The sequence below is a fragment of the Saccharopolyspora soli genome (genome assembly GCF_022678645.1).
Classification (GTDB): Bacteria; Actinomycetota; Actinomycetes; order Mycobacteriales; family Pseudonocardiaceae; genus Saccharopolyspora; species Saccharopolyspora soli.
The window spans coordinates 1-57,671 of the sequence record NZ_JALBWV010000001.1; the positions used below are offsets into that span (position 1 = coordinate 1).

The window sequence follows — 57,671 nt, forward strand, 5'->3', positions numbered from 1 at the left end:
CTCCTCAACACTCAGACTAGTAACTAGGAGGTTACTAGTGGAGGCGGCACAAGTCAAAGAACAGTTATTTAGGTTGGGGTTCTTCGATGCTTGATCGCGGGCAACGTCTCGATCGTCAGGAAGCTGGCGATCAAGATCAACGCAACCGCGGGCACGAGTCGGTCGGCCAGCCAAGCCAGGACCAGGAACAGCACAAGGTTGGGCAGCAGCCAGGGAAACACGCGTCCAGGCGCGTAGCGCATGACCCGCAGGCCGATGAAACCGTTGTTCAGCATGTAGATCGCCAGCGCGGCCACGCAAAGCCTCAGTGCGCCACCCGCGTGCTGACCGCTCGTCGCCGCGGCGACCAAGCCGCCCAGTCCGGCCGCGAACGCGACGAGTGACACCACGGGCAGGAAGTGTCCGATCAGGAAGATCGAGCGGGTGAGCCGGAACGCGTCCTCGCGGCGCGCGCTCATCGTCCGCTCTGCCACTGCTGAGCCGAAGTCGAAGTACAGCCACCAGAGCATGGCGACGACCGCGAACGCCGCGAGGCCGGTGATCACCGCGGGCGGTGCGGCGTCCGCGTCTGCGATCGCGGCGACGATCTGCGCGATCGACTCGCCGAGCACGATGATCATGAACAATCCGAACCGCTCGACGAGGTGGCTGATCTCCACTCCGCCCGACACGAGACGCCGACGCAGCGGGGAACCGCTGCGGGTGCCCAGGAGCCAAGGGGCGATCTCCACCGCAAGCGCGGCGAGCCACAGCAGGTACGTCGCGGGCGGTGCCAAGGCGATCGAGCCCGCCCACAACGCGGCTGACAACAGCAGCGGCCAGTTGGCACCGCCCGCGGGCCATTTCCCGCGCACCGCCAACCTGAACGCCAGCACCGCGAGTCGTGAAGCCGCGTACGCGCCCGCGAACACGGCCGGGTGACCGTGCGCCGCCGGTGTCGCCGCCCCGGCCATCACCAGCAGGATCGCCATCTGGACCAGGACGTCGATCCGCCGCTCGGCGCCGATCTCGCCGGTCAGGTTGGTGTAGAGCGTCGAGCCGACCCAGACCCACCACGCGGGCAGGAAGAGCACGAGCAGTCCGAGTCCGGATTGCCATGTCGGATGGTCCACCAGCGGGTGCGCGAGTTGTGCCACGAGCACGACGAAGAGCAAGTCGTAGAACAGCTCCAGCCACCCCGCGTGCCGCTCGACACCCTCGGTCGGCTCCGGTTCACGTGGTTCGACGTTGCTCGTTGGCCCGGACATGGCGCAAGGCTACCAAACGAAGTAACTGATCTTTGACTTGATCTATCAGTGTCAGTAACGTAGTAGTTATCTGTTCGAGTGACGAGGAGCATCACGTCTGACGGCCATGACCTGGCGACCACGTCCCGACCACACGCGGGCGGGATAACCACTATTGGCGCCGGAGGTGCTGGTATGTCGACTGATTGGTTTGCGGAAAGGGTGCTTCATGACTGGGACGTTGGTGCTCGGAGGCGGAGGAATTGCCGGTATTGCCTGGACGACCGGGTTACTTGCGGGAATGGCCGATGCGGGCTTGGATGTAACGGGGTTCGATGAAATAATCGGGACCTCGGCAGGGGCAACGGTAGCTGCACAGTTGGGCAGTGGATTGGATCTGCACGCGCTCTTCGCCAGGCAGACCGAGCCGGACCTGCAGGCTGTGGAGATCGCTGCTCGGGTGAATCTGAAGACCTTTGCAACGGACATCGCCGCGGTGCTCGGAGAAGTTGATATGCATCCACTGGAGAGGCGCCGCTCGCTGGGCAGGTTCGCCCTGGATGCGGAAACCGTGGCCGAGAAAGAAAGGCGTGCGGTTGTCGAATCGCGTCTGCCATCGCACGCATGGCCATCACTTGGGCCAGAGTTGAAAATAGTTGCGGTGAATGCCAATAGCGGCGAGCCTCGGGTCTTCGAAAAGGGGACGGGTGTCGGGTTGGTCGAGGCTGTCGCCGCGAGCTGTGCTGTGCCTGGGATGTGGCCGCCTGTCACGATCAACGGAAGTCGGTACGTGGACGGCGCCGTCCGGTCGAATACGAGCGCAGACTGCGCTGTCGGCGCATCGAAAGTTCTCGTGGTTGCCCCTCTTGGGAACACGGAGCTTTTCCCGGTCGAGAAAACGCTGGACGAAGCGATCGAGGACCTGTGCGTCAGCGGTGCCCGAGTCGCACTCGTCACTCCAGACGCGGTGTCGACGGCCGCAATCGGGAACAACCCGGCGGATCCATCCACCCGCAAGCCCGCCGCAGAAGCTGGGCGCATGCAGGGCCGCAACCTGAAGATCGAGTGGAGCGGCACCTGAAACGGCACCTCATGACGGCGTCACGGAAACTCGGGTGATGCGCCGACGTAGCCACCGGGCCCTATGCGAGAGCGAAGCCGTGCCATCGCGTCGACCAAGTAACAATCAAGTTACTTCGTCTCGATTCAAGTAACCGTTTAGTATACTTGTGTTATTCTCGACGCCATGCCAGCGACGCCCGACTCGAAGGTGTATCGACCGCGAAACCCCGAGGCGACCAAGGAGTTACTGCTCGCGTCGGCAGGTGAGGAGTTCGCCGAGCACGGGTACGCCGGAGCTCGGATCGATCGGATCGCAGACGGCGCGCACACGAACAAGCGGATGATCTACGCCTACTTCGGCGACAAGGACGGGCTGTTCAGTGCTGTTCTTGAGCGGCAGATCGGCTCACTGGTCCAGGCTGTTCCTCTCATCGACGGCGACCTCGTGGGCTTCGCGGCTGCCAGGTTCGACTACATGCTCGCCAATCCCAAGGCGCGCAGGCTGGCGGCTTGGCGCACGTTCGAGCGTGCTGAGCCGACGGCCGCCGAACGCGAAAGTTACCGGGCGCGAGTCGACAGCGTTGCGGCGGCGCAGCGGGCAGGAAAGCTCACCAGCGACATCCCCGCCGTCGACCTCTTCGCTCTCGTCCTGCGGATGACCGAGAGCTGGCTCAGCGCGCCCCCCGGCATGCGCAGCGCCGCCGATGGCGATCCTCAGTCAAAGGAAAGACTGGAAGAGCACCGCGCTGCGCTAGTCCTGGCAGTGCGCCGACTGGTTGAACCGACGCCGCAGAACCCGTAACGCGCCGGGTGACCCCAGCGCGCCCCTCGGCACCGACCCGCGCTCCCGCTAGAAATTCTTGAACGTGTCGGTCTTGCCGTAGCTCTTCTCCCATTCGGCGCTCGTCTTGGTTGCCGGGTAGCAGTGGTAGCTCACATCGTTGGAACCGCCGCTGAAGTTCCCCGTCACCTGGTAACGGACACCGTCGATGCTGTTCTTGGGATCGGCACCGCCGTAGATCTTCCCATCGGAGGTCAGGAAACCGTCGTGCCGGATGTTGTCGAGCTGGTTCTGCGCGGCGACGTCGGCGTTCTTCGCAGCGTCCAACTTTTCGTTGGCCTTCCTGACGTCGTCGTAGCTGGCGTCCCCGCGCTGGTAGTCCTGCCAGACCTTCTCCTGGTTCTGCTTCGCTTCCAAGCGCGCCGCGTCCGTGCCCCCGCTCTTGTAGTTCTCCAACGCCTCCTGCCGTTTCAGATCCGCGATCTGCGCGGCGTTCTTGCCGAAGTAGTCCTGGTGCACCTGATCACCGAAATGCGACGGGAACTGCGTGCCTTGGCCGACGTTCTTGGTGTCCAGGCCGGGGAGGAACGTCTTCTGGTGCTTGTTCTGGTGGGCTTCGACCTCGACGTTGTACTTCTTCCCGTCGATGTCGTAGGTCCCCACGGGCTTCTGGTCGGCCTTGGATCCTTCCGGCTTGTTCGTGTTGCTGCCGCCCAGGTTCGCCGCGTTGTTCCCACCTTTTCCGGTCGCCGGGGCGTCGTTCGAAGCGTTGTGCTTGCGGCCGGGTTTGTTCTTCACCAGCCCAAGCGGGTCCGCGGCGCTGTGCGGGTTGCTCACGTAGGCGACGGGGTTCGGGGCCGGGGCGAGTCCCAGCGGATCCTGGCTGAGGTAGCGGCCGGTCGCCGGGTCGTAGTAGCGGTAGACGTTGTAGTTCAGCCCGGTTTCGAGGTCGGCGTACTGGCCGGGGAACCGCAGCGGCGTGCTGGCCGCGCTGGGCTGTGCGGGTAGCTCCTTGCCCCACAGGCTGGTGCGGCGATGCCAGGTGAGCATCCCGCTGGGATCGATCAGGTCGGTCGGCGTGCCCACCTGGTCGGTGATGACCGCGTGGAAGCGTTCCCGCCCATCCGCGCCGCGTTCGAGCTGGGCGACTGGCGCGTCGTCGTCCGGGTGGTGCGCCCAGGTCGTCACCGCTCGGCGGCCGGTCGAGTCGGTGTGCACCTGCTCGATCAGCGTCCCGCCGTCCCAGACGAAGTCGACCTGCTCCGCCACCGCGGACGAGTTGGGCACCAGCCGCTGCTTGGCGATCCGTCGGCCGACCGGGTCGTACCGGTACCGCCAGACGACGCCCTCCGGGGTGGTCACCGCGACCAGCCGATCGTAGGAATCCCACGCATAGCGCCAATTCCGGCCGGTGTGATCGGTGCGGAGCGCCAGCCTGCCCTGCGCGTCGTACTGGAAGTTGACGGCCCCCGCGGCGATCAGGCTGTTGCCCGCGTAGCGCCGCGGACCGGTCTCGGCATCGCCCAGCCCGTTCGAAGCGACGATGTTGCCCAACCCGTCGTACCGGTAGCTTTCCCGCCGGTCCGGCGTGATGACTTCGACCACCCGGCCGGACGGGTCGATCTGGTAGCGGATGCTCCCGGAGAACCCGTCATCGGTAGCGATCAGTTCGCCGTCGGGGCGGTAGTGGAACCGCCGCCGCAGCACGGGCTGTCCCGAACGCGCCGCAACCTCCTGCGAGTTGAGCCGCTGCTCGCCGTCGTACGTCTGGACCAGGGTCACCCCGTCGTCCACCGAGCGGTTGATCTGCCGACCGGCGGCGTCGTAGCCGAAGGTCGACGAATGCCCGGCGAAGGACAGCCCAGTCGCCCTGCCCGCCGCGTCGTAGTTCCAAGCACTGGCCACCCCGGACGGCGTTTGCCGCCGGATCGCGCCGTTCTCGTTGTCGTAGCGGAACGTGACGGTCCGGCCGTTGCTGGTCTCCGCGGTGATCCGCCCCTGGTCGTCCCGCTCGAATTCCAGGACGGCATCGTCGTTGGTGGCCCGGATCAGGTGTCCGACGGGGGAGTAGGTGTACTTGGTGACCCCCGAAGGAGCACGCCATTCGACCAGGTTGCCGAGCGAGTCGTAGACGTATTCGGTCTCCTCGCCCGCGCCGTTGACCGAGCGCACGAGCTGTCCCGCGGCGTCGTAGCCGTAGCGCAGCACCCGTCCGTCGAAGTCGTGTTCCTCGATCACCCGGCCCGCGAGGTCGTAGACGTAACGCCAGGTCTGGCCCTGCGGATTCGTGACGGAGGTCAGCCGCCGCTCGGTGTCGTAGGTGCGCGTGGTGCGTGCCCCGGTCTCGTCGACGCTGGCCAGCTCGATCTCGAACGGGCCGTACTCGGTGGCGGTCACGCCACCCGTCTCGTCGACCTGCGCGATCTGGTTGCCCTCCGGGTCGTAGCGCCACTGCACCCGGTTGCCCAGCGAGTCGACGTGCCAGGCACGATGACCGTCCACGGTCCAGCCGAGCTGGATCTGCCCGCCGTACGGTGTGCTCGCCTGCCGAGGGCGTCCGAACAGGTCGAGCAGTCGCCGGTCGGGCTCGGTGGTCTCCGGCTCGGCGGTCTGGGCGCGTCCGGAGCGGAGGCTGTCGAGGCGGAGTTCCGCTGCTACGCCGACCTTCCCGCTGAAGGCGTCCAACTCCTCGTCGTAGCTCCGCGTCCAAGTGCGTTCACCATCGTCCACCGTTATCGAGGCGACGGTGTTGTCTTCGTTGAGGCGGAGCCGAACCACGCTGTCGTCCGGTCGCGTGATCCACCTCGGCCTGCCCAAGCTGTCGTACTGGTAGTAGGTGGTCCGTCCCAGGGGATCGGTGCGGAAGAGCAACCTGTCGTAGCGGTCCCACGTCGACAGCGTCGTGTTGCCGAGCGCATCGGACTCCCGCACGACCTGTTTGGCGTCGTTGAACTCGAATTCCTTGACGCCGCCCAAGGAATCGGTGTACCTGGTGATCCGCCGCTCGCGGTCGTAGGTGAACGCGGAGTCGAAGAAGCCCTTGTCGCCCACCGTGCGCACGCAGCGGCCGTGCTCGTCGTAGATGTAGCGGAACCAGAACCCGTTGCGGTCCTGCCACTCCGCCAGCCTGCCCGCATCGTCGTACTGGAACAGCAGCGCCTTGCCCGAGGAGTTGGTCACCTCCGCCAAGCGGCCTCGGTCGTCGTAGCCGTACCGCATCACCAGCACGTCGAGGTTCTGCTCCGGGTCAACCACCCGGATCGCCGTGACCCGCTCCCGAGCGCTGTCGATTTCCACCCGGTACCCGTCGGAATGCCGGATCGCCTTGGGCGGGCCGAACCGGTGGTGCTCGATGTCGATCCGGCGACCACCGTCATCCTCGACCGCCAGCAACGGCAGCACCCGGTCGCGCTCGCCCAACCGGCCGAAGTGCAGAACCTCGTTCCGCTGCGGGTTCTCCAGGCTGTAGCCGCCGTCCCGCACGCGCAGCGGCCACCGCGGACCTTCGACCGGAAGCACCTGCGCGTCGTCCGACGGCAGCGGGTAGACCAGGATCATCCCGTCCGGGGAGAAGTAGCAGACGTGCTCGTCGTCGACCTCCAGGCGCTGGTCCAGGGTCGAGGTCCACGACGGCCCGAACCACCGGCCCGCCCGGTACGACGAGATGTGCATGCGTTCCAGCACCAGGCTCAGCGGTCCCAAGATCTGCAGATCCGTCTCGGTCATCACCACGTGCCCGGTGGCGAGGTCCACCGGTTCGGTGCCGCCGGTGCACAGGTCCTCGCTCGGGATCGCGCGGTCCCTGGGCGAGTCCGGCTTGTTGTTCGGGGCGTTGGTGGGGCCGTCGGGCGTGCCGCGGGTACCGGCGCTGGACGTTTGCGCGGGCGGTGCGTCGCCGATCGGGCCGTTGCCGTCGCCTTGCGGGCCTCGGCTCGGTGGCGGCGCGTCGGGTGCTCCGCTGCCGGGGCCAGCGCTCGACGGCGTGGTCGATGCCGGGTTGGTCGGCGCCGGGGTGCCGTCGGGGTCGTTCTTCCCTGGCGGGCGGATGTCCTTGGGCGGCGGGGCGGAGGAACCATCGGCCTTGATGTTCTTCAGGGCCTTGCTGGTGTCGCTGAAGGAGTCGCCGAGCTTCTTCACCAGCGGCATCAGGGCCTTCATCGCCTTGACCAGCTTCGTGGTGATGTCGGCGATCTTCGCGGCGACCTTGGCGATCTCGGCGATCACCTGCGGCAGCACCCAGGCCATCGCGATGCCCAACGTGGCCAGCACCTGCAACGCCCAGCTGACCAGGTGGCCGACCAGTTCGGCGATGATGTCCCGGACCAGGGTCCGCACCGCTGCCACGACCTCGCCCGCCGTGGCGATCCCGTTCGCGGCACCGTCAGCGGCGCTCTGCGCGGCGGCGATGAGCTTTCCGGTGTCCTCGCTGCGAGTGCGGTACGCGTCCGCGGCCTCGCCGACCCAAGCCGAGGTGTCGCTGTTGACCAGGTTGGCCATTTCCTCGTTGACCGCGCCCAGCTCGGCGCTGATGTTCTTCCAGGTCTCGGAGTGGGCCTTGATCTGATCGGCGTCCCCGGTCAACGTGTCCAACGCGTCGGACAGCGGGCCGACGTGCTCCATCAACCAGCCGACGCCAGCGGCGATGATCGATCCGAACGGATCCATGGCCATCCCGAGGGCGTCCAGCGCGGTACCGGCCGCGCCCATGACCCCGGCGGCCCAGTCGCCGCTCTCGATGGCCTTCTTCGTCTCGTCGGCCGATTCCAGGATCGGCACCCCGGTGAAGGACTGGGTGGAATCCTTGCGCTCGGCAACCAAGGGATTCGTCACGATCCCACCGCCTTCTGCCCGTCGACGTGCACCGCTGGTAGTCCTCCTAGTACGTGCACCCGGCCCGCGGGCCGGGTGCTAGAGCAGGTCAGTCCCGCAACGGGTCGAAGTCGTCGGGGAAGTCGTCATCGTCGAAGCCGTCGCCGCCGGGACGGCGCCGTTGCTGCGGTCCCGGAGCCGTCGGTGGCGCGGCCGGTGGCGGTGTCGGCGCTGGCGGTGTGGGCTGTTCCGGTGTCTCGTCGTCGGCCGCGAAGTCCCACTTCCCGGAACCCGGTTCCGGTTCCGATTCCTCCGGGGGCTCCGGGAACCGCTCGCGCAGGTTGTCCAGGACCACCGACCTGGTCTGCAGGTCCTCGTCGCCCAACTGCTCGGCGAGCACGTCGCCGACTCGGGTGGCGATGTTGGCCTGGGCCTGCTGCATGGTGCTCAGGATCTGCGCGGACAGCTCCTGCAACGGCATCGAGCGGATCTTCTCGGTGAACTCCAGGTCCGACACGCTGCCATCGGCCCGCACCGTCACCTTCACCCGGCCGTCCGGACTGGTGGCGGTGAGCCGGAGCTGCTCGGTCTGCTGCTGCACGGCCTGGTACCGCTGGGCCTTCTCCGCGAATCCCTGCGCCCACTGCTCGATCCGCCGCTGGGCCTCGTCGGGGTCTCGCACCAATCCGCTCTGGCTGTCGCCGAGCATCTCAAACCTCCATCGCTATGCCGGAATCCGCGACGCGGACGTCACTGGGCGGGCAGTTGGGCCGTTCTCCGGTGCAGCACCGGTGTTGCCGGTGTTGCCGCGCCCTCGTCGAGGAATCCGCTGAACAGCTCGGAATTGGCCTCGTCCGTGTCCTGGTACTCCTTGGCGGTGGTTCGAACGTTGTCCGCCGTCGTGCTGAGGCCCTCCTCGGCGGCTTTCAGCGCGTCCATGCCGTCCTGCTCCATCGGGTTGATGATCGGTGGCAGGAAGGAGCACAGCAGCCCGTAGGCGTCGTCGGACATGCTGACGGTCTGCGCCGCCGAAATCGCGGTGTTCACCCGGTCCACCAGGCCGTCCAGATGGCTGGCGTGCGCGGTCAGGTCTTCCGCCGCGACTTCGTAGGACATGGTCCGATCCCTTCTCGTGAACGAGCTTTTCCGCCTCGGCTCAGCGGTGGGCGTAATCTTCCACTGTGGACAGGACTGCGGCGACGCGGTCCGCGATGCGCTGTTGACCGGCGGGCGCGACGCTCAACCAGGAATCCTCGCTGACCATCAGGTACCGGCCTTGCGGGGTGTCGAACCAGGTGACCAGGGTCGACGCCCGGTGCGAACCCCGGGAAACCCCGAACTGCCCGCCAGCCACCCGAGTACCCGCGAACTCCAGCAGCGCGGCTGCGTCCTTGGCGGGCAAACCCGCGCGGATCAGCGCTGTTTCGTCGTCGATGTCGCCGCCGAACGGGTCGTCGTTGAAGTCGTCGTCTTGGTCCAGCACGCGCGCCAACGGCTGTTGCGGGATGGACATGGCGCGCGCGGGGCCGGGCTCGTTCTCCGGTAGGACGTCGATGATGGAGCTAGCCAGCGCGGTCGGGCGGATCCCGGTCAACAGCAGCTGGTCTCCCACCATCTCGGCGAGCACGGCTGCGCGCCGACTGGAGGCTGCCAGCGCACGCAGCGGGCGTTCGAGGTAACCGACCGCGTCGACGGAGATCTCGGGCTCGACCAGCAGGCGGAGCAAGTCCGCCAAGTCGGCGTCCAGCCGGTTGCCGACCGCGAGGCCGCGGTTGGCCAGGTTCCGGTACATCTCTTCGGTGAGCCGGGCACGTTCCTCGACCGTCGCGCCGACGCTCGGCACGTCCAACGGGAAAGGCACCTGGCCGCCGCCGAGCCCGCTGTAGAGGAGGTCGAACTCGGTGGCGGACAGGGTGAAGTCGGGCTTGCGCGTCATCGCTCCTGCCCGGTGTTGTCCTGCTGCTTCTTCGGCTTGCCCGCGCCGATGACCGGCGGCGGCGCGTCGGCGACGCCGGGTACGTCGAAGAGCTGCTCGCTCTCGACGTACTTGGCGGAGCGGGACTGGTCCTCCTCGCCCTCGCGGCCGCGATTGGCCATCGGCCCCATCGGACCGCCCATCATGGACTGCCCGGCCGCACCGGCGCCACGCCCCATGACGGCGCCCTCGCCGGGGACGCGCCCTGGCACGGCACCAGCCGACGAACGCCCACCGGCGCTGAGCTCGCTACCAGTTCCACCAGCGCCGCCGAAACCGCCACCGGCACCACCACCGCCCGGCATCAGCGGGACCGTACCGCTCCAACCGGAGCGCCCCTTGCCGCCCGGACCGGGCGGCGTGACGGGATTGGCGCCGAAAACACCGCTTCCGTCGGTCGTGAGCGGGCGTCCATTCCGGACGATGTCATCGCTGCCCCCGACGGTCGACGGCGGAGGGCTGAAGCTCTGCGATGTAGTGCTGCTCGGACCGCTGCGGTAGTCGTACGATCCACCGCTGCCGGGCTTGAACGCCGTCGGGCCGGTATTGCTGCTGCCACCTTGGAACGGGGGCAGGCTCGTGCCGCCCTGGAACGGCGTCGCGTTCGTGTTGCTACCGCCGTGGAACGGTGTCGGGTTCGTGCCGCCCTGGAACGGCTGTAGGGGAGGGGCTCCAACGCCCTGTGCTCCGCTGGCGGCGGGAGCCTGTCCACCGGAGAAAGGCGCCGCCGAACCGCCAGTGCCTTCGAATGCGGGCAGGGGCGGTGCTCCAGCGCCAGCCGGTCCGCCTGCCGCGGCCGCACCGGTAACGCCCGGCTGACCTGTGCCGCCTGCCGTTCCCGGCGCACCGGGGACGCTGGCTCCGGCTCCCGCGGGCACGGAGGCGTCCTCGGCCCGGACCGCGCGCCGCAACCCGGCGGCCTGCATGGTCGCTTCCTCGCCCCGGATCGGGTCGGGCGGTGGAACGAACGGAGGCGTGCTGCCATCCACCGCCTGGGAATCGGTTTCCATCTGCGCCATCACGGCGACGGCCTGCGCGTGGGCGGAGTTGGCCTGGTCGTTCTTGGCCTTCGCGTCCACGGCCAAGCTGCCGAAAGCGGCCAAGTCCCCGGCGACATAAGCGTGCGCCAGCCTGGAGTTCAGATCGGTGGTGTCCACCGGTTCGGGCATGCTCGTCTTCGCGACCTCCATGACCCGGCCCTGCTCGGCGAGCTTGCCGCCGAAAGTGCCCGCCGCCTCACCCGCGGTCCAGCTCCAGTCGGAGAGCTGGCGAATAGCGGCGCGGGCGGAGTCGGCGGCTTCGCCCTGCCAGCCGCTCTCGGTGGCCTGCAAGCGCTGGGCCATCTGCTGGGAGGAGTCGCAGATCTCCCGGCTCATCTGCACCCACTCCTGGGCCAGTTCGCCGACTCGACCGGGATCGTTGTCGAGGTGCACCGATTCGTAGAGCTCCCGGTGGCTGCGGGAAGCCCAGTTCTGCGACTCCTGCAACGCGCGGTCGTCGTTGACCGAGGCGGGCTGAGTCGCGACGACAGGTCGTGCTGGCGAGGCGTCCGCCATGCTTTCGTTCCTTCCGTTGACCGCGAGATCCGCGGACCCGAAACCGCCGGGCGCGCACCGCAGTCGGTCCGCGCTGACCGGTTCAGCGCGGAATGTCGATTATGTCCATTTTGGATTTCGTCGGTGCGAGCTCATCGGCTCACGGTCCGAGCGGCAGATCTGGGGCGACCTTCCGGAACGAATCGGCGGCCTGCTCGTCCAGTTCCCGGTAGCGGCGCATGGCATCACCGATGGCATCGTGCGCTTCTTCCAGGATCTGGCGGTACCGCGTGAGCACGTCGCTGAACGAGCCGTCCTGATTGGCCGTGCGGCTGACGAACTTCACCGCCATCGCGTCCGCGACCGGGTTCTGGCCCAGCGGCGCGCGGCGGGCCAGGTTGTTCGCCCGCGCCAACCACGCGTCGACCTGGTCCCGCTGCTCGGTCAGCATCGCCAGGATCGCTTCTCCGGCGGCCGGGTCGAGTTTCAGCTTGCCGGACTCCACGTTCTGGCGAAGGGTGCCGACTTCTTCGGCGGATCGGGCCAGCGCCGCGCGCGTCGTGGTCGCTTGGCTGGCCATCGGAGCCGCCACCAGTCGACGGGTCGGTGCCGTGGCCTGCTCGGCCGGTATTTCGCTCACGGATTTCCCCCGGAGATGCGTGTCACGCCCGCCACGATCGCTCGAACCGCCAACGTCCGGCCAACGTTCCACCAATGTGGGAGGGCATCGAACATGGGTGTGATGACAGCCGGACGAACGTGCTCATTAGGATCATCGCAATCGACTGGCCTGTTGCGGGGGAGCAACTGATGCGGATTCGGTTGATGGGGCCGGTGGAGCTGATCAGCGCCGACGGTCGAATCGTCGACCTGGGCGCGGTGAAGCGGCGGATCGTGCTCGCCACGCTCGCCCTGAACCTGAACCAGGTGGTCTCCGGAGACCGCCTGATGGATGTCGCTTGGGGCGGAAAGCCGCCCCCCAGCGCGAAATCCGCGTTGCAGGGACATATCGCCCAGCTGCGCAAGGGGCTCGGTCGGGGCGTGGAGCTGGCCACCCGCGCGCCCGGCTACCAGTTGCTCGCCGACCGCGGGCTGGTGGACATGACCAGGTTCGACGACCTGATCGCCGACGCGCGAGGCGCACCGGACGTCGAAGCGGTCGAACTGCTGCGCACGGCGCTGGAATTGCGCCGGGGCCCGGTGCTCGCCGACTTACCGGCGGACGGTCTGCGGGCCCAGGTCGCGGCCCGGATGGAGGAGTCCGAGATCGCCGCCGTGCAGCAGCTCGGCGAACGGCTGCACCGGCTCGGCAGGATCACCGAGGCGATCAGCCTGCTGCGGGATGTGGTCGATCGCCACCCGCTGCGCGAACCGCTGGTGGAACTGCTGGTGTTCGCGCTGCACCGAGGTCGACGGCAAGCCGAGGCGCTGAGCCTCTACCACCGCACCAGGGAACTGCTGGCCGAGGAGCTCGGGGTCGATCCGAGCGCGGGTCTGCAACAGGCGTACCAGCTGGTGCTGGCGGGCACCGAAGACCAGGAGGTGCCCGTGCCGCAGTCGGCCCCGGCGCAACTTCCCAGGGAGCACCGGGGTTTCGTGGGGCGCGACGCCGAACTCGCCCTGCTCAGCACGAAGCAGCACGGTGCCGACGCGATCCGCGTGCTGGTGGGACCGGCCGGGGTCGGCAAGACCGCGCTCGCGCTTCGCTGGGCGCACCAAGTGGCCCCGGAGTTCCCCGACGGGAACCTGTTCGTCAACCTGCGGGGCTTCGACGAGACGGAGCCGGTCGAGCCGGGCACCGCGCTGACCGGTTTCCTCCGCGCGCTGGGCGTGCCCGACGTGCGGGTCCCGGTCGATGTGGACGAGCGGGCCGCCCTGTACCGCTCGATGTTGGCCAACCGGCGAATGCTGGTCGTGCTCGACAACGCGCGCAACGCCGCGCAGGTACGCCCGCTGCTGCCGGGCATGTCGAGCAGCGCCGTGCTGGTGGCCAGCCGCGACCGGCTGGACGAACTGGTCGTCACCGAGGGCGCCGTCCGCGTGCTGGTGGGCCGCTTGTCCCGAGCGGATGCGGTGACCACGCTTCGGCAGGTGGCCGGGGACAGCCGGGTCGAAGCCGAGCCAGCCGCCGCCGCTGAACTGGTCGAGCTGTGCGACCGGCTGCCGCTCGCGCTGCGCATCGCCGCCGGACGGCTGGCCACGCATCCACAGTGGACGATCAGGGCGGTGCTCGGCGAACTTTCCGACGAGCGGCGTCGACTCGACGTCTTCTCGCCGGTCAGCGCCGGAGGGGGCATCAGAGCCGCGCTCGGCATGAGCTACCGGCACCTGCCCGCCGAGGCGGCGAGGTTGTTCCGGCTGCTCGGCCACCATCCGGGCAACGATCTCGACAGCCACGCCGCCGCCGCGCTCGCGGGCACGACGGTGCGCGCGGTCCGCCAGCACCTCGAATGGCTGACCTCCATGCATCTGCTGCACGAGACCGGACCGGGCCGCTATGGGCGGCACGACTTGATCCGCCTCTACACCGCCGCGTTGGCCGTCGACGAGCCCGCCGAAGAACGCGAGAACACCTGTGCTCGACTGCTCGATTACTACCTCAGCGCCGGGGAAGCCAGCCGGTGGCAGGTGGCCGATATCGGTTGGCGACCGGAGACCCCGGAGCACGTTCCGGCCGAACTTCCCGAGCTGGGCGAGACGAAGAACGCGGTGGACTGGTTCACCACGGAGGAAGGCAACCTGCACCGGACCCTCGAACTCGCCGTAGCGCAGAACCAGTTCGAGCGCACGTGGCGGTTGGCCCGATGCCTGGAATCCTTCTACTACTTCAGCGGCGACATCGCCAACCAGTTCAACGTCTCCCGGATCGGGCTGGCGGCAGCCCGGGAGTTGGGCAACAGCGAAGCGCAGGCGTCCTTCCACGCCAGCATAGCCAGTGTTCTGACCAGGCTCGGGCTGGCGGAGAAAGCCATCCGGCACTGCGAGAACGCGCTGCGCGCGGCGCGGCGCGGGACGTCCAACGAGTGCATCACGCTGATCATCCTCGGCCAGGCTCGATTCGCGGTCGGGCGATTACCCGAGGCACGTGCCGCGCTGGCGGCGGCGTCCGAACTGGGGGATGCGCTCGGCAACACCCGGTTGCACGTGTACGCGCTGAATGTCATGGCCCATGTGCTGCGTGCCATGGGAAAACCGGCGGACGCGCTCGACGCGACGGTGCGGGCCCTGGAACTCGCCGAACAGCGGCCAGATTCCCTGGGCTACACCGCGACGCTGCTGGCAGCGGGGAAGATGATGCACTGGGTCGGCCTGCCGAACGAGGCGCTGGCGCTGCTCGACCGGGGATTGCACATCGCAGAGGAGATGAGCGATCTGTACCACCAGGCTGGACTGCGCACAGCGGTCGGCTTCGTGCTGCTGAGCCAGCGCGACGAGACCGCCGCGGCACCGCACTTCGCGCGTGCGGCGCAGCTGTACACCGCGCTCGGCCATCCGTACCCCGCTGATCTCCGCGACGAAATCGACGCCCAGACACCGACAACGGCCGATACGGCCGCGCGCTGATTCCGCTTCATGCGCTGTACCCGCAGTCGACGTCGAGCACAGCGCGAAATGCGCCAGGTTGAAGGAAGCGACGGCGTCGGCTTCGAGTTGGGCGCGGTACCGGGTCGGGGTGACCCCTGCTCAGGTGCACCATCGGAACATGCGGCCCCGCCGCGTAAACCACGGTGTGGATACCGCCGAACCTCTCGTGCACCTGGTCGATCACGGCCGACGTCGCTGCCTCGTCGCTGAGATCGAGCCGCAACCTGCGGCAGCGCAATGCCTTTCGACCTCGCCGGTCAGTTCGGCGGCCTTGCGCTCGTTCGAGCGGCACGTGACGGCGACCTCGCTGCCGCGTTCGGCCAGCAGCCGGACGATCGCGGCGCCGATCTCACCGGTCCCCGGCGACGAGCGCTGCACCGGAACGTTGCGCGAAGTCCGACATCCTTGGCACCGTGAGGAGTTCCAATCCTGCCGGGACATTGTGCCCGTCCGCGTCCGCGGCGCCAAGCATGCGCTTGGTCGCGGGCCGCCGCGCGGACCGGACTGCGGGTGGCGGGCCGGGGTTTGAGCTGGACACGCCGTCTATGGCTGTCCCGAGATCGCGGCGCTGCCACCGCGGCGTTCAGAGGGCCAGCCGACCGGACCCGGATGAATTGGTGCTGCACCAGGTCTCCTGAGCGGTCGCGGCGAGCTGCAACCGCCGGTTATCGATCTGACACCCGCATGGGGTAAGGCCATGATCATCCGGTGCTACGCTCAGGCCACTGCTTGGAACTTCGATCACGTTGTGACACGTAAGAGGCCATGAGACGCAGAATCACTGCACTCGAAGGAGTCCAGTCGCGACGGTGCGTCGTGGTCGCGGGGCAGGGCATGACGAGATCCCTGGAACTCGGCGAGCGGACATCGCGCGTTTCGGATGCAGCGGTTGGATCTGCCGTGGCCAGCTCGGTACGCGTGCTGGGAAATGGAGCATTGTGAAGTCAACGACCGAGACCGACTACCGGACAATCCGATCTCGTCTCACGCGCCTGGTCGTCGCACCCAGCGTGATCCTGCTGCTGATGTGGCTGGTGTTCTCGTCATATGAGATCTCCGACGGATTCTACGTCCGCGAGGTCGCGGTCGAGGTGCAGGACGCTTCGATTCCGGCTGTCCAGAGCCTCGTGGCGATCCAGAAGGAACGCCAGCTCACCATGCGCACCGTCATGGGCAGCGGGGCGGATGTGGCGGCACTCGACAAGCAGCGCGGCGAGACCGACCAGGCTGTCGCGGCCCTGACTGAGAAGCTCAGTTCGCTGTCGGCGTCGGAGTCGACGCCCCTCGAGGTGAAAGCCCAGGTGGGTATACTCCTCGGACTGTTGGACGACCTGCCGCAGGAACGCGCTCAGGCGCGGTTGGGGCCGACCGCCAAGGACGAGATCTACCGGTACTACAACTCGTTGCTCGACGCGGGAGCGGCCCTCTTCGACACGCAGGCGCGGATCGTGCCCGACGCCGAGGCCGGTCAAGCCGGAATCACAGCAACGGAGATCTTCCGAGCCGCGGACCAGATGTCCCGCGTGGCATCGCTCGGTGATGGTGCCCTGGTGTCCGGGCAGCTGTCCCAGGACGAGTACCTGGATTTCGTCCACCTCGTCGGCACGTACCACGGCAGGCTGTCCACGGTCATGCCGTTCGCCTCCGCCGATGTCCAGAACCGGTACGGCCAGGTGATCGGCACCAGCGACTGGCAGCGCGTAACGGATTTCGAGAACTCCCTCCTCATGCGCGGCGCGCTGAGCCGCGGCAGCTTCCCGATCTCCGAACAGGACTGGCGGTCCAGCGCCGACCGGATCGCCAGCCAGTTGATCGACCTGGCGAAGGCGCAGGCCGAACACGGCGCCGCGCTGGGCATGGCGAACGGCAACGCGCGGTTCACCGCGGTCGTGGTGGGCAGCTTGGTAGCGCTGCTGGCAGTGCTCATCGGCATCGGTTTCGCGTTGCGCAGCTCGCGGAAACTGGTCGACCGCGCACTGGTCACCCGCCTCGCGGACCTCAAGGACGCGGTGCTGCGGCTCGCGCACGAGCGGCTGCCCGAGATCATGTCCAGGTTGGAGCGCGGCGAACGCGTGAATGTCGAATCCGAGCTTCCGCAACTGGACTTCGGTCCCGACGAGATCGGTCAGGTGGCCGACGCGTTCAACGTCGCGCAGAACGCGGCTGTGCAAGCGGCCGTGCAGGAAAGCCAAGCCCGCGAGGGGATCAAGAAGGTGTTCGCCGGTATCGCAGGCCGACACCAGGCGCTCACCAGGCGCGCGCTGGAGGCCATCGACGGCGTGGAACGCGAGGAGAAGGACCCGGACCGGTTCGCCAAACTGCTGCTCATCGACAACCTCACCACCCAGCAGCAGCGGCACGCCGAGAACATGAGCATCCTGGCCGACCGCAAGCCGGGACGGCAGTACCGCAACCCGGTATCCCTGGTCGACATCCTCTACTCCGCGGCCGGCGAGGTCGAGGACTACCCCCGAATCCACATCGGCCCGGTGCCCCACGTGGCGGTGAAGGGGGCGGCGGTCACGGACACCATCCACGTGTTGGCCGAACTCATCGACAACGCAACGACGTTCTCCCCGCCCCACGAGCAGGTGTGGATCCGCACCCACGGCACCGGCAACGGTGTGGTCGTGGAGATCGAGGACGGTGGCCTGGGCATGAGCGAGGAAGGTCTTGCGACGGCCAACGCCATGCTGGTCGACCCGCCGGACTTCACCGCGTTCACCATGCAGGGAAATGCGCGCCTCGGGCTGTTCGTGATAGCCCGGCTCGCACGCCGCCGGGGAACCGCCGTGACGCTTCGCGCGGCCGAGAAGGGCGGTGTGGTCGCGACCGTGCAGCTCCCGCAGGACATCGTCCTGGCAGGCTCCGATTGGAAAGCCGCAGCGCCCCACGGGACCCGACGGCGCGCGGTCGCGGATCCGGCGCCGCACGAAGCCGCCACGAGCAGGCAGCGCAGCGCCAGCGCTCGCCCGGCGACACCCGCATCGGAAAGCGCGGTCGGCGAAGCGGATGCGCCGAGCGCAGACGTCGATGCCGAGCTGCCGAGGCGCAGGCGGGGCAAGAACCTGAGAGGACGGACGGCATCGCCGGACCCCGAGGTCGACAACGACCAGCGGCCACCACAGCCGTCGACGCGTGCCTATGCGTTCTACCGCGGCGCACGCAGGGGGCAAGGCGACCGACCGGAATCCCCGAATCATGAAGGATGACATGAGCAGCAAAGATGTGAGCTGGCTGCTGGACGAATTCGGCCGGAACGTCGTGGGCGTTCGTGACAGCGTCCTGCTCTCGGCCGACGGACTGTGCGTCGCGAAGTCCGAACGCCTGCCGGAGGAGAAGGCCGAAGAGCTGGCGGCGATGGCCGCCTCGATGCAAGCGCTGGCCACGAAGACCGGGTCGAGCTTCGACGGAGGATCGGTTCGGCAGACCATCATCGAGATGGACTACGCCTTCCTGTTCCTCGCCGAGGTCGGTTATGGCACGCGGTTGGCCGTCCTCGCTGGCGACGGGGTGGATGTCGAGATGATCGGGCAGCAGATGGCTTCGCTGGTCGAGCGAGTTGGTGAACGCCTCAGCACGCCACCGCGAGGGAAGACCGACGAGCAATCCAGAGAGCACGCATGATGGACAAAGAATGGTTTGACGAAGCGGCGGGGCCGCTGGTGCGGCCTTACATGCGGACTGGCGGTCGGACCCAGTCCATCGGGATGGATCTGGACGTGTCCACGCAGGTGGTCGCAAAGCCGGGCGCGAGCAGCCAACCTGGTCTGTCGGCTCAGGACCTGGCCGTGATCGAGCTTTGCGAGCAGCCGCTGTCGATCGCGGAAGTCGCGTCCGCGCTGGACATCCCGATCCTGATGGCGCGAGTGCTGATCGGCGACCTCACTCATCGGGGAACCCTCACGGTCGGCACCGGCGAACAGGCCGGTGCGCCGAAGGCTCTGGACTTTCTGCAGGAGGTGCTCGACGGTGTCCGTGGTCTCTGAAGCGCAGGCCGGGGCCGTCCCCGAGATGCCGAGATCGGCGAAGATCGTCTTCGGCGGCGGGTTCGGGGTGGGCAAGACGACGGCGATCGGGAGCCTGTCGGAAGTCCCGCCCATGCAGACCGAGGAGATCCTGACCGCCGCCAGCGTCGAGGTCGATGACCTGGAGGGTCTGGACGCGAAGAAGACGACGACCGTCGCGCTGGATTTCGGCCGGGTGAGCCTGAACAGCGGGGCCATGCGGCTGTACCTGTTCGGCACGCCCGGCCAGGAGCGCTTCTGGTTCATGTGGGACTCGGTCTGCCACGGTGCGCTGGGGGCCGTGGTGATCGTCGACACGCGCAGGCTGGACCACAGCTTCGCGATCCTGGACTACTTCGAGGACCGGCAGATCCCGTTCATCGTCGCCGTCAACGAGTTCGACGGCGCCCGTCGGCACACCCCCGAGAAAGTGGCCGAAGCGCTCGACCTCGACGACGATATCCCGATCCTGCTGTTCGACGCGCGTGATCGCGCCAGCAGCAAGGAAGTCCTAGTCAACATCCTGGAGCACGCGATCGAGCGCGTACGCCGCACGGGGGTCGCCGCGGGCGTCGAGTGACCAACCCGATACGCCGCAGGTTCGCGAGGTTCTGGCCACCCGCACCGCCGCGAAAAACGAGTTCGGAGCCAGGCCCCCGGTGCCACTCCGCGCCCCGGCGCCCCGACATGCTGGGGATGTGGTCAGTTTTGCCCTAAAACTGCCCGGTGTTTACCGGTTCGAAGACGGGCGCTCAGGCCGCAACTGGCTTCTTCGGCCGGGTGCCGCTGGTTGGGTGTGGGCGTCGACGGTGTCGTCCTACTTTGCGCTCGCGCCGGATCGCGCGCAGGTAGGTCGGCACGTCGACGTTGATGGAATCGATCGGTGCGATTCCGTACCGCTTAGCGGTCCGGTCGAGGTGGGCGTCGATCTCGGACACCATGTCGCCGGTGGGCGGTAGGACGGCCTCGCCCGCGACCAGCTCAGCGATCCAATCGGCTTGCTGCTCGACGAGGTGGGTGATCGCACCCACCGGCCGGATGAGCCCGGCGAAGTACAATCCGGGATGGTACGGCGGAATCACGCGGTGGTACAACGCGACCCGACCGCCGGAGGAGAACACCGCGTCCTGCGGGACGAACGGAAACGACACGCGGTATCCCGTGCAGTAGATGACGGCGTCGACCGCTTCGCTGCTGCCGTCCACGAAGTGCACCTCCGAGGAATCGAAGTGGTCGATCATCGGCCGCACTGCGATGGCGCCGTGCCTGATGCGGCTCAGGAGCTCGTCCGAGATCGTGACCGGCGCCTCCAACACGCGATGATCGGGCTCCGGGATCCCGTACGAGGTGATCGGTCCTCGGACGATCCGCAGCAGCACCTCGATGAGCTTCCGCTGCGCGGGGAAGGGCAGCCAGGACCACCAGCGGCTCGCGGCGATCTCGTCGATCGGCATGCCCATCAGCTGCTTGGGCACCACGTGCGCACCCCGTCGGAACGAGAGTGTCGTCCGTTCGGCCACTCTGGACAGTTCCACCGCGATATCACACGCCGAGTTCCCGAAACCCAGTACGAGAACGTGCTTTCCCGCGTACCGAGCGGGTTCGACGTAGTCGGCCGAATGGATGATCTCACCGCGGAACGAATCACTGCCGGTGATCATTGGTTCCGGGAACTTCGGCTCCCACTGGTACCCGGATGCGACCACCACGTGGCCGTAGCGGCGACGGTGCTGCGCACCGGTGCGGTCGCGAGTGGTCACTTCCCACGTGCCGTCCCGGCAATCGCGGATCGCCACCACCTCGGTGCGGTACGCGATGTGTCGCGTGAGTCCGTGGTGGTCGGCGAATTCCCGGAGGTAAGCGGCGACTTGATCGTGCCTCGGATACGGAGGGTACGAATCGGACATCGGAAACCCGCTGAACGAGGTCACCGCGCCCGAGGTGTTCAGGTGCAGGGACCGGTACGCGGGGGAACGTCCTGACGTGCCGTCGTCGGTGAAGCGCCACACGCCACCGACGTCGGCGCCTCGATCAAAGCATGCGAACGGAACATTGCGGTGCCGCAGTGCGCGTGCTACGGCGAGTCCGGAAAATCCGGTCCCAACAACGCAAACATCACCGTCGGGATTCTTCTCGGTGTCCTGAGTTCCCTGGTATTCCCCCGAATTTCCCATGAGGCCCACCTCTGCTGTCACGATCAGTCAAGGTTGCTTCAATTGGACGTGATATTTAATGATGTATCTGGGCCGACTTGATCCAGCATAAGTCCCAATGTGGAGGTCGGGGAAGTGTCCAGTCCTCTTGATGTGCCCTCGGGAACAAAAAGATGGGGAATCTACAACGCATCCACGCTGTCCTACGCAGAATTCCTCACCGCACACTGGAGAGAAATGTCCCATCAGTTGGGATTCTCCCGGTCTGATATCGACAAATCCGTTGCGGAACTCCGCGCCGTGCTGTCCCCGTGGGGGGACCAGCTGATCGGTTCAGCATGCGTACCGCCGTCGTTCGTCGCCGCTGACGGCTTTCCCGCCGAACTGTCGGTGAGCTGGCGCAACGGCCGGGCGGAGCTGCGCGTGCTGTTCGAATCGCTCGGAACCGAACCGACGCCGCGCAGTCGTCAGAAAGCGGGACTCGCGTTAACGCGCCGCCTCGCCGGTACCCGCGGCGTCTCGCTGGACCGATTCCGCGCGGTCGAAGATCTTTTCCTGTCCGACGCCCCGCAGCCGAACCGGCCTACGGTGTGGCACTCCCTGGCCTGGCGGCCGCCGCACCCGCCGAGCTACAAGGTCTACCTCAACCCGCAAGCACACGGCGTGGACCGCACCGCGGAGGTCGTGACCGAGGCCATGCGCCGTTTGAATTTGATCAATGCCTGGCTGTCCGTCCGCCAACGCTTGCCCGAATTCGTCCAACGCGGCCACGAAATTGATTTCGTCGGCCTCGACTTGCGGCGGGACGCACAGTCGAGGGTCAAGATCTACTTTCGCCACCACCCGATGCGAAGGTCCGAAATAGACGCTGTCGCTGCGCTGGCCCACCGCCACAGCACCCTACGAGCGCAACGAGCATGGCGCGCCGTGTACGGCACGGGGTGGGACGGCATGATCGACAACGAGCCGTTGACGTGCCTGGCGTTCCGCGCGGGCAGTCCGGGCCCCGACGAAGCCAACCTCTACCTGCGCCTACCGGACAACGCCGGATCCGACGCCATCGCCCACGAGCGGATCATCGGTCTGATGCGCGCCGAAGGCATCGATCCGCTGCGGTACCAAGAGTTGATCCGCTCAACAGCACCAGCACCGCTGGAAACGATCTCCGGACTACAAGAGCTGCTCAGCTATCGGACGATAGCTCCGAGCCGCCCAGCCGACCTGGGTGTATACCTCAGATTCAGCACCTACAACACCCAGCCGATCCACAATCGACATGAGACCGGCGACCACTGCGGACAGGCCGCGGCGGGCTGAACTCAACTGCCGACCGGGTACTGGCGTCGGAGACCACGTCCGACAGGCCTCGACGCACCGGTGAAATTTCGAGCGGCCATCTCGACCGCACGGACGTTGCACCCTTGGTGGTCCGGCTCGTCGGGTCCGATGTGGTGGACTGCCGCAGCGGAGTCCACTCGGGTTGGACCCGTCGACGAAACTTTCGTCGCGCGAAAGGGTTGTAGCGGGTCGGATTTGCCGGGGTCATAGTTTTCGTGGTTCGGGTCACACCCGACGGGTTTCCGGTTCGAGGTCGCCGTCTACCGGTTCGGCGGCCACCGCTGCATGCGCATCTCCGATGTCACAGGTGATGAAGGAGCGCCGACGATGCCGTCACCTCCGCTGCTCGATGTCAGTGATCTGCACGTCCGTTTTCCGACTCCGGACGGCCCGGTGCACGCAGTCGCCGGTGTGTCGTTCGCGGTGTCGGCAGGCGAGACGGTCGCTGTCGTGGGCGAGTCCGGTTCTGGCAAGAGCGTGTCCTCCCTCGCCGTGCTCGGGTTGCTCGGTTCGGGCCGCATCTCCGCGGGGTCGGTGCGGCTGCGGGGCGAGGAACTCGTGGGGGCCGATCGTGAGCGGCTGCGCCTCCTGCGCGGCCCTGAGATCGCCATGATCTTCCAGAATCCGACGAGCTCGCTGGATCCGCTGTTCACCATCGGGGATCAGGTGATCGAGGCGTTGCGGGTGCATCAGGCGATGCCCCGTCGGGCTGCCCGCGCCCGCGCGGTGGAAATGTTGCGGGAGGTCGGGTTGCCGGACCCGGAGCGGCGGGTGCGGTCCTACCCGCACGAGTTGTCCGGCGGTCAGCAGCAGCGGGTCATGGTGGCCATCGCGTTGGCGTGCGAGCCAGCGCTGCTCATCGCCGACGAGCCGACCACTGCCCTCGATGTGACTGTCGAAGCGCAGATCCTGGACCTGCTGCGGAGGATGCAGCGCGAGCACGGCACGGCGTTGCTGTTCATCACCCATGACATGGCGGTGGTGGCCGAGATGGCCGACCGGGTGGTGGTGATGTACGCCGGGCGGGTTGTCGAGCACGGACCGGTGACCGAGGTGCTGCGCTCGCCGCGCAACCCGTACACCCGGGCGTTGATCGATGCGATCCCGACACCGGCGACCCCGCGGGATCGTCCGATGTCGGCGATCGCGGGCAGCGTGCCAGCGCTGGCGGAGATGCCCGCTGGGTGCCGGTTCCACCCTCGTTGCCCGTCGGTGCACGACAGATGCTCGGTGGCGGAGCCGCCGCTTTTCGAGCTCGGATCGGCAACGGCGAGTCGGTGCTGGCTGCACGAGAACGCGCCGACCGCAGGGGAGGTGCATGGTGTCGGGTGACGGCGTTTCCGCAGCAGAGTCGGTCCCGCTGTTCGAGGCGCGCGGTTTGGTGAAGCAGTTCCGCTCGCGTCGCAGCGTGGTGCAGGCGGTCAACGGCGTCTCGTTGACGATCCCGCGCCGCCGGACCGTGGGCCTGGTGGGGGAGTCCGGTTCGGGGAAGTCGACGATCGCCCGGCTGGCCTTGCGCCTGCTCGATCCGACCTCGGGTGAGTTGAGCTTCGACGGCGTCGATCTGCTGCGTGCGTCGCGGGCCCAGTTGCGGGCGTTGCGGCGGCGGATGCAGATCGTGTTCCAGGATCCGTTCGGTTCCTTGAATCCCCGGATGCGGGTGCTCGACGCGGTGGGGGAGCCGCTTGCGGTGCATCGGCTGGCAACCGGGAAGCGGCGCGTGGATCGGGTGGTGGACCTGCTGGAGAGGGTCGGGCTCGGCGCCGGTGACCTGCACAAGTTTTCCCACCAGTTCTCCGGTGGACAGGCGCAGCGGATCGGCCTCGCGCGGGCGCTGGCCACCGACCCGGACCTGATCGTGTGCGACGAGGCGGTCTCGGCGCTGGACGTCTCGGTGCAGGCCCAGGTGTTGAACCTGCTCAAACAACTCCAGGCCGAGCTCGGCCTGTCCTACTTGTTCATCGCGCACGATCTCAACGTCGTCCGGTACATGTCCGACGAGGTCTGCGTGATGTACCTGGGGAAGATCGTGGAACGGGGCGATGGCGACGAGTTGTTCGCCGACCCGCGCCATCCCTACACCGCGATGCTGGTCTCGGCCGTCGCGGAGTTCGCGCCGGAAAGCATCGGCGATCGCGGGCACCGCGCGGTGCCCCGTGGCGAGCCCGCCAGCCCGAGCAACCCGCCGCCGGGATGTCCGTTCCACCCCCGCTGTCCACAAGCGATGCCGCGCTGCCAGCAGGAAGTTCCTGTCATGCAGCGGATTTCGGCCGACCGCGCAGTGGCCTGCCACTTGTTCGACGCGCCGCAGGAGGTGGGTTTCCGGTGATCGCCTACACGTTGCGCAGGTTGGGCTACGGCGCGGTGGTCATGGTCCTGGTCACGGTGCTGGTGTTCGTGATCATGCGGCTGGTGCCGGGCGACGCGGTGAGCCTGCAACTCCAGGACACCGGGGTGAGCAAGGAAGAGGCCGAAGCGCTGCGCGCGGAGTTCGGGCTGGACGCCCCGGTCTGGGTGCAGTTGTGGGACTGGCTCCGCGACGCCTTGCACGGGAATCTGGGCACCTCGTTCTACGGTGGGGAGCCGGTGGTGGGGTTGTTCCTGGACCGCGTTCCGGTGACCGTGCAGCTGGGGCTGATGGCCATGGCGGTCGGCTCGTTGCTCGGGATCGCGTTCGGCGTGATCGCCGCGGTCACCCGCGGTTCGGCGATGGACGGTGCGGTCCGGTTGTTCGCGGTGGCGTTCCTGTCGGTGCCGAACTTCGTGGTCGCGTTGTTGTTGCTGACGATGCTGGCGCTGTGGTTCGCGTGGTCCCCACCGATCGTCTACACCGGACCGGGCGAGGACTTCGCGTCGTGGGCGCAACAGGTGGCCATCCCGGTTTTCGCGTTGGGCACCGGAGGAATGGCCGCGGTGGCGCGGATGACGCGCTCGTCGATGTTGGAGTCGTTGGGATCGGACTACATCCGCGCGGTGCGGGCGAAGGGCGTGCGGCAGCGGACCGTGGTGCTCAAGCACGCGCTGCGGAATTCCACGATCGCGGTGCTGACGTTGCTCGGATTGGAGCTGGCCACCGTGCTGGGCGGAACGGTGATCATCGAGCAGATGTTCGCGATCCCGGGTACCGGGCAGCTGATCTACCAAGCGGTGCTCGATCGAGATTACCCGGTGGTCGTGGCCTGCACGATCTTCTACGCCGGTTTGTTCGTCATCACGATCATCCTGATCGACCTGCTCTACGCACTGGTCGATCCGCGCATCCGCACGGGGAGGGCGTTGTCGTGAGCGAACAGCGGACCACGGACGCGGGGGTGCAGAAGGCGCTGTGGGGGTTCGTGCGCGCCCAGCCCCTGGGCGCTGCCGCGTTGCTGCTCGTCAGCGTTTTCGTGCTGGTCGCGGTGGCGGCGCCCTGGGTGGCCCCGCACGATCCGCTGGAGCAGTTCCGCCGGAGCATCCTGGATCCGCCCTCGGGAGCGTTCCCGCTCGGCACCGACGATCTGGGGCGCGATGTGTTGAGCCGCACGATCCACGGCGCCCGCACATCGTTGATCATCGGGGTGGCGACCACGGGTATCAGCCTGGTGCTGGGCACCGCGATCGGCGTGGTTTCCGGCTACTTCGGCCGTGCCGTGGACCTGGTGGTGCAGCGCGTGATGGACGCCGTGCAGGCGATCCCCAGCATCGTGCTGCTGCTGTTCATCGCGGTGATCCTGGGTCCGTCGATGCGGAACACGATCATCGCCCTGACGGTGGTGATCACGCCGTCGTTCAACCGGATCGCACGGGGCGAGACGCTGCGCATCCGCGAGGAGCGCTACGTCGAGGCCGCGCGTGCCACCGGAGCGGGCACGCCTCGCATACTGGTGCGGCACGTGCTGCCCAACCTGCTCGCCTCGGTGTTCACCCTGGGCAGTCTGCTCTTCGCCGGGGTGCTCATCGCGGAGTCGGCGCTGAGCTTCCTCGGTATCGGAGCGCCGCCGCCAACGCCGTCGTGGGGCCTGATGCTTTCCGAAGGCGTGCGCTACGTCGAGCGCGCCCCCTGGATGATCCTCGTCCCCGCGGTTGTGCTGTCGCTCGCGGTGTTCAGCTTCAACCTGCTCGGTGACGCCCTGCGTGACCATCTCGATCCGCGCCTGCAACGGTCGGCCGTCGATCGGGAGGCTCGGCGCTGGTGGGGGCGACGCCTGATGGCCAAGCTCGTCCCGAGCCTGGCCCGCGCCGCCGAACAAGCCGAATCCCCCAACGAGCGGGCCGATGGGTCCGGCCACGCACCCAGCCGCGAAAACCGCCGGGAGACAGGAGCATCGTGAAGATCTCAAAGCAGCGACGAGGCGCTTGCAGCGACAACCGCGCGGCGCATGGGGAGTCGGCGTGAAGCGCCGCACGCTGCTGGTCGCGGCGCTCGCTACGCCGTTGTCCCTCAGCGCCTGCGGTCGTGGACGCACAGCGGGCCCGGTCGGTCCGCCGCGACCGGGTGGCACGCTGGTGCTCCAGTCGCCCGGTGAGATCACCAACGGGCTCAACCCGTTGAACACCAGTGATCCGACGGCGATGGGACTGATCTCGGGCACGGTCTACAGCAAGCTGGTGGACTTCAAGACCGGACCCGGCGCGAGGGAGTTGGAAGTCGTGCCGGATCTGGCCGAGTCCTGGGAGATCTCGCCGGACGGGTTGACCTGCACGTTCCACCTGCGCCGCGATGTGCGCTGGCAGAACATCCCGCCGGTGAACGGGCGCCCGTTCACCGCCGACGACGTGGTGGCCACCTTCGAAGCGCTGAAGAAGGCCACGACCGTGCACCAGTGGATGATCGAACCGGTCACGAGCATCGTCGCGCCGGACGACCACACCGTCGTCTTCACGCTCAGCCGCCCCTACAGTCCGCTGCTGGACTACTTGGCCTACCACTTCAACATGATCCTGCCCCGCGAAGGCGTTGAAGGCCGGTTCGACCTGGCGACCCAGGCGATCGGGACCGGGCCGTTCATCCTGGATCGCCACACGCCCGACGTCGAGTGGGTGTTCCGGCGCAACCCGGACTACTTCGTCCCGGGACGGCCCTACCTGGCGGAGATCCGCCGCCCGATCCTGACCGACACCGCGGCCGTCACGGCGGCGCTGCGCAGCGGGCGTATCGACGTCGGGACCACCAGCGACGTGAACGTGGCCGAACAGCTCGAATCCAGGGGCGGGTTCACCGTCATCGAGGCCCCAGGTGCCCCGATCAGCATCTACCTCAACCCCGCGGTCGAACCGTTCGACGACCTGCGGGTGCGGCGCGCGGTGGTGCAGGCGATCGACTGGGTCGGGATGGGCGAGAACATCCGGGGCCACTTCAACCTGACGTCGATGCTGCGCCCGGACACCAGCACCGCGGCACTGACCCGCGACGAAGTCCGCAAGATTCGGCCGCTCGATCCCCAGGGCGCGAAGGCGCTGCTGGCGCAGGCGGGCTTGCCGACCGGGTTCGCCACGAAACTGCTGGTGCAGCGCGTCGATGACGAGGACGTCCGCGAGGCGCAGTGGATGCAGGCCGACCTCGCCGAGATCGGGGTGCGGATGGAGATCGAGATCGTCGATCCGGGCGCGGGTATCGAACGGCGCCGCAACCACGACTTCGCGATGGCCAAGGCACTTCGCGGCGTGCACCTGCCCGATCAGGTGTGGCGGGACTTCGAACCCGACTCGATCGAGAACTACGCCCTGGTCAACGATCCAGTTCTCAACGAGCTGCTGGAACGGTCGCGCACCGAGCTCGACGAGCAAGCGCGCGCCGATATCTACCGGCAGATGCAGGTGCGCATGGAAACGGAGATCTGCCAGGCCATCTACCCGATCCAGAAGTTCGACTACGCGATCGCCAGCGATCGGGTGCGGGATCTCTGGCCGAGCCCGATCTACCAGGGCAAGCGACTCGCGGACGTCTGGTTGAGCGACGCATGATCCGCGACGCTCGCGAATCCGCCTCGTGCGCCTAGGGTTTCCGGCCCGCGCCGCCGGTCATGAAACGGGCCGCGATGGACGTGGCATCGGTGACGGGCGTGTCCGGACGCCACAGCGGCAGCGGGACGATGCCCGGGGTGAGCAGCTCCAGCCCGCCGAAGAACCGGGCGAGTTCTTCGGGGGTGCGGACTCGTCCGGTGCCCAGCTGGGACAGCAGCACCCGTTCCAGCTCGACCGACTCCTGCGCATCACCGAGCCTCGTGAAGTTGGTGATGAAGAAGAACGAACCCGGCACGACCGCCTCGCGCAAGACGTCGACGATGCCGTCCGGGTCCTCCTCGTCGAGGAGGTGGTGCAGGATGCCGCACAGCATCACGCACACCGGCTCGTCGAAATCGATCAGGCTGCGCGTGTCCGGGTGGTCCAGCACCTCGCGCGGTCGGCGGATATCGGCGGTGACCACCCGCGTGTTGGCGTCGTTGGCCAGGATCGCGCGGCCGTGCGCGAGCACGATCGGATCGATGTCGACGTACACGACGCGGGCCTGGGAGTTGGCCTCCTGCGCGACTTCGTGCGTGTTCTTCGCCGTCGGCAACCCCGACCCGAGATCCAGGAACTGGGTGATGCCCGCCTCGGCGGCGAGGTAGCGCACCACGCGGTGCAGGATCGCCCGGTTGTGCAGCGCGATCTCCTTCAGTTCCGGCATGACCGCCAGGCTCGCTTCGGCCACCGCCCGGTCCGCGGCGTAGTTGTCCTTGCCGTTGAGCATCACGTCGTAGACGCGGGCCGCGGTCGGCACGCCGCTGTCCAGCTCCGCCGAGGGGCCGGTACCAGCCTCGCGATCACGTGCCCAACTCAGGTGATCAGAGGACATCGGGACTCCCTTGACGTTGAAACGACCTGGGCATCGTAACGGTCCCGGCACGCGCGGTCACGAATGTGTCGAAAGGTCGCAAGGGCGCCCACGAAGGAGGATCTGCCGTGCTGTCGGTGCCGGTTCAGGCAGGCGGTGCGAGGACCACTGCGGAGTTGTGGCCGCCCAGGCCGAGCGAGGACTTCAGGGTTAGCCCGTCGGCCGGAGTGGTTGGTCCGGCCAGCAGTCGTGGGTGTCCTGGGCCGAACAGCGGTGGTGCGGGGATGAGCCCGCGGTCGTATCCCAGTGCGGTCGCGGTGATTTCCACCGCCGAGGCCGCGGCCATGCAGTGGCCCACCAGTGGTTTGACCGAGAAGAGTTCGGCGTCGGCGGGCAGCAGTTCGTCGAACACGGCCGCCTCGGCGCGGTCGCATTGCGCGGTGCCCGGCCCGTGGGCGTTGAGGTAGCGCACCTGCGACGCGTCCACCCCGGAGTTGGCCAGTGCCTCGGCGAAGCACCGGGTGATCTGGGCGCGGCTCGGGTCGATCGAGGAGACGTGGTGGCCGTCGTGCGACATCGCGCCACCGAGCACGTGGAGGTACGGATTGGGCGACCGCTTCGACAGCACCATGCCGACCGACGCCTCGCCCATGATGAAGCCCCGGCTGCCCTCCTGGAACGGCATGCAGGCTCGTCGCGGCTCGACGTCGGTGATCGCGACCCCGAGCCGTTCGAAGTGCAGCACGATCTCGGGCGTGGAGGACAGGTCGGTGGCCACGAACACCACGTCGTCCACGACTCCGGCATCCAGCCATGCCTTCGCGGTCAGCAAGCCCGCGTTGCCGGAGGCGCAGGTCGCGGAGACGCTCATCGCCGGTCCGTGGAAGTCGAACTCCTGCATGAACGTCGACACCGGGGTCGAGGGCATCAGCGCGAGGTAGTCGCGCTTCGACACGTCCGCGCCTCGCTTTGCGTAGAAGTCGCGCCAAAGGTCGACATCCCCGAGCACGGCGGCGTGCAGCAGGCCCACGCGCTGTCCGGGCTGCCAGCCGCGGTGTTGGGCGTCGGTGATGGCTTCGCGCGCCGCGGCTCGCATGGCTCTGGCGAAGCGGCTCGGCCCATCGAGCTCGTCACCGCCCTCGGGCACGGCTGCCACCCACGCCGCCTGGTCCCGGTCGGGACCGTGCCCATCGATCAGGCGGGCGGCTACCTTGCTGGTGGCCAAGCCGTCCCACAGGGCCGCACGGCCCCAGCCGTAGCCGGTCACCGCGCCGATGCCGCTGATTCCGCAGTGCTGCGCGAGCATGCTCACCTTCCTCGGATCGCGATCTTTCGATTCACCACCGCGCTGTGGCGGGCAAGGGTCCGAATCGCCGTGCTCGGCTTGATCAAAAACCCAAGATCGAATTACCTGCCGTCACGGAAATGCTTCGAAAACCCTCGTTAGAGTGAAGAACAAATCGGAATGTCGCTACCAAGTGTGTTCGTGTTCTCTTTTCTTAACACGAACGGGTGAAGATCGGATTTCGCGGTGCGCCCGTCGATGATCCACGGCTAGCTTTTGCTGGCTCGTTGTGCCTTGCGAGGGGTTGATGACCAGCACAAAGGGGAAATCGACTGGGGTGGTGGCGCAGCGCTACGGCTCGGACGGGTCAGTTCGCGCGTTGATCGGGTGCGGGAAGTCTTTTCATTGGATGGACCATGGCGGTTGATCCGGACGGCGAATTCCCTGGCGGCGCCGCTGCCAGCCGCGAGTTCCTGGATCTCGCGTTGTCCGCATACGGCGCGGTCGGCTGGACGATCGATTTCGCCACCGATGAGATCACCTGGATGACCGGCATGGATTTGATCCTGGGCATGCCGGGTGCTGACGAGGGCAAGATCCGATCCCGACTCCGGGAACTCGTCGAACCCTGGTTGGTGGTCGCCGAGGAGACCGCGGTGTGGCGGGACTTCGATCTCGAACAGCCGATCGGCGCCGCGGACGGCGGAACGAGGATCCTGCACTTCCACGCCCGACCGCTCGGCGACCGACGCACCGGCAGCCTGATCGGGCTGGTCCGCGACATGACCGGCCTGCATCGGGACCGGCAGGCGTTGACCGATCTCGCCGACCGGTACCGCCTGCTAGTCGAGCTCAGCCCCGATGCGATCTGCGTCCACCAGGACGAAATCATCAGGTATGCCAACGCGGCGATGGGCTCCATCCTCGGTGTCGGGTCCAGCGCCCAGCTGCTCGGGCGGCGGGTCACCGACTTCGTGACGCTGGACTCGGTCCAGCGGATGCGCGAGCGGATCAGGGCGCTGACGACCCAAGGCGCGGCCACTCCGCGGGCCCAGGCCGAACTGCTGCGCGTTGACGGCACCCCGGTGCCGGTGGAGTTGGTTTCGGTGCGCACGACGTGGGAGGGCCGCCCGGCGCAGCAAGTCATCGGACGAGATATCTCCGTTCAGAAAGCGGCCGAGGCCACGTTGCGCTACCAGGCGGCCCTGTTGCAGCACGTCAACAACGCGATCATCGCGACGGACCGGGAGGGTGTGGTCACCAGCTGGAACCCCGCCGCCGAAGACGTGTACGGCGTGCCCGCGGATCGGGCGCTGGGTCGGCATGTCGCGGAGTTGGTGGGCGTGCCGTTGCAGCCCGAAGCGCTGCTCGCTGACGGCGGCGTCACCGAGGCCCTGCACCGGCGCAGCGACGGCGCCGCGCTCGTGATCCGGATCTCGGCCGCGGAAATGGAGTCCGGTTACGTCCTGGTGTGCGCGGACGAGACCGCGCGGCGACGGGCCGAGCAAGATTTCGCCACCGTCGTCGCCGCGCTGGAGGAAGGCGTCGTCGTGGTGGGCCCGACGGGCCGGATCGAGTCGGCCAACCCCGCCGCCGAACGCATCCTCGGCAAGACCAGCACCGAGATCGTCGGCTCCTCGCCGATGTCCTGGCCGGTGTTCGACGAAGCCGGTAATCCGCTGCGGGAGGACGACTACATCGCGATGTCGACGCAGCGGACCGGCGTGCCGGAGAATTCGCGGGTGCTCCGCATCCAGCGGCCGGACGGGCGCAGGGTGTGGCTGGCGATCAACTCCCGCGCCCTGAATCCGCAGGATCGCCCGCCGCACATGGTCGTCACCTCGTTCACCGACATCACCGAGAGCCGGGCCGCACGGGAGCGCCTGGAGTACGAGGCGACCCACGATCCGCTGACCGGATTGGCCAACCGCACGCTGGTCCTGCGGCACCTCGAGCAGTCGCGCGCGCACCCGATGGCCGTGCTGTTCCTCGACCTCGACAACTTCAAGCTCATCAACGATTCCCTCGGCCACGGCGCCGGTGATGACGTGCTGCGCACGATCGGGCGGCGCCTGTTGCGCGCGACGCGGACCGAGGACCTGGTCGGCCGACTCGGCGGTGACGAATTCGTAGTCGTCGCCCACGGCGAGGGAGACCACGACGCACTCGGCGAGTTCAGCGAACGCCTGCTCGGCGCGCTCACCGAGCCGATCCACGTGCAGGGCAGGCAGTTGCACGTCAACGGCAGCATCGGAGTGGTGGTATCCAGACCGGGCGACACCCGCTCCGGCCAAGAACTCCTGCGCGACGCCGACGTGGCGATGTACCGGGCCAAGACGCGAGGCGGCGGGCGCTACGCGTTCTTCGGCGTCGAACTCCGCGAACGCGTTCAGCGCCACATGGTTCTGGAGCAGGACCTCCGCCATGCCGTGCAACGGGACCAGCTCTGGGTGGCCTACCAGCCGGTCGTCGATCTGCGCACCGATCGCATGGTGGCAGTGGAGGGTTTGCTGCGCTGGACGCACCCGGCGCACGGGACGGTTTCGCCGGGGGAGTTCATCTCGCTCGCCGAGCAAAGCGATCTGATCAACACCATCGGCGCGCACATGCTGCGCACCGCGACCCGGCAGCTCGCCGCCGAACGCGAGCGGCGAGATTCCGACCTGCACCTCAACGCGAACCTCTCACCACGCCAACTCGAAGATCCGCGTTTGCAGTCGATCGTGCAGCAGGCGCTCGCGGCGGCTGGTCTGCCCGCCCGAGCACTGTGCCTTGAAGTGACCGAAAACGCGATCATGCAAGACCCCGCGGCCGCTGCGCGCGTGCTGGAGGAGCTGCGGGAGCTCGGGGTGTACCTGGCGATCGACGACTTCGGGACAGGAAACTCATCGCTGGCGCAGCTTCGACGCCTGCCGCTGGACATCCTCAAGATCGACCGGTCGTTCGTCACGGATCTCGTCGAAAGCGAGGAGCTCGAAGTCATAGTCACCAGCATCGTCGACATGGCCCATGCGATAGGCGTCAACGTGGTGGCCGAAGGAGTCGAAACCCAACAACAACTAGACCTCCTCCGCCGAATAGGCTGCGACAAAGCCCAGGGCTACTACCTCGGCAAACCAACCCCAATCGAAACCCTCCCCAACCCCTGACCCCCGCAGCGGCCGGAAACCTTCCCCAGCCGGTTGCGGGAGTTACCCGCTCACCGACCTCAACGGAAACACCACGGGCACACGCGTCGCACCCGAATTCCGAACAGCCTTGGCGCATCCGCAGTTGGCGTTCTGATCGGGATTGGCGAAAGCCGCCCCGAGGAGCGGCTTTCGCTGGGATTCCGAGCACAGGCCAATGATCTCGGGGGCTGAGAGCCTGTGGCACCCCGGAATGAAGCCGGGCTTCCGGCGGGTGCGGGCCCCGGGGAGCTCCTAGCTCGATCCGTTCAGGTGCGTGCGAATGGCTACTGCGTGGTCGAGTTGGTGTTGATGAACCGCAGGCCGTTGAGTAGCCAGAATGCGCCAGATCGTGATTGCTTCTTCGATGATCTCAAGCGCTTTCTTCCGCAGTCCCAGATCCGACAAGCGTGCGGACTGGTTGGTCAATGCCCGAGCGAGGTTGGGGAGGAAGGTGTCGGGCTGGGCTTCGTCCAAAGCCCGCCAGATGCGAACGGACTCGCTGATAACCTGCAACGCTTCCTCGTGCCGGCCCAATTCGGACAAGCGTCCGGATTGGTTGGTCAATGCCCGCGCAAGGCCGGGGAGGTAGGTGTCGGGTTGGGCTTCGGCCAGCGTCCGGTAGGTCGTGACGGCTTCGGTGGCGGCATCCAACGCCTCCTCCAGCCGCCCCGATCCCGAGTAAACGGATTGGTTGCCCAACGACGCGGCGAGTTCGGGGAGGTAGGTGTCGGGTTGGGCTTCGGCCAGGGCTCGATAGGTCGTGACGGCTTCGGTGGCGGCCTCGAACGCTTCCTCGTGCCGGCCCAATTCGGACAAGCGTGCGGACTGGTTGGTCAATGCCCGCGCAAGGCCGGGGAGGTAGGTGTCGGGTTGGGCTTCGGCCAGCGTCCGCCAGATGCGAACAGCTCTGGCGACCTGCTCCAACGCGTCCTCCAGTCGCCCCAACCCGGACAAGAAAACGGACTGGTTGGCAAACGCCTCGGCGAGGTCGGGAAAGAAGATGTCGGGCTGGGTTCGGGCCAGATACACGTAGGCCGTGACGGCTCCCCTGCTGACCTCGAACGCTTCCTCCAGCCGCCCCAACCCCCACAAGTAGGTGGACTGGTTCAGCGCCGATGCGGCGAGGTTGGGGAGGTGGGTTTCAGGTTGAGCTTCCGCCAAAGCCCTGAATGCCGCGACAGCTTTGGCGTTGGCATCCAAGGCTTCCGCTTTTCGGCCGAGTTGGGCGAAGGCGAGGGCGAGGTGGTTGCTCCAGTGTGCGGTTTCCGCGGGATCGGTGTCGGGTGGTAGTGCGTCGTGTATCCGCTTTGTGACAGCTAGCGCGGCAGGGGCCAGGGCGACCGTGGGGTAGGGGATCTTCGCTGCGATCTGGCGGAGGGTGTCATCCTGGATGGGAGCGTCGGTCAATGCGTTCGCGAGGTGGTCGCCGAGTATTGTGCCGGTTTGTGCGGTGGCGATGATCATCGCGTCGGCTAATTCCGGCAAGTTTGCTCGCACGATTTCGTCGAGCAGGCCCTCCGCCTGGTCGTGGTGGGCGCAGGCGCGGGTTAGTACGGTCAACGCTCGAATCGCTTGCGGTTGCGACAAGCCGGTGAAGCACGTCTGCCGAAGCAGTTCGTGTTTCGCGAGTTGGTTGGCGGCGTGCCGCTCAGCGAGCAGATCGGGCCGCAATACCTCCGCGGTGCCGTTTGCTGCGGGGTAAAGTTGCCGCGACCACCGCGCTAGCGCTCCGATCTTCTCCTCGTTGGCGTCTGCCAGGTCGGGAACTCGTCGGATGATGTGTCGGAGCGCGGACTCGTTGCCGGACTTCGAGTCCGGCAGGAGTGCGAGCACGGCGATCACCTGTTCCAGCACGGGCAGGGACACGCCCACGCCGGACCGTTGGGCGGTATCGGCCCAGAGCCGGCTCTCGTGGCCCAGAAGTCGATCGAGCACGCCCAGATCAGCGGCCGCCCGCCCGCCATGGGTGCCTTGTTCGTCGTCGAGAACCGCCACTAGCGCGGCGGCGTGCAGCACCAGCACTGGCAGTTGTTCGGATGAGTTCGGAAGTTCTGCCTCGGGTGTGGGGCGTCCTCTCGCCTTGGCGTAGCAGGGCAGTGCTTCCTGGAAGATGCGGAGGTTGTCGTGCTGGGCATCCAGGGGCGGAGACAACTCCCGCGTCAGGGTTCGAGCGGTCAAGGCCCTGGTCGCATCCGAGGTGGTATCCAGCGCGGTCCACCACTCACCGACGTGCCGGGCCAGCAGCAACACCCGCAACCCACCCGTGCGGCCTGCGGCTTCCTGTGCGGCCACTTCGGTCAGCATCGCCGACAGGTCCGAGCGGGTCTCGGCGTAGTCGACGATCAGCAGCACTCGCTCTTTCGCCAGGGCGGCCGCCTGCACCGCGCTGACCTCGCCGCCCGGTCGGATCCGCGGCTGGACGATCCACTTCTGACGCCGCAACGCATCGGCCAGCGCCAGCGCCAGCCGCGTCTTGCCCACGCCGCCAGGCCCGGTCACCAACGACACCGAGCACGCGGCCTCGTTTGTGCACCACGTTTGCAACCACGCCAGCTCCTCGGCACGCCCGGTGAACGCGACCACGGCACGTTCCGGCCGCAACAGCGCTGCCGGACTCTGGTGGTCAACCGCGGACGGTTCGCCGCTGGCTTCGAGCGCGTCCCGCGGTGTCCGCTTCGCCTCGGCGATCCGGCGGCGTGCGTTGATCACCTCGCTGACGAACGAACCGGCCGCACCCGCAGCGATGGCAACCAGCGCTCCCACCGACAACTGCCAGAAAGGGGACCATGCCTCCGGTGGCTTTTGCGATGCAATCGCCCCCGCCACGATCATCAACAGGAAAAACAGCGCCAGACGGCCGTACCCTTCCGACTTCATGGCGACCATGATCGCCCACCAAGACCACGCGTTGCAGTGCCTTCATCGCAATCCGCGATCCCCGGAACCACAAGTGGGCAACCACCGCGAGAGCAGCCGGTGCGCCCCCGGAGAAGCGGCGAAGCTTGTAATGCTCCAGCCGCGCTTGGTGATCTTTGCCGCTGGAAGGTTGTCGATTTTGTGCTGACCGATGAGGACCTGGATGCCTGGTGGCCGGGCTGGACCACGCACAGCGCTAGATCCTTTCGACGGGGGCTCGGCCGCTGCGGGCGCTGCGGCGTAGCGGCAGGACGGGCAGCCATGTGTCGACTGCCTTGCGGATCAGCATCAGCACGCCAGCGGCGACGAGCACCAGCAGGGTGTTGGTCAGCGCGGTGGAGAAGCCGAGCCGGTCCGGGTTGAGGAACGGGTACGGGTACCAGGCGACGAGCGCTCCGTGCACGAAGGTGTAGGCGATCCACAGCACCGGCCAGCCGAACGCCCAGGCCACTGTGGACCACCGGATGCGCGGGCGGGGACCGAACAGCAGCCAGCCGATCAGCATCATCCACCGGGATATGTAGTGGAATCCGACGGTCACCAGGTAGGCGACACCGGTGAGGTGGACGAGCTTGGCAAGCACGAACGCGAACACCACGCCGGTGATCGTGATGCCCAGCAACGCGTCCAGTTGCAGCACCCGCCACCCCCGGCCAGCCCGCACCGGGTCGAGCACCATCGCGATCGCGGCAGACCGAGACATCCGCGCCACGTTCATTCGATGAACACCCGCGAGCTCCGCCCGTCGAAGCGACCCCCGCCGCTGCGACGATCGCGAGGGTTGTCCGAACTCTCAGCGCAGCAGGCTCGCGACAGCGTTCGCGAAATCTTCCGGAGCCTCCTGCGGGACGTTGTGCCCCACACCCGGCAGGAACCGGTGATCGTACGGCCCGGTGAAGCAATCGCGGTCTTCGGCGGCGCTCGGACCACCCACGCCGTCCGCGCCGGATTCGATTACCACGGTGGGAACGGTGATGGGCGGCTGCTGTGCGACGCGGTCCTCCAGCTGCTGGTACCGGGGGTCGCCAGCAACGAGCCCGTAGCGGTGCCGGTAGGAGTGGATCACGACGTCGACGAAATCGGGGTTGTGCAGACTCGGAGCGCTCGCCGGGAAGTTCGCGGTGGCACCCGCCCACTTCGGCGACCACGTGCGCCACAGCAGTTCGCACAGCTCGTCGCGGTTGCGGTCCAGTCCGCGTCGCCCGCGCTCGGAGTGGAAGTAGTACTGGTACCAGTACGTGCGCTCCCATTCCGGTGCCACGGGCTCACCGGCGTAGGCGAGGTTCTGGATGTTGTAGCCGTCGACGGTGACCAGACCGCGAACCCGCCCAGGCCACAGTGCGGCCGCGATGCATGCCGCCCGGCCTCCCCAGTCGTAGCCCGCGAGGACCGCGGTTTCGATGTCCAGCGCATCCATGAAGTCGAGTAGGTCCTCGGCGAGCGCGGCCTGCTGCCCCGAGCGGATCGTGGCATCGTCGCGAAACCGCGTGGGGCCGAAGCCGCGCAGGTAAGGCGCGAGGACGAACGCGCCAGCGGTGGCGAGGATCGGGGCGACTTCGTCGAACGCCCTTACGTCGTACGGGAATCCGTGCAGGAGGATCACCGGCGTGGCATCGGTTTCGCCCGCGGATTCGTACGCGATGTCCAGCACCGGAGTCGCGACCAGGCCAGACGCAGAAAAAGCCATCGGCCGATCATGCCACAACCACCCGGCCAACCTGTTGCGCGCGGTCCGTACCTCCGTCCCAAGTGGACCGACCTTGAGTTCGTGGTCAGGGCTTTGCCAGGGGAATGATCCGGCGGACCTTGCCGCTGCTCGCTTGTTCAGGCGCCTCGTCGCCTCGTTCGAACGAGACACCACCGACCCGGTGCTCGGCCAGCAGCCGAGTCAGTTCCTCCTGCACGGTCCGCCAGACCTGATCGCTGTCAGCGCTGGTCTTCGGCTGCAGCCGGACCCGGAGCTTGTCCGGTGCCGTCTGGACCAGTTGGTACCGCTCGACGCCGGGCACCCGGTCGAGCAGCGTGCCGAACAGCATCGGCGACAGGCTGATGGTTTCGCCGTTCGCGGCGGGGAGGGTGACCAGGTCGGCCGCCCGGCCCTGCACCCGGATCGCGGGCAGCGGGCTGCCGCACGGACACGGATCGGGGCGGAAGAGCATGCCGTCGCCGAGGTCGTACCGCAGGATCGGCTGGACCCGGTTGGCCAGGTTGCTGATCAGCACGGTGTGCGACGGCTGGCCGGGCGGCACCGGGCGGTAGTCGGCATCAACCGGCTCGACCACAGCCCAGTCGGCGTTGACGTGGTACCAGCCGTGTGCGCAGCTGAAGGCGAGCAGCGCGCATTCGGTGGCCATGTACGCGGGTCGCACCACGGCGTCGAAGGCGGTGGCGATCCGCTGGCGGGCTTCGTCGGTGACCGTCTCACCCCCGGGGAGAACCACCGCCGGTCGAATGCGCAGTCGGCCAGCCTCCTGCTCGCCTGCCAGCGTCGTGAGCAGGCTCAGGAAACCGGCGATGCTGGCGGGGTTGTAGTCGTTGAGCTCGGCGACGAGGTCCGGCAGCGGTTGGTTGATCGAGAAGACCTGCAATATCCGGCCGAGCCACGGATGGTCGAGGCGGAATCGTGCCGTCGAAGCGGTGGAGTAGAAGTGGCCACCAGTCGCCGCGACGACGGCGGTACGCCCAGCGTGCGTCAGAACCCGCAGGTTGCCGCGGTGCCCCATCCCGCTGTTCGCGCGTGATCCGAGGGCGAGGTGCACGGTCGCGTACCGATCGTCGCTGAGGAACACACCGCGGACACCGGTGGTGCCCGACGTCGTGGCGACCAGGTACTGGTCCTGGAACCGATGTCCGACGAGGCCGGGATCGGCTAGGAATTCGTCGACCTTCTCCCGCGTCACGGCGCGGTCGGTGAGCCAGTCGTCGAAATGGGACATCAGGATCTTCTTGTCCGTCACCGGGAGCAGCGTCGGATCATCGACCCGGTCGGGGAGGTCCTGGTAGAGGTCGCGGTAGAACGGTGAGTTGGCACGGGCATGCGCCACGGCTTCGGCCAGCCTCGTACGCTGTCGCCGCGCAATCCCGGCTGGGCCCTCCCGCTGGGCTCGCCGCGCGTCGCGTGCCAGCTCTCGCACGGACTCGGTCATGATCGCTCCTTTCGCTGAGCGGCCTGCGGCACGGACAGCAGGCCGTGCAAGGCGACGTCGCGTGCCCGCTGAATCGACTGCCATACCTGCTGCCGGGATTGGCCGCGCTCGATGCTCACCAGGGCGGCCTGATACATCGCGCCGAGGAGAGATCCGGTCATCGCGGCTGCGGTCACCTCGTCCAGGTCGGGAAATTCGGCCACCAGCGCATCGGCGATCTTGCGCTGGAGTTCGTGCAGCACGGACTGCAGCCTGGCCTGCAGGGCGGGGGTGGTCAGGATCAACCGGGAAAGGGCCGCCTGTTCGGCGGGACCGTGCGACGACCGAGTGGGCACGACACGCGCGTCGTACTCATCGACGAGTCGGGCCAGCGCCTGTCCAGGACCCTCGTCCGACCGGCGATCCCGGATAGCCGCCAGGAAGTCGTCGTACCGCTGGTCGTCGAACACCACTTCGTCCTTGCTGCCGAAGTAGTTGAAGAACGTCTTGGGGTCGACATCGGCCTCTGCGGCGATCTGCGCCACCGTCGTCTGGTCGTAACCCTGCTGGAGGAAAAGCGCGATCGCCGCGTCGGCGATCCTGCGCTTGGTCAGCAGCTTCTTGCGCTCCCGCCGGGACTCCTGCACGCCTCACCCACATCCTCGATCGAACTTCCAGTCAATAGAATAATCCAATGACTGAAAGTTTGCTCGAGGGGTGATCGACGCCTCGCGTCGTCTTCAGGAAGCGCCGTTCGGGTGCTCTCCGGAGACCGGCCAGCGGCCATCGCCGCGCTCAGGACGTCGGTTCGACATCGGCCGAACTGCGAACGCCGCTCCCGCGCGATCACCCTGGCCCGGCTGGCCGAACTCCAGCTCGCGGACGGCCAACTCGAACGCGCCTGCGACACGTGGCACCAATTCCTCGACGACTACCCGTACCTTTCCTCGCGGCCTGCTGACGCCGCCCTGGCCGCGCTGCGTTCCTGCGTGCGCCCCTTCGCGGCGAATCCGGTCGCCGGTGTGCTCCTGCACAGAGCCGCGACGTGAGCACATTTCGGCACCGCACAGTTCGTCCACTGTGGAGTTCGGCGCGGTTTCGCCGTCGGACCGTGCCGCGCGGTCGTGATGGCGTGGTCTGAACCAGATGCCCGTTTGAGCGCGGCGGTGCGCTAGCATCGCGTGGCGGTCAACACGGCGAGGGGCGTGGATGAGATGGCGGACGGTGCCGACGCTGCGGAGGAACAGCGTGACGTCCCGTTGATTGACAGCAGCGTGCCGCACTCGGCGCGGATGTGGGACTTCTGGCTCGGCGGCAAGGACAACTACGAGGCCGACCGGCGGGCGGGCGAGACCGCGCGCGAAGCCTACCCCGGCATCGTCGACATCGCGCGCACCAGCCGGGAGATGCTCAGCCGCGCAGTGCGGTTCCTGGTGTGCGAGGCGGGTGTCCGCCAGTTCCTCGACGTCGGCACTGGGCTGCCCACCGCCGAGAACACCCACGAGATCGCGCAGAAGTACGCGCCGGAGAGCCGCATCGTCTACGTGGACAACGACCCGCTGGTGCTCACCCACGCCCGTGCGTTGCTGGTCGGCGCCCGCGAGGGCGCGACCGACTACCTGCACGCGGACGTGCGCGAACCGCAGTCGATCCTGGAGAACGCCGAGCGCACCCTCGACCTCTCCCGCCCGGTAGCGCTGATCCTGTTCGGGATCGTGGGACACATCGATGAACACGCGGAGGCGGTTTCGATAGTGCGGCGCCTGATGTCCGGGCTGGCCGCCGGGAGCTACCTCGCGCTGTACACCGGCACCGACGCCGACCCCGCACTGGTCGAGGCCGAGCGGCGCATCGGCGAAAACGGCGGGACGCCCTACCGGCTCTCCAACCCGGAGCAGGTCAACGAGCTCTTCTCCGGCCTGGAGATCATCGAACCCGGAGTGGTACCCGGCCCGCAATGGCGTCCGGAGGGACCCGTCGTCGATTCACCGGCCAAAACCGCTTCCCTCGGTGGCCTCGCGCGCAAGCCCTGATCCCTTAGTTCCCTGCATCGCGGTGTCGTCAGGGGTCGCTCGACTTGGCGCTGGCGGCGATGACGTGGCTCGCGATCAGGTCGTACATCTCCCGCACTAGCTCGTCAGCGCCCCCGAGAAGGTCGTACCCGTGATCCGCTCCCCGGATGTCGCGGTGCTCCCGCAGGACTCCGTCGCGGCGCAACGACTCGGCGTAGCGGACCCCCTCGTCGCGCAGCAGATCCAGTTCGGCGGTGATGACCAGCGCTGGCGCGACGCCGGTCAGGTCTCGGTCGTTCTCGCCGAGCGCGGGGGAGACCAGCGGATCGGTCCGCTGGGCCTTCTCCGGTGTGTAGGCGTTGTCGAAGATCTCGGCCATCCACGGCTTGAGGAACGGGCGCTCCGACCGGGTACGAGCGCGTAGCTTGTCCTTGCCCGAGGTCGCGAGATCCAGCGGCGGATAATGCAGGACCTGCAAGGAGATGTCGGGCCCGCCGAGGTCACGTGCCTGGCGCGCGACAGCGGCGGCCAGCGCCCCGCCCGCGCTCTGACCGCCGACGCTGACTCGGCACCTGTCCACGCCGAGGTCGGTGCCGTGCTCGCAGATCCAGCGGACGACCTCGTAGCAAGCTTTGGGTGGCATGGGGAAAGGATGCTGCGGCGCGACGGGGTAGTCCACGTTGATCACCGCCACGCCCGCGCGCGCCGCGAGGTAGCGGCACAGCGGATCGTCCTGCTCGGGATTGCGGATGACGAACCCGCCGCCGTGGAAGTTCACGTGCGCTGCCGGTGGGCTCTCGGTCCCGTCCGGCGGCAGGTACACCGTGGCGGGGACGGGCCCGTGGCCGGTCGGGATGCGCACCGAACGGGTCCGGCCGGGAATCTCGGGGAAGCGGACTTGTCCGCCCGTCTTGGCCAGGTGAGCGAGCGACTGGAACGCGGTCGCGGCCAACCGCGCCGCAGGAGGCCAGCTCAGGAACGACACACCGCCAACTTAGGTCGAGAGGTTGTTGCGCGCGCACGGCTTTACCTCGTCGCAACATTTCGCGATCATGATCGAAATCTTTGCGACGAAGGCTGGCTTTCCCCGAATGGAGGAGGTTTTCCCGATGGCGCCCGCGCCTACCGACGACGAACTCGACACCCTCATCCGAGCGCGCTTGGCGCTGCTCGGCATCGATCTCGACCAGCTCCCACCGGGCACTGCCGCCGACCCCGAGACCGGTGCACCTGGCCGGGACACCGCGTTGGAAAGCCTGCGTTCCTTCATGCGCACCACCGTCCTGCCGCTGGCCGCCTACCGATTCGGTGGCGATTCCGCGCTGGCGCAGCAGGTTGCGCCGCCGCAGCTCTACCCGTCCATCGCGACCGCTTGGACCCGATCATGACCGAACCGCTCGACCGGCGGGTGGACCGGCGCGGTTTTCTAGTCCGCACCGCCGCACTCGGCGTCACCGGAGCCGTGGCGTTGCCCGCCATCGCCGAGGCTGTGCCTGCCGCGAGTTCTCCGGCCCAACCCGCCGACGTCGAGCCGCGCGCGGAGGCGCTGGCCGATCCCACGGAGCTGACCATCGCCGAGGCCGCGACCCTGATCAGGCGCGGACGATTACGGCCAGAACAGCTGGTGGAGGCCTACCTCGGCAGGATTCACGCCCACGACGGCACTTACCAGGCGTTCAACCTCGTTCGCGAGGCCCAGGCGTTGGCCGAGGCCCGTGCGGCCGGGCAGCAGCGTCCACGTGGCCCGTTGCACGGAATCCCGTTGGCCCTCAAGGACAACTACTTCACCGCCGGGACGCGCACCACGGCGAATTCGTTCCTGTTCGCGGACTTCGTACCGCCCTACGACGCCACGCCCGTGGCGCGGTTGAAGGCGGCTGGCGCGATCGTGCTCGGCAAGACGCAGATGGGGCCACTGGCGACGACGCGTGCGACCACCCCGGACGGCCGGGTCACCACGGTCAACGCGTGGGCGCCGAACCGGCCCGAAGTCGATCCGGGTGGCTCGTCCACGGGAACCGCGACCGCCGTTGCCGGACGCATGGCGACTTCCGGCACTGGAACCCAGACCGGCGGATCGATCACCGCACCGTCGAACGCGCAGAACCTCACCGGCCTCAAGCCGACCATGGGCCGCGTGTCGCTGCACGGCATCGTTCCGCTGAGCTACACCCGCGATCACCCCGGCCCGCTGGCCAGGGACGCGCTCGACGCCGCGATCATGCTGTCCGCCATGGCCGGGCCCGACCCGCAGGACCCGCGCACCCAGGGCCTGCCGCAGGTTCCCGACCTGATCAGCGCGGCAACGCCGGTCACCAACGGCGGCAAGGTCCAGCTGCGCTGGCCGACCCGGATCGGCGTGATCCCCGGCTACATCTCGGGGGACCCGGCAACCGCGCAGGCCAGAGCGGCGTTCCTCGACACGCTCGGGAACATTCCGGGCGCCACCGTCGTCGACGTCTCGCTGCCGGATGAATGGGACCTGCTGACCGGCAACGCCTTCAACAACATCCGGTTGCCCGAACGCAGCGAGCCGTTCCTGCCGCAGTTGACCGACGACCTGCGCAAGTTCGGGGTGTCGGTGCTCGGCTGGTTGCAGGGCGCCCTGCTGGGCGCCGACGAGTTCCTGATCGGCCAGCGCGCCAAGCTCCTGCTGCTCGACCGGGTGCTGACGGATCTGTTCGCGCGGTGCGATGTCGTGGTGCAGACCGGCCCCGTGCCGTTCGACATCCTCGGCCTGCCGGAACTGGCGGTGCCGATCGGATTCACCTCGGATGGCCTGCCGATCGGCGCCGTCCTGGGCGGCTCGCCGTTCGCCGAGGACCGGTTGCTGTCGGTCGGGGCCGCCTACCAGGCGGTCACGGACTGGCACCGGCGTCGACCGACCGATCCCGCTGCGGTCAGCACCAAGCTGGCGCCCGCCGCGCAGCAGCGACTCGGCGCGGTGGACGTGGCGAACACCATGCAGTGACGGGAAAATCGACTGCTGGGTGCCCCGGCGCTCCCGGATTCATCCGGGACCTGCCGGGGTTTTGTCCTCCGTGGATGGATCAACCGGGGAGCCGGTCTGGTCCGTCGGTCAAGCGTCCTGGGCGTAGTCGGCGAGGATGTGCTTGATGATGCGTCGGGGCTCCTCGGCTTCCGGGGAGTCCTGGTCGAGGTGCGCGACGAGGGTGATCAGCGCCTTCCACAACGCCCAGCCCCGACCGCGCGCCCAGGTGGCCGGGTCGATGGCGAGAGCACGGCGGAAGGCATCCCGGCTTCGCCCGGACAGCAGCGTCCACGCGATGACGACGTCGCAGGCCGGATCGCCGATCCCGGTTCCGCCGAAGTCGATCACTGCGGCCAGCATTCCGTTCCGCACGAGCAGGTTTCCCACGGCGACATCGCCGTGGAACCAGACGGGCTCGCCCTGCCGAGCAGTCGAGACGGCGTCCTCCCAAACCGCGAGGACAGCGTCGCGAGGGATCTCGCTGCCCAACTCGGCGACCGAACGCAGTGTTTCGTCCGCATAGGTGGAAAGCGGGCCGCCCCGGAAGAAGTTGTGCGGGCCGGGCTCCGGGCCATCGGTGGGGTCGATCCTCCCCAGCGCCACCAGGAATTCCGCGAGCCTGGTCGCGAACGCCGCCAGGTCGCGGATGCGCGCTCCAGTCGCGGCGCGGCCGTCGAGCCAGCGGTACACCGACCATGAGTACGGGTAGCCATGTTCGGGCACGCCCTTGGCGACCGGAGCCGGAATGGGCAGTGGGAGTTGGGGAGCCAGCGCGGGAAGCCAGCGCTGCTCCTTTTCCACCGCCAAGGCGTACCAGTCGCCGCTGGGCAGCCGAATGGACAGTTCGTCGCCCAAGCGGAACGTCCGGTTGTCGTGGCCGGGGACCTCTACGGCGGTGACGGGAAGTTCCGCCCACTGCGGGAACTGGCTGTCCACCAGCCGACGAGCTAGATCCGCATCGATGACCGCGGCACCATCACCCATCGCACCTCCCTTCGCCGACCGTCCCCTGCTACGGCTCCCAGTTTGGACGATCGGGGCGTGCGACCGCATCCGGTTTTCCGTGCCGTGGCCGGGAATGGCTCACCTGCGCGGAAAACCGGGGACGTCACCGCTGCGCCGTCCGGGACACGGGCGTGCGTCGCTTCCACATGGTCGCGACCGCGATCAGCCCGATGAGGCATGTCGTTGCGACGAAGTAGTAGGGCGACCGGAGGTCGTGCGTTTCGCGCACCAGCCACGTCCCGACGTAGGGGGCGGTTCCCCCGGCGATGACCACGGAGACGTTGGTCGCCAGCGCGGTGCCGGTGTAGCGGACCTCGTCGTCGAAGAGTTGCGGCGTGACCGTGAAGGAGGCGACCTGCAGGAAGGACATGTTGACCACGATCGCGAGGTAGCCGATGGCGGCGAGCGCGAAATTGCCGAAGTCCATCAGCACCAGGCCCGGATAGGTGATGAGTGCGTATCCGGCGAGCCCGATGAGCGCGACGTTGAGCGAGCCGATGCGATCCGCCAGCGCACCGGTGAGCGGCATCAGCAGCACTGCGATGATGGTGACCGCCGCGGTCAGCCAGTACACCCACGACCTGGGGTAGTTGAGGTCGGTCACCAGGTAGATGCCGATGAACGTCGAGCCGATGTACGCCGCGCCTTGGACGCCGATGCCCAGTGCGGTGGCCTTCAGCAGGGCAGCCGGGTAGGACCGCAGCGCGGACACCAGCGGGAAGCCGTGCTTGCCGGATTGCCCGAGGTGCGGATTGGTGTCCGGGATCATGCGGCGGGCCAGGTAGCAGATGACGGTGAGCGGCAACCCGATGAGGAACGGGATGCGCCATCCCCAGCTCTCCAGTTGCTGCGTCGCCAGCAGACCGGACATGACACCGACAGCGGCCGACGCCACCGCGAAGCCAGCGTTCGTTCCCATCGGCACGAAGGCGCCGTAGCGCGCCTTCCGATCGCCAGGCGCCGCCTCCGCGATGACGGTCGCGGCACCACCGACCTCGCCGCCCGCGAAGAAGCCCTGCGCGATGCGGACGACGACGAGCAGCAGCGGCGCCAGCACCCCGGCCACCGCGTACGTCGGCAGCAAGCCAACCGCCGTGTTGGCCAGGCCGATGCCGACGACGGTGATGAGCAGGGCCCGTCGCCGCCCGAACTGGTCGCCGATCCAGCCGAAGACGATCCCGCCGACCGGTCGGATGATGTAGGAGAGGGCGAACACGGCGAGCACGGACAGCAGCGACGCCACCGGGTCCTGTCCGGGGAAGAACAACGGCGCGATGATCGTCGACACGTATCCGTAGAGGGCGTAGTCGTAGTACTCGATGAGCGTGCCGATCCCCCCGGCGAGGGCTACCCGCCGCACCCCGCTGGCGGTCCGGGCGGGTGCCGACTCGATGTCGCGGAGGCTCATGCGACTCCTCCGTCCGGCTGCGGCTTCGTTGCCGTTGTCATGTTTCCGCTCCAATGTCGTCGGTGCTGGCTGGTGGGCCGGGTCCGTCCACAGTGTCCGGTGCTGGTTCCGCGTGATCGCTCACTCGGTCGCGAACCTGTTGGCGTTCAATCGATTCCTCCAGCCGTCAGGAGCAGGCGCATGCGGTGTGCGGCGAGGTCGGGATCGGGGAACAGGCCGAGTTCGTCGGTGCGCACGAACAGGTCGCTGAGGTGTTGCAGCGACCGCATGCCTTCGCGTCCGGTGACCATCCGGAAGTGGTCCTGGTGGCCGGAGAGCCACGCGACGAACACGCAGCCCACCTTGTAGCGGTCAGCCGGTGCCTCGAACATCTTGACCGCCATCGGGATCGATCGGTTCATCGCGGCCGCGAACCCCTGCTCGTCACCGGCGTCGAGTGCGGCGAAGCCCGCGGCGGCGATGGGCGCGATCGGGTCGAGCACGCCGAGCAGGCCGTGGCTGTGGTGCACGCCGTCGCCGAGCAGCAGGTCCGTGTAGCCGTAGTCGTCACCGGTGAACACCTTGACCGAGCTCGGCAGTCGACGGCGGAACTCCTTTTCCAACTCGTCGTCGAGCAGGCTGAACTTGATGCCGTCGAGGTGTTCGGCGTTCTCCCGCGCCATCCGCACGACGACGTCCATCGCCTCGACCGGGTCCGAGTGTCCCCAGTAGCCGGTGAGCGTCGGGTCGAAGACCGGGCCCAGCCAGTGCACGATGGCCGGTCGGTCCGCCTTCGCGAGCACTTCCCGGTAGACCGACAGGTAGTCGTCCTCGGACCGGGCGGCCGAGACGAGTGCGTGGCTCGCTCGGAGCACCGCCGCACTTCCCTGCGCTTGGACGAATTCGAGCTGCTCGATGTAGGCGTCCACGATTTCCGCGAGCTCGGGACGCGGGGAGGTGAGCTGCTCGGTCCCGGCCCCCGCGACGACGGCGGCTCCTGCCTCGCGGGCGGCGGCCACGCCGAGCCTGATGAGTTCCTGGGCCTGCGGCCAATCCAGACCGCCGGGCCCGCGTTCCGAAGTGTCCATTCCTTCGGCGATCCCGATGCCGTAGCTGAACAGGTGCCGCCGGAACGCGATCGTCGCCTCCCAGTCCACCGGCGGCGCGACGCCGGGCGTGTAGTCGCCGCGGACATCGGCGACCACGTGCGCTGCGGCCAGCACGGTGCGCGACGTGAAGGGCGCCGGGTGGCGGGGGTAGTCGACGGGCTCGTGCATCACGTGGCGGGCGGTACCACCGTCCACGGTGGGCAGTAGGAGGTCGATCGCGGTGCGGGCTGTCACGGTTGATCTCCTCGGGGATGGGTCAGGACCACGCGGGTCGGTCGCCCGCGCGTTCGGCGTCCAGTTCCGAACCGATGGCGCGGCTGGCCTTCAGCTCGGCGATCCGCTCGGGGCTGACTCCGGCGGAGGCCAGGACGTCCTCGTTGTGCTCGCCCACCTTGGGCGGCACCAGTCGTAGGCGTGCTGGGGTGTCGGACAACGCCACCGGCATGCCGACCCACTTGACCGGACCGACACCGGCGACCTCCGCTTCGATCACGAGGCCGTTGTGCCGCACCTGCGGATCGTCGAAGACCGCGTCGTAGTCGTGCACGGGCGCGACGAGGACGTCTTCGGCTTCGAAGCGCGCCATGATCTCCGCGCGCGGGAACTTCCGGATGGCGTCGGCGAGCAAGCGGTGCGTTTCCTCGGCGTGCTCCCGCAATCCGTCGAGCGTCTGGAAGCGCGGGTCGTCCACGTGCTGCTGGTCGAGCCCGCAGGCGCGCGCCGCGCGCTTCCAGTGGTCGTCCACGTAGTACTCGCCGATTAGCGCGAACCACAGCCCGTCGGCGGTCTCGTAGTAGCCGTACAGCGCGGTGTTGAGTGGGTGGGCGATGCCCGCGGTCGGGCGCGGGTACCGCTGTCCGGTGTTGAGGTAGGTGGTGCCTTCCTGGAGGTGGCTGGTGATCGCCGCGTTCATCAGGTTCGAGTCGACGACCTGTCCTCGGCCGGTCCGCTCCCGCGCGGCGAGGGCGATCATCATGCCCTGGGCGAACTGCATGGAGGCGAGGTAGTCGATCATGAATGTGCCGGTGGGCACCGGGCCGGTCTCCGCGCTGCCGGTCAGGGCCATCAGACCGCTGATCGCCTGCGCCGCGAGGTCTTGGCCGCGGCGGTGCACGTACGGACCGGAAAGCCCGTACCCGGAGGCGTAGGCCACGATGATCCGCGGGTTGATCGCCGAGAGCTGGTCCCAGCCGAGCCCCAGCCGGTCCATGACACCGGGCCGGAAGTTGCTGGCGACGATGTCGGCGTCCTTGGCCAGCTCGTAGATGAGTTCTCGGCCCTGGTCGGACTTGACGTCGACGCTGATGCTCTTCTTGTTGCGGTTGGTCGCCGACCAGTGCGGGCTGAACCCGTTCGCGAGGAACGGCGGCTGGAACCGCCCGATCTCGCCGACGTCGATGCGTTCCACCTTGATGACTTCGGCGCCGAAGTCGGCGAGCACCTGGGTGGCCGACGGCCCCTGTTCCAGTTGCGTGAAGTCGAGGATGCGGATGCCCTCGAACGCGTCAGTCATTTCTACCTCGGCCTTTCTGCCACGAGATCGCGTTGCGGTCGCCCAGGTCCATCACGCGCACGACCGTCGACCCGTCCGGCGATTTGGTCCGCGTCCAACGGTTTTCGAGTGCGGTGAGCAGTGTTTCGGGCACCTGGAGCAATGAGCCGCCGCCTGTGGCTCCGCTCGGGACGAGCGCGGCGGCTGCCTCGGGCGGGAGTTGGAGGGAGCGCCGTCGGGCCCGCCCGGACGGCGCGGGATCGAGCGGTATCTCGGTTTCCTCGGCGCGGTGTCCGTTCCGGCTGCCGCGCGGCGCACTGGCTGTCACAGCATCACATCCCCACCGCAGACGTTGATGCACTCGCCGGTGATGTACGACGCGTCCGCCGAGGCGAGGAATGCCACGACCGCGGCGATCTCGTCGGGTCGCCCAGTCCGGCCGAGCGGGTTGGTCGCGATCCGGCGCTCGATCGTCGCCGCGGCGTTCTGCCCGGTGAGCTTCCCGACTTCGGCGCTGGCGTAGTCGGACAGCTCGGTGTCGATCCGGCCCGGCGCTACGGCGTTCACCCGAATCCGGCGCGGTGCCAACTCGGCGGCGAACGACTTCGTCAGGCTGAGCACGGCCGCTTTCGACGCTGCGTAGTTCGCCGAGAGCGCGTTCGGCAGGAGCCCCTGGATCGACGCGATCGTGACGATCGATCCCCCTGGACCGAGGCATCGCGCCGCGAGTTGCAGCGTGAGCAGCGCGCCTCGCGCGTTGACGTCCAGCACGCGGTCCCAGTCGGCCGTGCTCAGCTCGGTCACCGGGGCGAAGGTCTGGATCCCCGCGTTCGCGACGACGATGTCCAGCTGCCCGAGTCGTTGCGCGGCGCGCTCGACCATCGCGGCATCGGCGATGTCGAGCGGGAGCGACTCGGCGGTGCCGCCGCTGTCGCGCGCCGCCGCTGCCACAGCTTCGGCCTGCGTCGCGTCGATGTCCGCGACGACGACGTCCGCGCGCTCCGCAGCGAGCCGCTCGACGATGGCGCGTCCGATACCGCGACCAACACCGGTCACCAGCGCGCGCTTGCCGATGAATCGGGTCATCGGTCGGCCGCCTGCTCGCTCGCGTCGACCCCGCCGAGCGGCACCTTGGAGAGCAGTTCGACCTTCTGGCCCCGCTGGCACACGCGGCCGTCCTGGTCCACCACCTCGACGTCGAAGGTGACGATGGCCTGATCGGGGTTCGACCTGCTGTCGCGCATCTCGGCGACGGAGTAGTTCACGAAGATCGTGTCGCCGAGGAAGATCGGCGCGACGAACCGCCAGTCCTTGATGCCGAGGAACGCCACCGCCGTCCGGCGAAGCAGCTCGGTGCGCGGCCACATCAGGCCGTGCGCGTAGGCGAGTCCCAGCATTCCGTGCGCTATCCGCCGACCGAACTGGCTCGCCTCGGCGTAGACGTCGCTGGTGTGCACCTCGGAGAAATCTCCGGTGAGCCCGGCGAACCCGATCACGTCCGCGTCGGTGATGGTCCGCCCCGGACTCCGGAACGAGAGTCCGACGGACAGGTCCTCGTAGAGCAGTCCCTGCCGGGGAATCTCATGTGCCATGTGGCTTCCTTTCTCGCTGGTCGTCGGCCGCGCCGCAACGGCGCTGGCCAGCCGTTGCCGGTCCATCAGCTTCGGCGGGCAGGGGAGCGGGCGCACTTCGAGGCGTGCATGGCCGGAGCCGGTGCCCGCGTGAAATGGCGCAGTGTGCGGGGCGCCCGCCTCTGGTGTCGTGTGGACATGACGACCTCGTTGTCATTCATGGGGATGCGATGAGGGCTCGGGGCGGATCACGGGGGCGGGGCCGACGCCGTGATCCGGCGAAGAACTCGGGGTTTCCGCGTCCACGCGGAAGATCTGGGGCGGTGCCGACTGCGCGCCGAGACCACCGAGACACGTGCTGCGGGCATCCCGGTTCCTTCCTCCTCGCCGCGCCACGTCCGTCGTCGCCCAGGTTTCTCTGGAACGACCTTCAAGAGTGGAACACTGTTCTGATATCGTGTCAACGTACGTCCGGGACGCGGGTGCTCACAGTCATGCGGTCGATCCGTAGGCTGGCCGGGCGCTGGCACGACGGAGAGCGGGAGGCATGGCAACAGGAGCTTTGTCGCGGGGTTTGGCCGTACTGCAGTGCCTGATCGGCGCGACCGAAGGCGTGCCGCTGACGCGCATCGCCGAGTCCGTCGACCTGCCGAAGAGCGCGGCCCACCGGATCCTCGTGAGCCTCATCCACGAAGGCTTCGTGCAGCAGCTGCAACCGTCTGGGAACTACTGCTTGACACTGCGCATCGTCAGCCTCGGACTCCGGCACCTCGCCAGCAGCACCATTTTCGAACTCGCCGTCCCGGTCCTCGTCAGGCTCGCGAACGAGTCGGGACAGCTCGTGCGGCTGGGCCTCGTCGACGGGGAGCAGCTGCTGTGGGTCGCCAAGGCGCAGGGTGCTCGGGCTGGCCTGCGGTACGAGCCCGATCCCGATCACGGCTCGGAGATCCCGCTCGCGTCGTCGGCGAGCGGTCTGGCCTGGCTCTCCCAACTCACCGACGAGCAGGCGCTCCGGCTGGTGGCGCGGCAGGAACGCGACGACCGCCACCCCATCGGCCACAACGCACCAAAGACGTTGGTGGAGGTTCAGGCACGGCTGGACGAGACGCGCGCGGCGGGCTGGGCGCGCGTCCACGACAGCGTCGAGGAGGGGATCTCGGCGATGGCCGCGCCGCTCATCGATCCCGACAGCGCGGAGGCCATGGGCGTGGTGAGCATCGCTGGGCCGAGCCTGCAACTGACCGATGCCCGCATGGAACAGCTGGCGCCTCGTCTACAAGAGACGGTCGCGGAGCTGTCGGGTCTGGCCGTGAGCCTCTCGAACGAGGCCCGGTCGCGGAACCACGCCGAAGTGAGCGCGTAGGGGCGCGCGCCCCTACGCTCAGAGCGTCGACGTCGTGCGCTGCGACTCGCGAACGAACGCCGGGTCCAATTCGACACCCCACCCCGGTGCGGTGGGGACTTCCAGGGCACCGTCGACCACGCGCAGCATCGGTTCGTAGACGCCCTGCGTCCAGGGCGTTTTCTCGATGCTCCACTCCTGGTACTGCGTGCACGCTGGCATGGCCGCGGCGAGGTGCAGCGTGAACACCTGGAGCAGTGAGTCGTTCGCGCAGTGCGGGGTGCACGGGATGCCCGCCGCCTCGGCCAGGACTGCGACCTTGCGCGCCCGCGACACACCGCCGATGTAACCCACGTCTGGTTGCACGATGTCGACCGCGCGGCCGCTGATCATCCGGTGGAACTGCGGCAGCGAGATGTCCTGTTCCCCGCCGGAGACCGGAATGTCCAGCGCCGCCGCCACCTCGGCGGTGAGCTCGATCTCCGGGAACGGACACGGCTCCTCGAAGTGGAAGTAGCCGTGGTCCTCCAGCAGCCTGCCGACCCGGATCGCGCGGCCCACCGAGAAACCGCCGTTGGCGTCGGCTGACAGGTCCACCCCGTCGCCGAGGACTTGCCTGGTGTGCTTGATGATCCGCTCGGTCCGACCGGGAGCCGCATCGACGTCCCGGCCCATCGCGTCGCCCACGCGGATCTTCACCGCGCGGAACCCCTGCTCCGCGATGGCCTGTTGCAGGCGCTCGCCCTCGGCTTCCGGCGTGATGTCGCGCCGCATGCTGGAGGCGTAAACCGGCACCGAGGTTCTCGCGTGCCCGCCGAGCAGCTTGGACACCGGCCGACCGGTCACCTTGCCGAGGATGTCCCACAAAGCGGTGTCCACACCGGACAGTGCTCGGTGCAGGAAGCTGCTGGGGAACTTGTAGTGCACCCGCAGGCACTCGTCGACCAGCGCCTCCACGTCCCAGGGGTCCTTGCCCAGGAAGAGCGGCGCCACCATGGAATGCAGCACGTGGGCGCTGGTCCCGGCTTCGTACGGTGCGGTCTGCCCGATGCCTTCGACTCCGTCGTCGGTGCGGATCCGGACGATCGCCAGTTGTCCGCGGACCAGGGTCTCGATGCTGTTGATCTTCACAGGTGCTCCTTCAGCACGTCCACCAGGCAGGACCGCTGCGCGCAGCGGTCGAACCGGAAGCAGTCGGCCAGCGCGCGGGCCTGATCCTCGTCGATCCCTTCGAAGCAGCGGGCGAAGTCGTCGACCATCGGCTCGGCGAGCAGGATGTGCCGCACCAGCACGTGGATCCACTGCTGCTGCCCGAACGGCAGCGGATCGAAGTCCGGGAACTCCTTGGCGAAAGTGCGCTCGATCGGGTCGAGGATGTGCCGTACGCCGGTGTCCAACCCGCCCCAGACGTCGACGCCGAGCCGGGTCTTCTTGTCCAGCACGGGCGCGATCCGCCGCAGGTAGGCGGAATCCGCCGCGACGTGCGCGATGCCCTGCAACCCGATGTCCTTGTAGGTCCACAGGCTCCAGCCCGCACCGTGCTCGTCGTAGATGTCGAGCTGGTCGGCGAGCACCCGGTAGCGGGCGTCGTCGCGGTCCGGGACACCGCTGTACATCGGGCCGAACTCGCCGACCCAGATCGGCGTTCCGGTGCGGCGCATGTACTCGGAGCGCTGCAGGAACCGGGATTCCAGGTACGCCCGGTCGACGTACTGGCCTCGGGAAATCCCCGGATAGTCACCGCTGTCCGCGAAACCGGCCAGTGCGTAGTCGTGCACCGTGTAGACCGTGTTGGGCCACGGCTCCCGGAACAGGTCGAACTCGGTGGCGTGCCGGTTGCCGTCGAGGTATATGACGTGGTCCGGGTCAACCGCGCGGATGGCGTTGTGCAGGCGCTGGTAGAACGGACCGATCGTCGCGCCGTCGGAATCGGCGGGCTCGTTGAGCGGGTTGTACCCGGCCACCCACGGGTTGTCCCGGTACCGGTCGGCCAACGCCTCCCACAAGTGCACCACGCGGTCTTGGAAGTGGCGGTGCTGCCAGAAGAACGACCGGTGGGTGGGATTGTCGCTGTGCCAGCGCTGGTTGTGGAAGCCGGGTGCCGCGTGCAGGTCGAGCACCGTGTACAGGCCGTTGCGGGCGCAGGTCTCGACCGCCTTGTCCAGCAGCCGGAAACCCTCCTCCTTGAGTTCCATCGGCCGGTCGTCGTCCTCGAAATGCCGGTAGTGGAACGGCACCCGGACGCAGTTCATGCCGATCTCCGCGAGGAACCGCGCGTCCTCGTCGGCGAAGAACACGTCGAGGAAGCGGTCGAAGAACGCGTGGTAGACCTCCTCGCCGAGGACCCGCCGAAGGGCCTTGCGCTGCAACTCCTCGGTGGCCGGATAGCCGGTGATGAAGTTCTCCATGTTCATCCACCCGCCGAGCCCCACCCCGCGCAGCCGCACCGGATCACCGGCTGCGGTGGCGAGGTGGTCGCCCTCGACGCGGACCATCGCTGACTTGTCGTGCATGATCTTCCGATCTCCTCGGGGAGATTCCACACGGCGCTGGGCCGTGGGGCTTCCACAGTTCGTCTTCGCTCTTGCTATGCAGCGGCTGAGGTTCCGCCACCCGCACCGCTGCGCAACGGAGTTTCAATGGATCAAGGCATCATTTGCTGAAACCGGCTGTCAGGCCGCGTACCAGGTAGCGGCGGCCCAGCACATACGCGGCCAGCATCGGGAGGGTGGAGAGCACCACCGCCGCCAGCACTGCGGGGACGTTCACGGTGAACTCGCCCTGGAACGTCCACAGCGCCATCGGCAGCACCCGTTGCTCCGCGCTCTGCGTGAGGATCAGCGGGAACAGGAAGCCGTTCCACACGTGCAGGGCGTCGTAGATGCCGACCGTCACCAGCGCGGGTCGGGTCAGCGGAACCACCAGGCTCCACAGCATGTGCCGGTCGGTGGCGCCGTCCAGGCGCATCGACTCGAACAGTTCCTTCGGGATGTCGCGGATGAAGTTCGCCAGGATCAGCACGGTGATCGGCACCGCGAAGCCGATCGACGGCAGCACCAGTGCCAGCAGGCTGTCGTACAGGTGCGCACGCGTGATCATGTAGTACAGCGGGATGATCGTGGCGTGCACCGGGATCGCCAGGCCCAGCAGGAACACCGAGAACGCGGAGCGGACGAACCTGCCTTCCCCGCGCACCACGGCGTAGGCCGCCATCAGCGAGATCGTGACCGTCGTGACCACCGAGGCCAGCGTGACGATGACGCTGTTGAGGAAGTAGCGGCCGAAGCCGCTGTGCAGCACCAGCGCGTAGTTGTCGAACGAGATGCTGGTCGGCGGAGCCAGCGGGTTGCTGGCGAAGAAGCCGCTTTCGGTGCGCAGGCTGGAGATCACCACGTAGTAGATCGGCAGGATGATGACGGCCAGCCAGATGAATCCGCCGAGACCGGCCAGCACGTTCGGGGGTTGGCGCACGACGCGCCTGCGCCGCGCGGCGGCCGAGCGCGCGGACGAACGTCCGGGTGCGACGGCGGTGGTCGGGACGGCCATCAGAGCCCTTCCTGCTCGCTGCTCATCCGGGCGAAGCCGGAGAACCTGGTCAGCACGAACGCCAGACCGAGCCCGATCACGACCAGGATGACTGCCAGCACGCTGGCGGCCCCCATGTCGTTGGCGGTGAACCCGGTGAGGTACATGTCCAGCGGCAGCATCCGGGTCGCGTTGCCCGGTCCGCCGCCGGTGAGCACGAAGACCACGTCGAAGTAGGTCAGCGAACCGGTGACCATGAGCGTGGAGGACGTGACGATGGTGTACCGCAGCTGCGGCAGCGTGATGTAGCGGAACTGCTTGAGCCGCCCGGCGCCGTCGATGGTCGCCGCCTCGTAGAGCGAGTCCGGGATCTGCCGCACCGCGGCCTGGTACAGCAGGGTGTGGAACGGCACGAACTGCCAGGCGATCACGAAGACGACCACGTACAGCACCAGATCCGGATCACCCAGCCAGTCCTGCGACAACATGCCAAGGCCCGGTGCGGCACCCAGCCCGAAGTTCGGGTCGAGGACGGCCTTGAAGGCGATCGCCACGGCGGCCGAGGAGAGCAGCAGCGGCAGGAAGTAGAGCACCGCGAGCACCGCGCGGTAGCGCTGCGTTCCGGCCGTGAAGACCCCGAGCAGCAGGCTGATCGGGGTCTGCACCAGCCACGAGGCGATCATGATCTTCAGCGTGAGCAGCAGCGCGCCGCCGGTCACCGGATCGCTGAGGACGCTGGTCCAGTTGCCCAGACCCTCCCAGCCGACCTCGCCCAGCCCGTCCCAGCGCACGAAGCTCAGCACCACGGCGCCAGCCAGCGGAACGAGGGCGAACACGACGAAGAACGCGAGAGCTGGCACGGCCAGCAGGCCGTTCGCGCTGGCGTTCGTGCGGCGGACCGCGGCCCTGCCGGAGGTGAGGACTGACACGTCGAATCCGCCTTCAGCTCTTGATCGTGGCGTTCATGTTGGCCGCGAACTCCTCGGGGCTGATCTGCCCGAGGAAGATCTGCTGGAGGTTCGTCAGCAGCGCATCGCCCTGCGCGGGACTGAGCGCTTGGTCCAACGAGAGCTGGAAGTTCGGCGCCTTCGCGGCCAGTTCGTAGACGGTGCCGAAGTACTGCGGGTCGCTGGACTTGGCGATCTCGTCCTCGATCCCGGCCACCGGCGGCACGTTGCCGACGGCGAGCAGATCGGCCGCGTACTGGTCGTTGAGCAGGTTGCTCTTGATGTAGTCGCGGGCCACCTGCTTCTCCTGCTCGGTCGCGCTGGCGGCGATCGACCAGAAGTTGGTCGGGTTGCCGACCACGTTGGCCGGATCGCCCTTGCCGCCCTCGACGGCGGGGAACGGGACGTAGCCGAGCTTCCCGGCGGTGATGAAGTCGGGGTCGGCGGTCTGGATCGTCTGGTAGGTCGCGGGCAGGCCCAGGCTCATCGCAGCCTTGCCGGTGTAGAGCAGGGCGACGTCGGCACC

General features: G+C 67.8%; 49 protein-coding genes (1 of these 49 running past the window's edge). 20 read left to right on the forward strand and 29 right to left on the reverse strand.

Annotated features, from left to right (window positions below; genetic code table 11):
* Nucleotides 1–68: 68 nt before the first annotated feature.
* The gene (locus MOQ72_RS00005) at nt 69–1,247 is read right to left on the reverse strand and encodes a low temperature requirement protein A (RefSeq protein ID WP_242179519.1); all 1,179 of its coding nucleotides are present in this window, start codon (nt 1,245–1,247) and stop codon (nt 69–71) included.
* Nucleotides 1,248–1,455: 208 nt separating this feature from the next.
* On the opposite strand from MOQ72_RS00005, the gene MOQ72_RS00010 reads away from it, so the two are divergent.
* Both MOQ72_RS00010 and MOQ72_RS00015 read left to right on the forward strand, forming a co-directional pair.
* On the forward strand, nt 1,456–2,307 hold the full coding sequence (locus MOQ72_RS00010; protein ID WP_242179521.1) for a patatin-like phospholipase family protein: 852 nt from the start codon (nt 1,456–1,458) through the stop codon (nt 2,305–2,307).
* A 165-nt stretch (nt 2,308–2,472) separates the two neighbouring features.
* Nucleotides 2,473–3,090: a TetR/AcrR family transcriptional regulator gene (locus MOQ72_RS00015; protein ID WP_242179523.1), complete on the forward strand. Its 618-nt coding sequence runs from the start codon at nt 2,473–2,475 to the stop codon at nt 3,088–3,090.
* Between the two features lie 48 nt (nt 3,091–3,138).
* Here the strand turns inward: MOQ72_RS00015 and MOQ72_RS00020 are convergent, their stop codons facing one another.
* The 6 genes from MOQ72_RS00020 to MOQ72_RS00045 form a co-directional block, all read right to left on the reverse strand.
* Nucleotides 3,139–7,899 (reverse strand): DUF6531 domain-containing protein, encoded by a 4,761-nt coding sequence (locus tag MOQ72_RS00020; protein ID WP_242179525.1) that lies wholly within the window; start codon nt 7,897–7,899, stop codon nt 3,139–3,141.
* An 88-nt stretch (nt 7,900–7,987) separates the two neighbouring features.
* A complete protein-coding gene (locus tag MOQ72_RS00025) occupies nt 7,988–8,587 on the reverse strand; it encodes a YbaB/EbfC family nucleoid-associated protein (protein ID WP_242179527.1) in 600 nt (199 codons plus the stop codon).
* Between the two features lie 41 nt (nt 8,588–8,628).
* The gene (locus MOQ72_RS00030; protein WP_242179529.1) at nt 8,629–8,994 is read right to left on the reverse strand and encodes a type VII secretion target; all 366 of its coding nucleotides are present in this window, start codon (nt 8,992–8,994) and stop codon (nt 8,629–8,631) included.
* A gap of 40 nt (nt 8,995–9,034) precedes the next feature.
* Complete coding sequence (locus MOQ72_RS00035) at nt 9,035–9,814, reverse strand: ESX secretion-associated protein EspG (RefSeq protein WP_242179531.1); 780 nt, start codon at nt 9,812–9,814, stop codon at nt 9,035–9,037.
* Nucleotides 9,811–11,409 carry a WXG100 family type VII secretion target gene (locus tag MOQ72_RS00040; protein ID WP_242179533.1) on the reverse strand — a complete coding sequence of 533 codons (1,599 nt, stop codon included), beginning with the start codon at nt 11,407–11,409 and terminating at the stop codon, nt 9,811–9,813. The genes MOQ72_RS00035 and MOQ72_RS00040 overlap by 4 nt, the downstream gene beginning before the upstream one ends.
* A gap of 139 nt (nt 11,410–11,548) precedes the next feature.
* Nucleotides 11,549–12,028, reverse strand: a complete 480-nt coding sequence (locus tag MOQ72_RS00045; RefSeq protein WP_242179534.1) for a hypothetical protein — start codon at nt 12,026–12,028, stop codon at nt 11,549–11,551.
* Nucleotides 12,029–12,198: 170 nt separating this feature from the next.
* Between MOQ72_RS00045 and MOQ72_RS00050 the strand changes: the two genes are divergently transcribed.
* Nucleotides 12,199–14,952, forward strand: coding sequence for an AfsR/SARP family transcriptional regulator (locus MOQ72_RS00050; RefSeq protein ID WP_242179550.1), 2,754 nt, complete (start codon nt 12,199–12,201; stop codon nt 14,950–14,952).
* A gap of 201 nt (nt 14,953–15,153) precedes the next feature.
* Here the strand turns inward: MOQ72_RS00050 and MOQ72_RS00055 are convergent, their stop codons facing one another.
* Nucleotides 15,154–15,351, reverse strand: coding sequence for an NAD(P)-binding domain-containing protein (locus MOQ72_RS00055; RefSeq protein ID WP_242179553.1), 198 nt, complete (start codon nt 15,349–15,351; stop codon nt 15,154–15,156).
* 560 nt (nt 15,352–15,911) lie between these two features.
* Here MOQ72_RS00055 and MOQ72_RS00060 point away from each other — a divergent pair.
* The 4 genes from MOQ72_RS00060 (at nt 15,912) to MOQ72_RS00075 (ending at nt 19,560) form a co-directional block, all read left to right on the forward strand.
* Nucleotides 15,912–18,185 carry a sensor histidine kinase gene (locus MOQ72_RS00060; RefSeq protein WP_242179555.1) on the forward strand — a complete coding sequence of 758 codons (2,274 nt, stop codon included), beginning with the start codon at nt 15,912–15,914 and terminating at the stop codon, nt 18,183–18,185.
* 1 nt (nt 18,186) lies between these two features.
* Nucleotides 18,187–18,600, forward strand: a complete 414-nt coding sequence (locus MOQ72_RS00065; protein ID WP_242179557.1) for a roadblock/LC7 domain-containing protein — start codon at nt 18,187–18,189, stop codon at nt 18,598–18,600.
* A gap of 83 nt (nt 18,601–18,683) precedes the next feature.
* Entirely contained in the window at nt 18,684–18,962 is a 279-nt protein-coding gene (locus tag MOQ72_RS00070) for a DUF742 domain-containing protein (RefSeq protein WP_242179559.1), read from the forward strand.
* Between the two features lie 25 nt (nt 18,963–18,987).
* The gene (locus MOQ72_RS00075) at nt 18,988–19,560 is read left to right on the forward strand and encodes a GTP-binding protein (RefSeq protein WP_242179956.1); all 573 of its coding nucleotides are present in this window, start codon (nt 18,988–18,990) and stop codon (nt 19,558–19,560) included.
* A gap of 172 nt (nt 19,561–19,732) precedes the next feature.
* Here MOQ72_RS00075 and MOQ72_RS00080 read toward each other — a convergent pair whose 3' ends face one another.
* A complete protein-coding gene (locus tag MOQ72_RS00080; protein WP_277953339.1) occupies nt 19,733–21,154 on the reverse strand; it encodes a flavin-containing monooxygenase in 1,422 nt (473 codons plus the stop codon).
* Between the two features lie 216 nt (nt 21,155–21,370).
* On the opposite strand from MOQ72_RS00080, the gene MOQ72_RS00085 reads away from it, so the two are divergent.
* The 6 genes from MOQ72_RS00085 (at nt 21,371) to MOQ72_RS00110 (ending at nt 28,414) form a co-directional block, all read left to right on the forward strand.
* Complete coding sequence (locus MOQ72_RS00085) at nt 21,371–22,450, forward strand: tryptophan dimethylallyltransferase family protein (protein ID WP_242179561.1); 1,080 nt, start codon at nt 21,371–21,373, stop codon at nt 22,448–22,450.
* A 348-nt stretch (nt 22,451–22,798) separates the two neighbouring features.
* Nucleotides 22,799–23,803 carry an ABC transporter ATP-binding protein gene (locus MOQ72_RS00090; RefSeq protein WP_242179563.1) on the forward strand — a complete coding sequence of 335 codons (1,005 nt, stop codon included), beginning with the start codon at nt 22,799–22,801 and terminating at the stop codon, nt 23,801–23,803.
* Nucleotides 23,793–24,800 (forward strand): ABC transporter ATP-binding protein, encoded by a 1,008-nt coding sequence (locus MOQ72_RS00095; RefSeq protein ID WP_242179565.1) that lies wholly within the window; start codon nt 23,793–23,795, stop codon nt 24,798–24,800. Before MOQ72_RS00090 ends, MOQ72_RS00095 begins: the two co-directional genes overlap by 11 nt.
* Nucleotides 24,797–25,756, forward strand: a complete 960-nt coding sequence (locus tag MOQ72_RS00100) for an ABC transporter permease (protein WP_242179567.1) — start codon at nt 24,797–24,799, stop codon at nt 25,754–25,756. The genes MOQ72_RS00095 and MOQ72_RS00100 overlap by 4 nt, the downstream gene beginning before the upstream one ends.
* The gene (locus MOQ72_RS00105; RefSeq protein ID WP_242179568.1) at nt 25,753–26,781 is read left to right on the forward strand and encodes an ABC transporter permease; all 1,029 of its coding nucleotides are present in this window, start codon (nt 25,753–25,755) and stop codon (nt 26,779–26,781) included. The genes MOQ72_RS00100 and MOQ72_RS00105 overlap by 4 nt, the downstream gene beginning before the upstream one ends.
* A 61-nt stretch (nt 26,782–26,842) precedes the next feature.
* On the forward strand, nt 26,843–28,414 hold the full coding sequence (locus MOQ72_RS00110; protein ID WP_242179571.1) for an ABC transporter substrate-binding protein: 1,572 nt from the start codon (nt 26,843–26,845) through the stop codon (nt 28,412–28,414).
* A gap of 31 nt (nt 28,415–28,445) precedes the next feature.
* Here MOQ72_RS00110 and MOQ72_RS00115 read toward each other — a convergent pair whose 3' ends face one another.
* A complete protein-coding gene (locus MOQ72_RS00115) occupies nt 28,446–29,288 on the reverse strand; it encodes an SAM-dependent methyltransferase (RefSeq protein WP_242179573.1) in 843 nt (280 codons plus the stop codon).
* Nucleotides 29,289–29,412: 124 nt separating this feature from the next.
* A complete protein-coding gene (locus tag MOQ72_RS00120) occupies nt 29,413–30,573 on the reverse strand; it encodes a beta-ketoacyl synthase N-terminal-like domain-containing protein (RefSeq protein ID WP_242179576.1) in 1,161 nt (386 codons plus the stop codon).
* Nucleotides 30,574–30,968: 395 nt separating this feature from the next.
* On the opposite strand from MOQ72_RS00120, the gene MOQ72_RS00125 reads away from it, so the two are divergent.
* Entirely contained in the window at nt 30,969–33,701 is a 2,733-nt protein-coding gene (locus tag MOQ72_RS00125) for a sensor domain-containing protein (protein ID WP_242179585.1), read from the forward strand.
* A gap of 273 nt (nt 33,702–33,974) precedes the next feature.
* Here MOQ72_RS00125 and MOQ72_RS45065 read toward each other — a convergent pair whose 3' ends face one another.
* Nucleotides 33,975–36,104 carry a tetratricopeptide repeat protein gene (locus MOQ72_RS45065; RefSeq protein WP_242179594.1) on the reverse strand — a complete coding sequence of 710 codons (2,130 nt, stop codon included), beginning with the start codon at nt 36,102–36,104 and terminating at the stop codon, nt 33,975–33,977.
* A gap of 187 nt (nt 36,105–36,291) precedes the next feature.
* Between MOQ72_RS45065 and MOQ72_RS00135 the strand changes: the two genes are divergently transcribed.
* A complete protein-coding gene (locus tag MOQ72_RS00135; protein WP_242179596.1) occupies nt 36,292–36,786 on the forward strand; it encodes a hypothetical protein in 495 nt (164 codons plus the stop codon).
* 48 nt (nt 36,787–36,834) lie between these two features.
* On the opposite strand, the gene MOQ72_RS00140 is transcribed toward MOQ72_RS00135, so the two are convergent.
* From MOQ72_RS00140 to MOQ72_RS00155, 4 genes are all read right to left on the reverse strand, one after another.
* Nucleotides 36,835–37,341, reverse strand: a complete 507-nt coding sequence (locus MOQ72_RS00140) for a Pr6Pr family membrane protein (RefSeq protein WP_242179597.1) — start codon at nt 37,339–37,341, stop codon at nt 36,835–36,837.
* Nucleotides 37,342–37,431: 90 nt separating this feature from the next.
* Complete coding sequence (locus MOQ72_RS00145; RefSeq protein WP_242179599.1) at nt 37,432–38,325, reverse strand: alpha/beta fold hydrolase; 894 nt, start codon at nt 38,323–38,325, stop codon at nt 37,432–37,434.
* An 85-nt stretch (nt 38,326–38,410) separates the two neighbouring features.
* Nucleotides 38,411–39,784, reverse strand: a complete 1,374-nt coding sequence (locus MOQ72_RS00150) for a phenylacetate--CoA ligase family protein (protein WP_242179607.1) — start codon at nt 39,782–39,784, stop codon at nt 38,411–38,413.
* Nucleotides 39,781–40,410 carry a TetR/AcrR family transcriptional regulator gene (locus MOQ72_RS00155; protein WP_242179609.1) on the reverse strand — a complete coding sequence of 210 codons (630 nt, stop codon included), beginning with the start codon at nt 40,408–40,410 and terminating at the stop codon, nt 39,781–39,783. Before MOQ72_RS00155 ends, MOQ72_RS00150 begins: the two co-directional genes overlap by 4 nt.
* Nucleotides 40,411–40,521: 111 nt before the next feature.
* Here MOQ72_RS00155 and MOQ72_RS00160 point away from each other — a divergent pair, with 111 nt between their 5' ends.
* Together MOQ72_RS00160 and MOQ72_RS00165 are read left to right on the forward strand one after the other, a co-directional pair.
* Complete coding sequence (locus MOQ72_RS00160; protein ID WP_242179611.1) at nt 40,522–40,812, forward strand: tetratricopeptide repeat protein; 291 nt, start codon at nt 40,522–40,524, stop codon at nt 40,810–40,812.
* A gap of 132 nt (nt 40,813–40,944) precedes the next feature.
* The gene (locus MOQ72_RS00165; RefSeq protein ID WP_242179613.1) at nt 40,945–41,796 is read left to right on the forward strand and encodes an SAM-dependent methyltransferase; all 852 of its coding nucleotides are present in this window, start codon (nt 40,945–40,947) and stop codon (nt 41,794–41,796) included.
* Between the two features lie 28 nt (nt 41,797–41,824).
* Here MOQ72_RS00165 and MOQ72_RS00170 read toward each other — a convergent pair whose 3' ends face one another.
* Nucleotides 41,825–42,760 carry an alpha/beta hydrolase gene (locus MOQ72_RS00170; protein WP_242179621.1) on the reverse strand — a complete coding sequence of 312 codons (936 nt, stop codon included), beginning with the start codon at nt 42,758–42,760 and terminating at the stop codon, nt 41,825–41,827.
* A 124-nt stretch (nt 42,761–42,884) separates the two neighbouring features.
* Here MOQ72_RS00170 and MOQ72_RS00175 point away from each other — a divergent pair, with 124 nt between their 5' ends.
* Both MOQ72_RS00175 and MOQ72_RS00180 read left to right on the forward strand, forming a co-directional pair.
* Nucleotides 42,885–43,163 (forward strand): hypothetical protein, encoded by a 279-nt coding sequence (locus MOQ72_RS00175; protein WP_242179623.1) that lies wholly within the window; start codon nt 42,885–42,887, stop codon nt 43,161–43,163.
* Nucleotides 43,160–44,746: an amidase gene (locus tag MOQ72_RS00180; RefSeq protein ID WP_242179626.1), complete on the forward strand. Its 1,587-nt coding sequence runs from the start codon at nt 43,160–43,162 to the stop codon at nt 44,744–44,746. Before MOQ72_RS00175 ends, MOQ72_RS00180 begins: the two co-directional genes overlap by 4 nt.
* 108 nt (nt 44,747–44,854) lie before the next feature.
* Here the strand turns inward: MOQ72_RS00180 and MOQ72_RS00185 are convergent, their stop codons facing one another.
* The 7 genes from MOQ72_RS00185 to MOQ72_RS00215 all read right to left on the reverse strand — a co-directional run bounded on the left by MOQ72_RS00185 (nt 44,855) and on the right by MOQ72_RS00215 (nt 51,352).
* Nucleotides 44,855–45,751 (reverse strand): aminoglycoside phosphotransferase family protein, encoded by an 897-nt coding sequence (locus MOQ72_RS00185; RefSeq protein WP_242179627.1) that lies wholly within the window; start codon nt 45,749–45,751, stop codon nt 44,855–44,857.
* A 124-nt stretch (nt 45,752–45,875) separates the two neighbouring features.
* Nucleotides 45,876–47,180 (reverse strand): MFS transporter, encoded by a 1,305-nt coding sequence (locus MOQ72_RS00190; RefSeq protein ID WP_242179629.1) that lies wholly within the window; start codon nt 47,178–47,180, stop codon nt 45,876–45,878.
* 146 nt (nt 47,181–47,326) lie between these two features.
* Nucleotides 47,327–48,502, reverse strand: coding sequence for a DUF993 family protein (locus tag MOQ72_RS00195; RefSeq protein ID WP_242179631.1), 1,176 nt, complete (start codon nt 48,500–48,502; stop codon nt 47,327–47,329).
* Between the two features lie 22 nt (nt 48,503–48,524).
* On the reverse strand, nt 48,525–49,781 hold the full coding sequence (locus tag MOQ72_RS00200; protein WP_242179640.1) for a CaiB/BaiF CoA transferase family protein: 1,257 nt from the start codon (nt 49,779–49,781) through the stop codon (nt 48,525–48,527).
* Nucleotides 49,774–50,088, reverse strand: coding sequence for a hypothetical protein (locus MOQ72_RS00205; protein ID WP_242179643.1), 315 nt, complete (start codon nt 50,086–50,088; stop codon nt 49,774–49,776). Before MOQ72_RS00205 ends, MOQ72_RS00200 begins: the two co-directional genes overlap by 8 nt.
* On the reverse strand, nt 50,085–50,846 hold the full coding sequence (locus MOQ72_RS00210; RefSeq protein ID WP_242179645.1) for an SDR family NAD(P)-dependent oxidoreductase: 762 nt from the start codon (nt 50,844–50,846) through the stop codon (nt 50,085–50,087). The genes MOQ72_RS00205 and MOQ72_RS00210 overlap by 4 nt, the downstream gene beginning before the upstream one ends.
* Complete coding sequence (locus tag MOQ72_RS00215) at nt 50,843–51,352, reverse strand: MaoC/PaaZ C-terminal domain-containing protein (protein ID WP_242179646.1); 510 nt, start codon at nt 51,350–51,352, stop codon at nt 50,843–50,845. Before MOQ72_RS00215 ends, MOQ72_RS00210 begins: the two co-directional genes overlap by 4 nt.
* 526 nt (nt 51,353–51,878) lie before the next feature.
* On the opposite strand from MOQ72_RS00215, the gene MOQ72_RS00220 reads away from it, so the two are divergent.
* Nucleotides 51,879–52,694: an IclR family transcriptional regulator gene (locus tag MOQ72_RS00220; protein WP_242179649.1), complete on the forward strand. Its 816-nt coding sequence runs from the start codon at nt 51,879–51,881 to the stop codon at nt 52,692–52,694.
* 18 nt (nt 52,695–52,712) lie between these two features.
* On the opposite strand, the gene MOQ72_RS00225 is transcribed toward MOQ72_RS00220, so the two are convergent.
* From MOQ72_RS00225 to MOQ72_RS00245, 5 genes are all read right to left on the reverse strand, one after another.
* On the reverse strand, nt 52,713–53,804 hold the full coding sequence (locus tag MOQ72_RS00225) for a mandelate racemase/muconate lactonizing enzyme family protein (RefSeq protein WP_242179651.1): 1,092 nt from the start codon (nt 53,802–53,804) through the stop codon (nt 52,713–52,715).
* Complete coding sequence (locus MOQ72_RS00230; RefSeq protein WP_242179653.1) at nt 53,801–55,186, reverse strand: glycoside hydrolase family 5 protein; 1,386 nt, start codon at nt 55,184–55,186, stop codon at nt 53,801–53,803. Before MOQ72_RS00230 ends, MOQ72_RS00225 begins: the two co-directional genes overlap by 4 nt.
* A 139-nt stretch (nt 55,187–55,325) precedes the next feature.
* Complete coding sequence (locus tag MOQ72_RS00235; RefSeq protein ID WP_242179655.1) at nt 55,326–56,219, reverse strand: carbohydrate ABC transporter permease; 894 nt, start codon at nt 56,217–56,219, stop codon at nt 55,326–55,328.
* Nucleotides 56,219–57,127, reverse strand: a complete 909-nt coding sequence (locus MOQ72_RS00240; RefSeq protein WP_242179657.1) for a carbohydrate ABC transporter permease — start codon at nt 57,125–57,127, stop codon at nt 56,219–56,221. Before MOQ72_RS00240 ends, MOQ72_RS00235 begins: the two co-directional genes overlap by 1 nt.
* 13 nt (nt 57,128–57,140) lie before the next feature.
* Nucleotides 57,141–57,671, reverse strand: partial view of an extracellular solute-binding protein gene (locus MOQ72_RS00245; protein ID WP_242179659.1) — the 3' end only. 789 nt of this gene lie beyond the right edge of the window; 531 of the gene's 1,320 nt are visible here — the last part of the coding sequence; its start codon lies off the right edge, out of view; its stop codon occupies nt 57,141–57,143.

Excerpts from the sequence above, each read along its gene's own strand:
- MOQ72_RS00005 (WP_242179519.1), bottom strand. The coding sequence starts at position 1,247 with ATGTCCGGGCCAACGAGCAACGTCGAACCACGTGAACCGGAGCCGACC.
- MOQ72_RS00010 (WP_242179521.1), top strand. The coding sequence starts at position 1,456 with ATGACTGGGACGTTGGTGCTCGGAGGCGGAGGAATTGCCGGTATTGCC.
- MOQ72_RS00015 (WP_242179523.1), top strand. The coding sequence starts at position 2,473 with ATGCCAGCGACGCCCGACTCGAAGGTGTATCGACCGCGAAACCCCGAG.
- MOQ72_RS00025 (WP_242179527.1), bottom strand. The coding sequence starts at position 8,587 with ATGCTCGGCGACAGCCAGAGCGGATTGGTGCGAGACCCCGACGAGGCC.
- MOQ72_RS00030 (WP_242179529.1), bottom strand. The coding sequence starts at position 8,994 with ATGTCCTACGAAGTCGCGGCGGAAGACCTGACCGCGCACGCCAGCCAT.
- MOQ72_RS00035 (WP_242179531.1), bottom strand. The coding sequence starts at position 9,814 with ATGACGCGCAAGCCCGACTTCACCCTGTCCGCCACCGAGTTCGACCTC.
- MOQ72_RS00040 (WP_242179533.1), bottom strand. The coding sequence starts at position 11,409 with ATGGCGGACGCCTCGCCAGCACGACCTGTCGTCGCGACTCAGCCCGCC.
- MOQ72_RS00050 (WP_242179550.1), top strand. The coding sequence starts at position 12,199 with ATGCGGATTCGGTTGATGGGGCCGGTGGAGCTGATCAGCGCCGACGGT.
- MOQ72_RS00065 (WP_242179557.1), top strand. The coding sequence starts at position 18,187 with ATGAGCAGCAAAGATGTGAGCTGGCTGCTGGACGAATTCGGCCGGAAC.
- MOQ72_RS00070 (WP_242179559.1), top strand. The coding sequence starts at position 18,684 with ATGGATCTGGACGTGTCCACGCAGGTGGTCGCAAAGCCGGGCGCGAGC.
- MOQ72_RS00075 (WP_242179956.1), top strand. The coding sequence starts at position 18,988 with ATGCCGAGATCGGCGAAGATCGTCTTCGGCGGCGGGTTCGGGGTGGGC.
- MOQ72_RS00080 (WP_277953339.1), bottom strand. The coding sequence starts at position 21,154 with ATGGGAAATTCGGGGGAATACCAGGGAACTCAGGACACCGAGAAGAAT.
- MOQ72_RS00085 (WP_242179561.1), top strand. The coding sequence starts at position 21,371 with ATGTCCCATCAGTTGGGATTCTCCCGGTCTGATATCGACAAATCCGTT.
- MOQ72_RS00090 (WP_242179563.1), top strand. The coding sequence starts at position 22,799 with ATGCCGTCACCTCCGCTGCTCGATGTCAGTGATCTGCACGTCCGTTTT.
- MOQ72_RS00115 (WP_242179573.1), bottom strand. The coding sequence starts at position 29,288 with ATGTCCTCTGATCACCTGAGTTGGGCACGTGATCGCGAGGCTGGTACC.
- MOQ72_RS00120 (WP_242179576.1), bottom strand. The coding sequence starts at position 30,573 with ATGCTCGCGCAGCACTGCGGAATCAGCGGCATCGGCGCGGTGACCGGC.
- MOQ72_RS00125 (WP_242179585.1), top strand. The coding sequence starts at position 30,969 with ATGGCGGTTGATCCGGACGGCGAATTCCCTGGCGGCGCCGCTGCCAGC.
- MOQ72_RS00140 (WP_242179597.1), bottom strand. The coding sequence starts at position 37,341 with ATGTCTCGGTCTGCCGCGATCGCGATGGTGCTCGACCCGGTGCGGGCT.
- MOQ72_RS00145 (WP_242179599.1), bottom strand. The coding sequence starts at position 38,325 with ATGGCTTTTTCTGCGTCTGGCCTGGTCGCGACTCCGGTGCTGGACATC.
- MOQ72_RS00150 (WP_242179607.1), bottom strand. The coding sequence starts at position 39,784 with ATGACCGAGTCCGTGCGAGAGCTGGCACGCGACGCGCGGCGAGCCCAG.
- MOQ72_RS00175 (WP_242179623.1), top strand. The coding sequence starts at position 42,885 with ATGGCGCCCGCGCCTACCGACGACGAACTCGACACCCTCATCCGAGCG.
- MOQ72_RS00180 (WP_242179626.1), top strand. The coding sequence starts at position 43,160 with ATGACCGAACCGCTCGACCGGCGGGTGGACCGGCGCGGTTTTCTAGTC.
- MOQ72_RS00185 (WP_242179627.1), bottom strand. The coding sequence starts at position 45,751 with ATGGGTGATGGTGCCGCGGTCATCGATGCGGATCTAGCTCGTCGGCTG.
- MOQ72_RS00190 (WP_242179629.1), bottom strand. The coding sequence starts at position 47,180 with ATGAGCCTCCGCGACATCGAGTCGGCACCCGCCCGGACCGCCAGCGGG.
- MOQ72_RS00200 (WP_242179640.1), bottom strand. The coding sequence starts at position 49,781 with ATGACTGACGCGTTCGAGGGCATCCGCATCCTCGACTTCACGCAACTG.
- MOQ72_RS00210 (WP_242179645.1), bottom strand. The coding sequence starts at position 50,846 with ATGACCCGATTCATCGGCAAGCGCGCGCTGGTGACCGGTGTTGGTCGC.
- MOQ72_RS00215 (WP_242179646.1), bottom strand. The coding sequence starts at position 51,352 with ATGGCACATGAGATTCCCCGGCAGGGACTGCTCTACGAGGACCTGTCC.
- MOQ72_RS00220 (WP_242179649.1), top strand. The coding sequence starts at position 51,879 with ATGGCAACAGGAGCTTTGTCGCGGGGTTTGGCCGTACTGCAGTGCCTG.
- MOQ72_RS00230 (WP_242179653.1), bottom strand. The coding sequence starts at position 55,186 with ATGCACGACAAGTCAGCGATGGTCCGCGTCGAGGGCGACCACCTCGCC.
- MOQ72_RS00235 (WP_242179655.1), bottom strand. The coding sequence starts at position 56,219 with ATGGCCGTCCCGACCACCGCCGTCGCACCCGGACGTTCGTCCGCGCGC.